This window comes from Burkholderia sp. 22313, from assembly GCF_052045245.1.
Classification (GTDB): domain Bacteria; phylum Pseudomonadota; class Gammaproteobacteria; order Burkholderiales; family Burkholderiaceae; genus Burkholderia.
This window is the reverse complement of record NZ_JBQEON010000024.1, coordinates 57,672-114,215: the sequence shown is the minus strand read 5'-3', so window position 1 is coordinate 114,215 and position 56,544 is coordinate 57,672. Positions and strand designations below refer to the sequence as shown.

At 66.5% G+C, this 56,544-nt stretch carries 51 protein-coding genes, 1 tRNA gene and 1 pseudogene (2 of these 53 running past the window's edge); 31 read left to right on the top strand and 22 right to left on the bottom strand.

What is annotated here, in order from left to right; genetic code table 11:
• The 3 genes from ACTJKF_RS20340 to ACTJKF_RS20330 all read left to right on the top strand — a co-directional run.
• Positions 1 to 599, top strand: partial view of a DUF1835 domain-containing protein gene (locus ACTJKF_RS20340; RefSeq protein WP_440625530.1) — the 3' portion only. Its footprint begins 217 nt before the window's first position; 599 of the gene's 816 nt are visible here — the last part of the coding sequence; its start codon lies beyond the left edge, outside the window; it ends in the stop codon at positions 597 to 599.
• Positions 600 to 621: 22 nt separating this feature from the next.
• The gene (locus ACTJKF_RS20335; protein ID WP_006757885.1) at positions 622 to 1,227 is read left to right on the top strand and encodes a TetR/AcrR family transcriptional regulator; all 606 of its coding nucleotides are present in this window, start codon (positions 622 to 624) and stop codon (positions 1,225 to 1,227) included.
• Positions 1,228 to 1,461: 234 nt separating this feature from the next.
• Positions 1,462 to 2,109, top strand: a complete 648-nt coding sequence (locus ACTJKF_RS20330; protein ID WP_440625528.1) for a GNAT family N-acetyltransferase — start codon at positions 1,462 to 1,464, stop codon at positions 2,107 to 2,109.
• Positions 2,110 to 2,176: 67 nt separating this feature from the next.
• On the opposite strand, the gene ACTJKF_RS20325 is transcribed toward ACTJKF_RS20330, so the two are convergent.
• Positions 2,177 to 2,701: an Lrp/AsnC family transcriptional regulator gene (locus ACTJKF_RS20325; protein ID WP_011655746.1), complete on the bottom strand. Its 525-nt coding sequence runs from the start codon at positions 2,699 to 2,701 to the stop codon at positions 2,177 to 2,179.
• Between the two features lie 212 nt (positions 2,702 to 2,913).
• On the opposite strand from ACTJKF_RS20325, the gene hppD reads away from it, so the two are divergent.
• Positions 2,914 to 4,011 (top strand): 4-hydroxyphenylpyruvate dioxygenase, encoded by a 1,098-nt coding sequence (gene hppD / locus ACTJKF_RS20320; RefSeq protein ID WP_124571406.1) that lies wholly within the window; start codon positions 2,914 to 2,916, stop codon positions 4,009 to 4,011.
• 149 nt (positions 4,012 to 4,160) lie between these two features.
• Here hppD and ACTJKF_RS20315 read toward each other — a convergent pair whose 3' ends face one another.
• A complete protein-coding gene (locus ACTJKF_RS20315) occupies positions 4,161 to 4,355 on the bottom strand; it encodes a hypothetical protein (protein ID WP_440625525.1) in 195 nt (64 codons plus the stop codon).
• Between the two features lie 319 nt (positions 4,356 to 4,674).
• On the opposite strand from ACTJKF_RS20315, the gene ACTJKF_RS20310 reads away from it, so the two are divergent.
• Complete coding sequence (locus ACTJKF_RS20310) at positions 4,675 to 8,265, top strand: indolepyruvate ferredoxin oxidoreductase family protein (protein ID WP_440625523.1); 3,591 nt, start codon at positions 4,675 to 4,677, stop codon at positions 8,263 to 8,265.
• Between the two features lie 148 nt (positions 8,266 to 8,413).
• Here the strand turns inward: ACTJKF_RS20310 and ACTJKF_RS20305 are convergent, their stop codons facing one another.
• On the bottom strand, positions 8,414 to 10,684 hold the full coding sequence (locus tag ACTJKF_RS20305) for an NADP-dependent malic enzyme (RefSeq protein ID WP_440625521.1): 2,271 nt from the start codon (positions 10,682 to 10,684) through the stop codon (positions 8,414 to 8,416).
• Between the two features lie 474 nt (positions 10,685 to 11,158).
• Here ACTJKF_RS20305 and ACTJKF_RS20300 point away from each other — a divergent pair, with 474 nt between their 5' ends.
• The 7 genes from ACTJKF_RS20300 (at position 11,159) to ACTJKF_RS20270 (ending at position 18,736) form a co-directional block, all read left to right on the top strand.
• Positions 11,159 to 11,845 (top strand): orotate phosphoribosyltransferase, encoded by a 687-nt coding sequence (locus ACTJKF_RS20300; protein ID WP_069746497.1) that lies wholly within the window; start codon positions 11,159 to 11,161, stop codon positions 11,843 to 11,845.
• Between the two features lie 238 nt (positions 11,846 to 12,083).
• Positions 12,084 to 12,692 (top strand): YbhB/YbcL family Raf kinase inhibitor-like protein, encoded by a 609-nt coding sequence (locus tag ACTJKF_RS20295; protein ID WP_440625519.1) that lies wholly within the window; start codon positions 12,084 to 12,086, stop codon positions 12,690 to 12,692.
• A 222-nt stretch (positions 12,693 to 12,914) separates the two neighbouring features.
• Positions 12,915 to 13,487, top strand: coding sequence for a flavodoxin family protein (locus ACTJKF_RS20290; protein ID WP_440625517.1), 573 nt, complete (start codon positions 12,915 to 12,917; stop codon positions 13,485 to 13,487).
• A 181-nt stretch (positions 13,488 to 13,668) separates the two neighbouring features.
• Positions 13,669 to 14,619, top strand: coding sequence for an N-acetyl-gamma-glutamyl-phosphate reductase (gene argC, locus ACTJKF_RS20285; RefSeq protein ID WP_440625515.1), 951 nt, complete (start codon positions 13,669 to 13,671; stop codon positions 14,617 to 14,619).
• A gap of 429 nt (positions 14,620 to 15,048) precedes the next feature.
• On the top strand, positions 15,049 to 16,482 hold the full coding sequence (locus ACTJKF_RS20280; RefSeq protein WP_440625514.1) for a DUF2957 domain-containing protein: 1,434 nt from the start codon (positions 15,049 to 15,051) through the stop codon (positions 16,480 to 16,482).
• A 157-nt stretch (positions 16,483 to 16,639) separates the two neighbouring features.
• Positions 16,640 to 17,887, top strand: coding sequence for a DUF2957 domain-containing protein (locus ACTJKF_RS20275; RefSeq protein ID WP_440625512.1), 1,248 nt, complete (start codon positions 16,640 to 16,642; stop codon positions 17,885 to 17,887).
• Between the two features lie 15 nt (positions 17,888 to 17,902).
• Positions 17,903 to 18,736: an OmpW/AlkL family protein gene (locus tag ACTJKF_RS20270; protein WP_440625510.1), complete on the top strand. Its 834-nt coding sequence runs from the start codon at positions 17,903 to 17,905 to the stop codon at positions 18,734 to 18,736.
• Between the two features lie 372 nt (positions 18,737 to 19,108).
• On the opposite strand, the gene ACTJKF_RS20265 is transcribed toward ACTJKF_RS20270, so the two are convergent.
• Both ACTJKF_RS20265 and ACTJKF_RS20260 read right to left on the bottom strand, forming a co-directional pair.
• Complete coding sequence (locus tag ACTJKF_RS20265) at positions 19,109 to 19,744, bottom strand: LysE family translocator (protein ID WP_440625508.1); 636 nt, start codon at positions 19,742 to 19,744, stop codon at positions 19,109 to 19,111.
• Positions 19,745 to 19,815: 71 nt separating this feature from the next.
• A complete protein-coding gene (locus tag ACTJKF_RS20260) occupies positions 19,816 to 20,685 on the bottom strand; it encodes an NAD(P)-dependent oxidoreductase (protein WP_440625506.1) in 870 nt (289 codons plus the stop codon).
• Positions 20,686 to 20,782: 97 nt separating this feature from the next.
• On the opposite strand from ACTJKF_RS20260, the gene ACTJKF_RS20255 reads away from it, so the two are divergent.
• Complete coding sequence (locus ACTJKF_RS20255; protein ID WP_440625505.1) at positions 20,783 to 21,562, top strand: Mut7-C RNAse domain-containing protein; 780 nt, start codon at positions 20,783 to 20,785, stop codon at positions 21,560 to 21,562.
• A gap of 78 nt (positions 21,563 to 21,640) precedes the next feature.
• Here the strand turns inward: ACTJKF_RS20255 and ACTJKF_RS20250 are convergent, their stop codons facing one another.
• Positions 21,641 to 21,874, bottom strand: coding sequence for a hypothetical protein (locus ACTJKF_RS20250; protein WP_440625503.1), 234 nt, complete (start codon positions 21,872 to 21,874; stop codon positions 21,641 to 21,643).
• A 369-nt stretch (positions 21,875 to 22,243) separates the two neighbouring features.
• Between ACTJKF_RS20250 and ACTJKF_RS20245 the strand changes: the two genes are divergently transcribed.
• From ACTJKF_RS20245 to ACTJKF_RS20230, 4 genes are read left to right on the top strand one after another with little or no spacing between them, the layout of a single operon-like run.
• Positions 22,244 to 23,449 carry an efflux RND transporter periplasmic adaptor subunit gene (locus ACTJKF_RS20245; RefSeq protein ID WP_440625501.1) on the top strand — a complete coding sequence of 402 codons (1,206 nt, stop codon included), beginning with the start codon at positions 22,244 to 22,246 and terminating at the stop codon, positions 23,447 to 23,449.
• Between the two features lie 10 nt (positions 23,450 to 23,459).
• Positions 23,460 to 24,158, top strand: a complete 699-nt coding sequence (locus ACTJKF_RS20240; RefSeq protein ID WP_440625499.1) for an ABC transporter ATP-binding protein — start codon at positions 23,460 to 23,462, stop codon at positions 24,156 to 24,158.
• Between the two features lie 18 nt (positions 24,159 to 24,176).
• Entirely contained in the window at positions 24,177 to 25,331 is a 1,155-nt protein-coding gene (locus tag ACTJKF_RS20235) for an ABC transporter permease (RefSeq protein ID WP_440625497.1), read from the top strand.
• 4 nt (positions 25,332 to 25,335) lie between these two features.
• On the top strand, positions 25,336 to 26,502 hold the full coding sequence (locus tag ACTJKF_RS20230; protein WP_440625495.1) for an ABC transporter permease: 1,167 nt from the start codon (positions 25,336 to 25,338) through the stop codon (positions 26,500 to 26,502).
• A 64-nt stretch (positions 26,503 to 26,566) separates the two neighbouring features.
• On the opposite strand, the gene ACTJKF_RS20225 is transcribed toward ACTJKF_RS20230, so the two are convergent.
• On the bottom strand, positions 26,567 to 27,184 hold the full coding sequence (locus ACTJKF_RS20225; protein ID WP_440625493.1) for a DUF2239 family protein: 618 nt from the start codon (positions 27,182 to 27,184) through the stop codon (positions 26,567 to 26,569).
• 294 nt (positions 27,185 to 27,478) lie between these two features.
• On the opposite strand from ACTJKF_RS20225, the gene ACTJKF_RS20220 reads away from it, so the two are divergent.
• From ACTJKF_RS20220 to ACTJKF_RS20210, 3 genes are all read left to right on the top strand, one after another.
• On the top strand, positions 27,479 to 28,819 hold the full coding sequence (locus ACTJKF_RS20220) for an MFS transporter (RefSeq protein WP_440625491.1): 1,341 nt from the start codon (positions 27,479 to 27,481) through the stop codon (positions 28,817 to 28,819).
• A 62-nt stretch (positions 28,820 to 28,881) separates the two neighbouring features.
• Positions 28,882 to 30,279, top strand: a complete 1,398-nt coding sequence (locus ACTJKF_RS20215) for an enolase C-terminal domain-like protein (protein ID WP_440625490.1) — start codon at positions 28,882 to 28,884, stop codon at positions 30,277 to 30,279.
• A 189-nt stretch (positions 30,280 to 30,468) separates the two neighbouring features.
• Positions 30,469 to 30,780 (top strand): hypothetical protein, encoded by a 312-nt coding sequence (locus tag ACTJKF_RS20210; RefSeq protein WP_440625488.1) that lies wholly within the window; start codon positions 30,469 to 30,471, stop codon positions 30,778 to 30,780.
• A 288-nt stretch (positions 30,781 to 31,068) separates the two neighbouring features.
• On the opposite strand, the gene ACTJKF_RS20205 is transcribed toward ACTJKF_RS20210, so the two are convergent.
• Entirely contained in the window at positions 31,069 to 31,191 is a 123-nt protein-coding gene (locus ACTJKF_RS20205; protein WP_440625487.1) for a hypothetical protein, read from the bottom strand.
• A gap of 221 nt (positions 31,192 to 31,412) precedes the next feature.
• Here ACTJKF_RS20205 and ACTJKF_RS20200 point away from each other — a divergent pair, with 221 nt between their 5' ends.
• The 4 genes from ACTJKF_RS20200 (at position 31,413) to ACTJKF_RS20185 (ending at position 37,420) form a co-directional block, all read left to right on the top strand.
• Positions 31,413 to 34,103 (top strand): type VI secretion system Vgr family protein, encoded by a 2,691-nt coding sequence (locus ACTJKF_RS20200; protein ID WP_440625485.1) that lies wholly within the window; start codon positions 31,413 to 31,415, stop codon positions 34,101 to 34,103.
• A 32-nt stretch (positions 34,104 to 34,135) separates the two neighbouring features.
• A complete protein-coding gene (locus ACTJKF_RS20195) occupies positions 34,136 to 36,082 on the top strand; it encodes an esterase/lipase family protein (protein ID WP_440625483.1) in 1,947 nt (648 codons plus the stop codon).
• Between the two features lie 77 nt (positions 36,083 to 36,159).
• On the top strand, positions 36,160 to 37,119 hold the full coding sequence (locus ACTJKF_RS20190) for a T6SS immunity protein Tli4 family protein (RefSeq protein WP_440625481.1): 960 nt from the start codon (positions 36,160 to 36,162) through the stop codon (positions 37,117 to 37,119).
• Between the two features lie 13 nt (positions 37,120 to 37,132).
• Positions 37,133 to 37,420, top strand: coding sequence for a PAAR domain-containing protein (locus ACTJKF_RS20185; protein WP_440625479.1), 288 nt, complete (start codon positions 37,133 to 37,135; stop codon positions 37,418 to 37,420).
• Between the two features lie 406 nt (positions 37,421 to 37,826).
• Here the strand turns inward: ACTJKF_RS20185 and ACTJKF_RS20180 are convergent.
• The 5 genes and pseudogenes from ACTJKF_RS20180 to ACTJKF_RS20160 form a co-directional block, all read right to left on the bottom strand.
• A tRNA-Ala gene (locus ACTJKF_RS20180) sits at positions 37,827 to 37,902 on the bottom strand.
• A 68-nt stretch (positions 37,903 to 37,970) separates the two neighbouring features.
• Positions 37,971 to 38,314 (bottom strand): annotated as a pseudogene (locus ACTJKF_RS20175) (c-type cytochrome).
• Complete coding sequence (locus ACTJKF_RS20170; protein ID WP_440625478.1) at positions 38,311 to 39,114, bottom strand: BON domain-containing protein; 804 nt, start codon at positions 39,112 to 39,114, stop codon at positions 38,311 to 38,313. The pseudogene ACTJKF_RS20175 and the gene ACTJKF_RS20170 overlap by 4 nt, the downstream one beginning before the upstream one ends.
• 17 nt (positions 39,115 to 39,131) lie before the next feature.
• Positions 39,132 to 39,716, bottom strand: coding sequence for an SIS domain-containing protein (locus ACTJKF_RS20165; RefSeq protein WP_440625476.1), 585 nt, complete (start codon positions 39,714 to 39,716; stop codon positions 39,132 to 39,134).
• A gap of 127 nt (positions 39,717 to 39,843) precedes the next feature.
• Complete coding sequence (locus ACTJKF_RS20160) at positions 39,844 to 40,272, bottom strand: YraN family protein (RefSeq protein WP_440625545.1); 429 nt, start codon at positions 40,270 to 40,272, stop codon at positions 39,844 to 39,846.
• A 46-nt stretch (positions 40,273 to 40,318) separates the two neighbouring features.
• On the opposite strand from ACTJKF_RS20160, the gene rsmI reads away from it, so the two are divergent.
• Entirely contained in the window at positions 40,319 to 41,197 is an 879-nt protein-coding gene (rsmI, locus tag ACTJKF_RS20155; RefSeq protein ID WP_440625474.1) for a 16S rRNA (cytidine(1402)-2'-O)-methyltransferase, read from the top strand.
• A 104-nt stretch (positions 41,198 to 41,301) separates the two neighbouring features.
• Here rsmI and ACTJKF_RS20150 read toward each other — a convergent pair whose 3' ends face one another.
• Complete coding sequence (locus ACTJKF_RS20150) at positions 41,302 to 41,913, bottom strand: septal ring lytic transglycosylase RlpA family protein (protein WP_440625472.1); 612 nt, start codon at positions 41,911 to 41,913, stop codon at positions 41,302 to 41,304.
• Positions 41,914 to 42,572: 659 nt separating this feature from the next.
• On the opposite strand from ACTJKF_RS20150, the gene ACTJKF_RS20145 reads away from it, so the two are divergent.
• From ACTJKF_RS20145 to ACTJKF_RS20135, 3 genes are all read left to right on the top strand, one after another.
• Positions 42,573 to 43,217 (top strand): MBL fold metallo-hydrolase, encoded by a 645-nt coding sequence (locus ACTJKF_RS20145; RefSeq protein WP_044846354.1) that lies wholly within the window; start codon positions 42,573 to 42,575, stop codon positions 43,215 to 43,217.
• The gene (locus ACTJKF_RS20140; protein WP_440625470.1) at positions 43,214 to 43,873 is read left to right on the top strand and encodes an exonuclease; all 660 of its coding nucleotides are present in this window, start codon (positions 43,214 to 43,216) and stop codon (positions 43,871 to 43,873) included. The genes ACTJKF_RS20145 and ACTJKF_RS20140 overlap by 4 nt, the downstream gene beginning before the upstream one ends.
• A gap of 79 nt (positions 43,874 to 43,952) precedes the next feature.
• Positions 43,953 to 44,423, top strand: coding sequence for an Lrp/AsnC family transcriptional regulator (locus ACTJKF_RS20135; RefSeq protein WP_006477376.1), 471 nt, complete (start codon positions 43,953 to 43,955; stop codon positions 44,421 to 44,423).
• A gap of 25 nt (positions 44,424 to 44,448) precedes the next feature.
• Here ACTJKF_RS20135 and ACTJKF_RS20130 read toward each other — a convergent pair whose 3' ends face one another.
• The 3 genes from ACTJKF_RS20130 to ACTJKF_RS20120 form a co-directional block, all read right to left on the bottom strand.
• Complete coding sequence (locus tag ACTJKF_RS20130) at positions 44,449 to 45,606, bottom strand: cation diffusion facilitator family transporter (RefSeq protein WP_440625468.1); 1,158 nt, start codon at positions 45,604 to 45,606, stop codon at positions 44,449 to 44,451.
• Between the two features lie 237 nt (positions 45,607 to 45,843).
• Entirely contained in the window at positions 45,844 to 46,137 is a 294-nt protein-coding gene (locus ACTJKF_RS20125; protein WP_006491875.1) for an H-NS histone family protein, read from the bottom strand.
• 354 nt (positions 46,138 to 46,491) lie between these two features.
• Positions 46,492 to 47,151, bottom strand: coding sequence for a HugZ family protein (locus ACTJKF_RS20120; protein WP_440625466.1), 660 nt, complete (start codon positions 47,149 to 47,151; stop codon positions 46,492 to 46,494).
• A gap of 275 nt (positions 47,152 to 47,426) precedes the next feature.
• Here ACTJKF_RS20120 and ACTJKF_RS20115 point away from each other — a divergent pair, with 275 nt between their 5' ends.
• A complete protein-coding gene (locus ACTJKF_RS20115; protein ID WP_440625464.1) occupies positions 47,427 to 48,641 on the top strand; it encodes an MFS transporter in 1,215 nt (404 codons plus the stop codon).
• 115 nt (positions 48,642 to 48,756) lie between these two features.
• On the opposite strand, the gene ACTJKF_RS20110 is transcribed toward ACTJKF_RS20115, so the two are convergent.
• Positions 48,757 to 49,899, bottom strand: a complete 1,143-nt coding sequence (locus ACTJKF_RS20110; protein WP_440625462.1) for a branched-chain amino acid ABC transporter substrate-binding protein — start codon at positions 49,897 to 49,899, stop codon at positions 48,757 to 48,759.
• Positions 49,900 to 50,347: 448 nt separating this feature from the next.
• On the bottom strand, positions 50,348 to 51,427 hold the full coding sequence (locus ACTJKF_RS20105) for an NAD(P)H-dependent flavin oxidoreductase (RefSeq protein ID WP_440625460.1): 1,080 nt from the start codon (positions 51,425 to 51,427) through the stop codon (positions 50,348 to 50,350).
• Positions 51,428 to 51,696: 269 nt separating this feature from the next.
• Between ACTJKF_RS20105 and ACTJKF_RS20100 the strand changes: the two genes are divergently transcribed.
• Positions 51,697 to 52,389, top strand: a complete 693-nt coding sequence (locus tag ACTJKF_RS20100) for a dienelactone hydrolase family protein (protein WP_440625458.1) — start codon at positions 51,697 to 51,699, stop codon at positions 52,387 to 52,389.
• Between the two features lie 81 nt (positions 52,390 to 52,470).
• The gene (locus ACTJKF_RS20095) at positions 52,471 to 53,949 is read left to right on the top strand and encodes an amidase (protein WP_440625457.1); all 1,479 of its coding nucleotides are present in this window, start codon (positions 52,471 to 52,473) and stop codon (positions 53,947 to 53,949) included.
• Between the two features lie 80 nt (positions 53,950 to 54,029).
• Here ACTJKF_RS20095 and metF read toward each other — a convergent pair whose 3' ends face one another.
• From metF to ahcY, 3 genes are all read right to left on the bottom strand, one after another.
• Positions 54,030 to 54,860 (bottom strand): methylenetetrahydrofolate reductase [NAD(P)H], encoded by an 831-nt coding sequence (gene metF / locus ACTJKF_RS20090; protein WP_014895579.1) that lies wholly within the window; start codon positions 54,858 to 54,860, stop codon positions 54,030 to 54,032.
• Positions 54,861 to 54,884: 24 nt separating this feature from the next.
• Positions 54,885 to 55,238 (bottom strand): phage holin family protein, encoded by a 354-nt coding sequence (locus ACTJKF_RS20085; protein ID WP_006477367.1) that lies wholly within the window; start codon positions 55,236 to 55,238, stop codon positions 54,885 to 54,887.
• 104 nt (positions 55,239 to 55,342) lie between these two features.
• Positions 55,343 to 56,544 carry the 3' portion of an adenosylhomocysteinase gene (gene ahcY, locus ACTJKF_RS20080; protein ID WP_440625454.1) on the bottom strand. The gene runs 217 nt beyond the window's last position, so the window shows 1,202 of its 1,419 coding nt (coding positions 218–1,419); its start codon lies off the right edge, out of view — the gene reads right to left on this strand; its stop codon occupies positions 55,343 to 55,345.

Genomic DNA, 56,544 nt, shown 5'->3' with positions numbered 1-56,544 from the left:
AGTTCGCGCGCCTCGAGCAGCTCGCGATGGAGACGGGCCAGGTCGTCGTCTGGCACGCGCCGAGTGTCGGCGACAAGCTGCTGCTGCGGCGCGTCGCCTATCACCTGCGCAACGTGCCGCAGCGCCTGAACGAGGTGCGGCTGTCGGCCGCCGATCTCGACGCTCCCGAGCGCGCGGCGCGGTCCCGCACCGACCAGGCCTGTTCGACCGGGATGTTCCGGCCCGCGGCACTCGCCCGGAAGCGGCCGGTGGCTGCGCCGATCTCCGTACTGCGCATCGGTCGCCTCGCGCTCGAATGGCAGGAGGCGAAGCACCTGAATGCCGAGTTGCGCTACTGGGTCAGCAACACGATCAAGAGCGGTCGCTACGACGACCTCGACGCGTTGATCGTCGCGCACGCGGAAACCGGCTGGCTGCCCGCGCAGCGCCTGGTCGGCGCCATCATGGCCGGCGCCGACCGCGGCGGGCTGTTCGTCAGCGACTCGATCGCGTGGTGGCGCTGCCGCGAACTCGCGGCGGCCGGCCGGCTCGAGCTCGAGGACGACACGCCGGCCGCCCTCCCTTCCACGCAGGTGCGCGCGGCAGTCGCGCTCCGCTAACGCTACTCTTTCGCATTCGACCATGGCCCGTACCCGAGCGCCCGACCACGAATCCCAGCGCGAGCAGATCCTCGATCTCGCCGCCGAGAAATTCGCGCAGACGAGCTATCCGAGCACGTCGATGTCCGATCTCGCGACCGCGAGCGGCACATCGAAGGCGCGTCTCTATCACTATTACGAGAGCAAGGAAGCGATCCTGTTCGACCTGCTCGATCGCTACACGAAGCGGTTGATGCTGATCATCGCCGAGGTCGAAGGCGCAAGCCAGCGGCGCGGCCTCAGCGAGCGCGACGCGTTCGCCGAGCTCGTGCGCGCGTTCCTCGCCGAGTACGAGACGTCGCACAGCCGCCATGTCGCACTGCTCAACGACGTGAAGTATCTCGAGGACGCGCAGCGCGAGATCGTGCTCGACCGCCAGCGCGACATCGTCGCCGCATTCGCGCGCCAACTCGCGCGCGCCTATCCGGACCGGATCTCGAAGGAAAACCAGACGTCGGTGACGATGATGGTGTTCGGGATGATCAATTGGACGTTCACGTGGCTCAAGCCGGGCGGCCGCCTCGGCTACCGCGACTTCGCCGAACAGGTGATCGACCTGATGGAACGCGGGCTGTCGCCGGGCGCGTGATTGACGCGCAGCAGCACGCGTTGCGCGGCAGGCACACTGTGACAGCTCGTCGCGCGTTTCATACTATGAATTTTAAATCCGTTAAAAATCAAATAGATACATCATTAACTAAGCGGATTTAGAATTCACCCTCGGCACAAATAACGTCAAATGCGGGTTTTCCCTACCTCGGTCGGGTAGAATGCTGTTGCATTGCACAAGCCGCTTGTGCAGCCACACACTGAGGAACCCACGATGAACACGCAATTCAACCGCCGTGCCGATGCTGTCGGCCACGCCGGTACTGCGCCGGTTCTCGTCAGGGAACTGGCTTCCAAAGACCGTGAGCGAATGCTCACCCACTTTCTCTCGCTCGATGAAGAGGACCGCCTGCTGCGCTTCGGCCAGATGGTGCCCGACCACGTGATCGAGAACTATGTCCGTACGATCGACTTCGGTCGCGACACCGTGTTCGGCGTGTTCGACCATGCGCTCGAACTGATCGGCGTCGGCCATCTGGCGTACCTGCCCGCCGACGGCGACAAGCGCACGGCCGAATTCGGCGTGTCGGTACTCGAAAGCGCGCGCGGCCGCGGCGTCGGCTCGAAGCTGTTCGAGCGCGCGGCGATCCGCAGCCGCAACACCCGCGTGACGATGCTGTACATGCATTGCCTGTCGCGCAACGCGACCATGATGCACATCGCGAAGAAGTCCGGGATGCGAATCGAGTATGCGTACGGCGAAGCCGATGCGTACCTGTCGCTGCCGCCGGCCGATCACTCGACGATCCTCGCCGAGATGCTGCAGGAACAGGCCGCGGTATTCGACTACGCGCTCAAGCGCCAGGCGCATCGCACGTCGAAGTTCATCGAATCGCTGATGCCCGCCGCGCTGACGGCGTAACATCGGCCGACCGGGCCGCCCCGCGGCGCGCCCGGCCCTCCCGCCTTGCCGCCCTCCACACCGCGCGCTAGCGCACCGACCGGATCGGCAACGCCGTCGTCTCCTTGAAGCACTCGAGCGAGAAGCTCGTCTTCACGTCGATCACCGACGGATGGTGCAGCAAATGCTCCTGCACGAAGCGGGAGAAATGCGCCATGTCCTCGACCTGCACGCGCAGCAGGTAATCCATGTCACCCGTCATCGCATGGCACGCGACCACTTCCGGCCAGGTCTGCACCGCCGCGCGGAACAGCTCCGCGTGGGTCGCGCCCGCGCGCGCCGACGTCTCGTCGGCGCGAACCGGCGCCAGGCCGCCGCGCTTCTCGAGCCGCACGCTCACGTACGCAAGCAGGTCGAGCCCGAGCTTCTGCGGATCGAGCAACGCGACATAGCCGGTGATCACGCCGATTTCCTCGAGCCGCCGGATCCGCCGCAGGCACGGGCTCGGCGACAGGTTCACGCGCTCGGCGATCTCCTGGTTCGACAGGCGCCCGTTCTCCTGAAGAATCGCGAGGATTCGCCGGTCGATGGCATCCAATTCGGCTTGCGCCATTTTCTGCCTCCTGATGGTTATTTCGAGACTGGAAATTGCGCCATCGTAGACACCGACAATCAAGTTCGCAAGTTTACGCTCCCCCCTGCCCGCTACACTCTGTCGCATGGAGCGATGCGTTGCGCGCACGGCGGCACGCATCACCTTCGACATGAACCGGCCGGGCACCCCACATCGTCCCGATCGATCGCAAAGCACACTGGAGACACGGCATGCAGATCCCCAACTGGGACAACCCCGTCGGCACCGACGGCTTCGAATTCATCGAATACACCGCCCCGGATCCGAAAGCGCTCGGACAACTGTTCGAACGGATGGGTTTCACCGCGATCGCGCGCCATCGCCACAAGGACGTGACGGTTTACCGTCAGGGCGACATCAACTTCATCATCAACGCCGAACCCGATTCGTTCGCGCAACGCTTCGCGCGCCTGCACGGCCCGTCGATCTGCGCGATCGCGTTCCGCGTGCAGGATGCCGCGAAGGCGTACCAGCACGCGCTCGAACTCGGCGCATGGGGCTTCGACAACAAGACGGGCCCGATGGAGCTGAACATCCCGGCGATCAAGGGCATCGGCGACTCGCTGATCTATTTCGTCGATCGCTGGCGCGGCAAGAATGGCGCGCAGCCGGGCGCGATCGGCGACATCAGCATCTATGACGTGGACTTCGAGCCGATCGCCGGCGCGAACCCGAACCCGGTGGGCCACGGCCTCACCTACATCGACCACCTGACGCACAACGTGCATCGCGGCCGCATGCAGGAATGGGCCGAGTTCTACGAGCGCCTGTTCAACTTCCGCGAAGTGCGCTACTTCGACATCGAAGGCAAGGTAACGGGCGTGAAGTCGAAGGCAATGACGTCGCCGTGCGGCAAGATCCGCATCCCGATCAACGAGGAAGGCTCGGACACGGCCGGCCAGATCCAGGAATACCTCGACGCGTACCACGGCGAAGGCATCCAGCACATCGCGCTCGGCACGAACGACATCTACGGCGCGGTCGACGGCCTGCGCGGCAAGGAAGTGAAGCTGCTCGACACGATCGACACGTATTACGAGCTGGTCGACCGCCGCGTGCCGAACCACGGCGAATCGCTCGACGAGCTCAAGAAGCGCAAGATCCTGATCGACGGCGCGCGCGACGACCTGCTGCTGCAGATCTTCACCGAGAACCAGATCGGCCCGATCTTCTTCGAGATCATCCAGCGCAAGGGCAACCAGGGCTTCGGCGAAGGCAACTTCAAGGCGCTGTTCGAATCGATCGAGCTCGACCAGATCCGCCGCGGCGTGGTCCAGGACAAGGCCTGACGCAGACGGCCGCGCGGCCGGCACCCCGCAATCCGGGTGGCGCGCGAACCGGCGGCACAAAGAAAAAGGGCGGGAATCGCAAGATTCCCGCCCTTTTGTCGTTTTCTCGTTTTCTCGTTCCGGCACGGCCCGGCGGCCGCGCGAGCGGATCAACGCACGGTCGCCTTCGGCGCGACGGCGCGCTCGGCCGCCGGCTGTGCGTCGGCGTCCTGTGCCGGCGCGATCTGACGCATCTGCGCGCCGGCTGCCGCCAGTGCGCTCGCGCCTTGCGCGTGCACCGGGCCGGTCATCGCGAAAAACGCCGCGGACACGATCAGGAAACTCTGGATATGACGTGTGTTCATTGCACCTCCTTTAAAACTGCCGGCGCCTCCCCGGTTGCGTCGAAACGGGCCGACGCGGCCGGGCACCTCCGGCAGGCCGACAAGATTAACGGCATTTGTACGAAGATGGGACCGGCTTTACATGCTTTTACATGATGTAACGCCTCGTCGTGCGCCGCATCGGCGATGCGCCGCGACACGCCGGCCGATGGTCGGCGGGTTTGCCCCAGTGCTACCATCAGTTAAAACCGGCCAATATGCCGGCCACTGCCGACACGTTCACAAGACGTCGACGCAATCGAAGCTTTGGTGATCCCAAACCGGGTGGAGGAGACAGTTAATGAATGCCCCGCTAGACGCAGGCCAACGCGCGTCGCTTGAAGCCGCGCTGAAGTCCGTCACGCTTGACGACAAATACACGCTAGAACGCGGTCGCGCGTACATGAGCGGCATCCAGGCGCTCGTGCGCCTGCCGATGCTCCAGCAGGAACGCGATCGCGCCGCCGGCCTCAATACGGCCGGTTTCATCTCCGGTTACCGCGGCTCGCCGCTCGGCGGCCTCGACCTCTCGCTCTGGAAGGCCAAGCAACACCTCGCGGCCCACCAGATCGTCTTCCAGCCCGGTCTCAACGAAGACCTCGCCGCCACCGCCGTGTGGGGCTCGCAGCAGGTGAACCTGTACCCCGGCGCGAAGCACGACGGCGTGTTCGGCATGTGGTACGGCAAGGGTCCGGGCGTCGATCGCACCGGCGACGTCTTCAAGCATGCGAACTCGGCCGGCTCGTCGCGGCACGGCGGCGTGCTCGTGCTCGCCGGCGACGACCACGCGGCGAAATCGTCGACGCTCGCACACCAGTCCGAACACATCTTCAAGGCCTGCGGGCTGCCGGTGCTGTTCCCGTCGAACGTGCAGGAATATCTCGACTTCGGCCTGCACGGCTGGGCGATGAGCCGCTACTCGGGCCTGTGGGTCGCGCTCAAGTGCGTGACGGACGTGGTCGAATCGTCGGCGTCGGTCGACATCGACCCGCATCGCACCGAGATCGTGCTGCCGACCGACTTCATCCTGCCGGACGGCGGCCTGAACATCCGCTGGCCGGACCCGCCGCTCGTGCAGGAAGCACGGCTGCTCGACTACAAGTGGTATGCAGCACTCGCGTACGTGCGCGCGAACAAGCTCGACCGGATCGAGATCGACGCGCCGCAGGCGCGCTTCGGGATCATGACGGGCGGCAAGGCGTACCTCGACGTGCGCCAGGCGCTGACCGACCTCGGCCTCGACGACGAAACCTGCGCGCGGATCGGCATCCGGCTGTACAAGGTCGGCTGCGTGTGGCCGCTCGAAGCGCAGGGCGCGCAGGCGTTCGCGCGCGGCCTGGACGAAATCCTGGTCGTCGAGGAAAAGCGCCAGATCCTCGAATACGCGATCAAGGAAGAGCTGTACAACTGGCCCGATACGCAGCGCCCGCGCGTGTTCGGCAAGTTCGACGAGAAGGACGGCGCCGGCGGCGAATGGTCGGTGCCGATGGGCAACTGGCTGCTGCCCGCGCATTATGAACTGTCGCCCGCGATCATCGCGAAGGCGATCGCGACGCGCCTCGAGAAGTTCGAGCTGCCGTCCGACGTGCGCGCGCGCATCGCCGCGCGGCTCGCGGTGATCAACGCGAAGGAGATGGCGCTCGCGAAGCCGCACGTGCAGGCCGAGCGCAAGCCGTGGTTCTGCTCGGGCTGCCCGCACAACACGTCGACCAACGTGCCGGAAGGCTCGCGCGCGATCGCCGGGATCGGCTGCCACTACATGACGGTGTGGATGGACCGCAGCACGAGCACCTTCAGCCAGATGGGCGGCGAAGGCGTGCCATGGATCGGCCAGGCGCCCTTCACCGACGAGAAGCACGTGTTCGCGAACCTCGGCGACGGCACCTATTTCCACTCGGGCCTGCTGGCGATACGCGCGGCGATTTCGTCGAAGGCGAACATCACCTACAAGATCCTGTACAACGACGCCGTCGCGATGACGGGCGGCCAGCCGGTCGACGGCGTGCTGACGGTGCCGCAGATCACGCACCAGCTCGCGTCCGAGGGCGCGAAGAAGATCGTGATCGTCACCGACGAGCCGGAAAAGTACGACGAGCAGAAGGTGCTGCTCGCGCCGGGCGTGACGATCCATCACCGCGACCAGCTCGACGACGTGCAGCGCGAGCTGCGCGAGATCGAAGGCACGACGATCCTGATCTACGACCAGACCTGCGCGACCGAGAAGCGCCGCCGCCGCAAGCGCGGCACGTATCCGGACCCGGCGAAGCGCGTCGTGATCAACGACGCGGTGTGCGAAGGCTGCGGCGACTGCTCGGTGCAGTCGAACTGCCTGTCGGTCGAGCCGCTCGAAACCGAATTCGGCACGAAGCGCCAGATCAACCAGTCGAGCTGCAACAAGGACTTTTCGTGCGTGAAGGGCTTCTGCCCGAGCTTCGTCACGGTCGAAGGCGGCCAGCTGAAGAAGCCGAAGGCCGTATCGGTCGACGGCGGTGCGCTGCCGCCGATTCCGGAGCCGACGCTGCCGGCGATCGACCGTGCGTACGGCGTGCTCGTCACGGGCGTCGGCGGCACGGGCGTCGTCACGATCGGCGCGCTGCTCGGGATGGCCGCCCACCTCGAGAACAAGGGCGTGACCGTGCTCGACGTCACCGGCCTCGCGCAGAAAGGCGGCGCCGTGATGAGCCACGTGCAGATCTCGCACGCGCCGACCGACATCCACGCGACGCGGATCGCGATGGGCGAAGCCGACCTCGTGATCGGCTGCGACGCGATCGTCACGGCCGGCGACGAATGCACGTCGCGGATGCGGCACGACACGACCCGCGTGGTCGTCAACAGCGCGCAGACGCCGACCGCCGAGTTCATCAAGAACCCGAACTGGGCGTTCCCCGGCCTGTCCGCGGAAAACGACATTCGGGCGGCGGCAGGCGAAGCGGTCGATTTCATCGACGCGAACCGCTTCGCGGTCGCACTGCTCGGCGATGCGATCTACACGAACCCGTTCGTGCTCGGCTACGCATGGCAGAAAGGCTGGCTGCCGCTGACGCTCGCCTCGCTCGCACGGGCGATCGAGCTGAACGCGGTGTCGGTCGAGAAGAACCGCGCGGCATTCGACTGGGGCCGCCGCGCCGCGCACGACCTCGCGAGCGTGAAGCAGGCCGCGGCCGGCGACGCACGCCCCGCGCACGTCGCGACGGTCATCTCGCTGCACACGAAGAAGGCGGTCGACGCACTGATCGCGAAGCGCGTGGACTTCCTGACCGCGTACCAGAACGCCACGTACGCATCGCGCTATGCGGCCTTCGTCGACAAGGTGCGGGCAGCCGAACGCGCGCTGGCGGACGGCGACGCGGTGCAGGAGCCGCTGACCGAGGCGGTCGCGCGCAACCTGTTCAAGCTGATGGCATACAAGGACGAATACGAGGTCGCGCGGCTGCAGTCCGATCCCGCATTCCTCGCCCGGCTGTCGTCGCAGTTCGAAGGCGAGTGGAAGCTGAAATTCCATCTCGCACCACCGCTGTTCGCGAAGAAGGACACCCACGGCCATCTCGTGAAGAAGGCGTACGGCCCGTGGATGCTGTCGGCGTTCCGCCTGCTCGCGAAGGCGAAGTTCCTGCGCGGCACGGGCCTCGACCCGTTCGGCCGCACCGACGAGCGTCGCACCGAGCGTGCACTGATCGGCGAGTACGAAGCGCTGATCGGCGAAGTGCTGGCCACGCTGAACGCGGCCAACCGCCCGCTCGCGCTCGAGCTCGCGGCGCTGCCGGACGGCATTCGCGGCTATGGCCACGTGAAGGAGAACAACCTGCGCGCGGTGCGTCAGAAGTGGAACACGCTGCTCACGCAGTGGCGTTCGCCGACGGGCGGCCATTCGCGTCAGCAGGTCGCGTAATGGTGCATGGCGGGCGTTCGCGGTCAGGGCGCCCGCCGCCACCCGGCCGGCGGCTCATGTAAAGCCCGAAAAAAACGCCACGGAACGCGAGTTCCGTGGCGTTTTTCATTGCGCCGCGCGGTGAGGCGCGGCACGCGCGGCGGCGAACTTACTTCGTGTTCGCGTTCGCGGCGGCCACAGCCGTCATGTTGATGATCCGGCGCACGGTCGCGGCCGGCGTCAGGATGTGGACCGGCTTCGCCGCGCCGAGCAGGAACGGGCCAACCGTCACGCCTTCGCCGCCGACCATCTTCAGCAGGTTGTACGCGATGTTCGCCGCTTCGACGTTCGGCATGATCAGCAGGTTCGCTTCGCCCGACAGCGTCGTGCCCGGGAACGCGGCCTTGCGGACCGCTTCGGACAGCGCCGCGTCGCCGTGCATTTCACCGTCGACTTCGAGGTTCGGAGCGCGCTCGCTGATCAGCTTGCGGGCTTCTGCCATGCGGCGCGACGACGACGACGGCGCGCTGCCGAAGTTCGAGTTCGACAGCAGCGCGGCCTTCGGCGCAATGCCGAAGCGCTCGATCTCGGCGGCGGCCTGGATCGTCATGTCGGCGAGCTGTTCGGCGCTCGGCAGTTCGTTCACGTACGTGTCGCACAGGAACAGGTTGCGGCCCGGCAGCATCAGCAGGTTCATGGCCGCGTAGTGCTCCGCGCCCTTCGCACGGCCCAGCACCTGCTCGATGAACTTCAGGTGCGTGTGGTACGTGTCGATCATCCCGCAGATCATCCCGTCCGCATCGCCCAGGTGCACGAGCATCGCGCCGATCAGCGTGTTGAACTTGCGCAGCGCGGCCTTCGCGACTTCCGGGGTGACGCCGTCACGTGCGCCGATCTCGTGGTACGCCTGCCAGTAGCGGTGGTAGCGCGTGTCGTCTTCCGGATTCACGATCTCGAAATCGACGCCGGCCTTCAGCTTCGAGCCGATCTTCTGCAGGCGCATCTCGACGACCGACGGACGGCCGACGATGATCGGCTTCGCGATCTTTTCCTGCAGCACGAACTGCGCGGCGCGCAGCACGCGCTCGTCCTCGCCTTCGGCGAACACGATGCGCGCCTGCTGCTTCTTCGCGGTCGCGAACACCGGACGCATCACCATGCCGGTGCGGTAGACGGTCGCGCCGAGCTGCTCGCGGTACGCGTCCATGTCCTGGATCGGGCGCGTGGCGACGCCCGAATCCATCGCGGCCTGCGCGACGGCCGGCGCGATCTTGATGATCAGGCGCGGGTCGAACGGCTTCGGAATCAGGTAGTCCGGCCCGAACTCGAGCGAGTGGCCTTCATACGCCTTCGCGACTTCCTCGCTCTGGTCGGTTTCCTCGGCCAGTTCGGCGATCGCGCGCACGCACGCGAGCTTCATTTCTTCCGTGATCGTCGTCGCGCCGACGTCGAGCGCGCCGCGGAAGATGAACGGGAAGCACAGCACGTTGTTGACCTGGTTCGGGTAGTCCGAACGGCCGGTCGCGACGATCGCGTCCGGGCGCACGGCCTTCGCGTCTTCCGGACGGATTTCCGGTTCCGGGTTGGCGAGCGCCAGGATCAGCGGGCGCTCGCCCATCGTCTTGACCATGTCCTGCTTCAGCACGCCCGCGCTCGAGCAGCCGAGGAACACGTCCGCGCCGACGATCGCGTCGGCGAGCGTGCGCGCGTCGGTGGTCGCCGCATAGCGCTGCTTGGACGGATCGAGGTTGCCGCGCCCTTCGTAGATCACGCCCTTCGAATCGGCGACGAGGATGTTCGACTTCGTGAGACCGAGGTTCACCAGCAGGTCCAGACACGCGATCGCGGCCGCGCCGGCGCCCGAACACACGAGCTTCACTTCGGACAGCTTCTTGCCGACGACCTTCAGGCCGTTCAGGATCGCGGCCGACGCGATGATCGCGGTGCCGTGCTGGTCATCGTGGAAAACGGGGATCTTCATGCGCTCGCGCAGCTTCTGCTCGATGTAGAAGCATTCCGGCGCCTTGATGTCCTCGAGGTTGATGCCGCCGAGCGTCGGCTCGAGCATCGCGATCGCCTCGACGAGCTTGTCGGGGTCGGACTCCGACAGTTCGATATCGAACACGTCGATGCCCGCGAACTTCTTGAACAGGCAGCCCTTGCCTTCCATCACCGGCTTCGCGGCCAGCGGGCCGATGTTGCCGAGGCCCAGCACGGCCGTGCCGTTCGTGATGACGCCGACGAGGTTGCCGCGCGACGTGTACTTCTGCGCGTCGAGCGGATCGGCGTGGATCGCCTCGCACGCCGCGGCGACGCCCGGCGAATACGCGAGCGACAGATCGAGCTGGTTCGACAGCGGCTTGGTCGGGGTGACCGAAATCTTGCCGGGTTTCGGGTTCAGGTGATAAGCGAGAGCGGCCTGCTTCAGTTGTTCGTCCATGATTGACCTGCGAGAGACATGCGAAATTTTGACGGTTCAGTACACAGCACCTTCAGCCGTGTCTGCTTGAATCGAAGGGATGGTCGACTGCGAGACGGCACGCGACGCGCCGGGTCGGCACGCCATCGAACCTTGACGGGTAGTGGCAAGAAGAAAGTACAAAGTACTGAACGATTTCCAAGGGTCGCCTAGTGTACACCCCCTAAATGACGGCTGTTGGTGCAGCGCCACATCCTTGCCATCCGCATCGAGCTGGTCGCACCCCATTTGTTTCGCCGGTGGTGAGCGCCGCACCGAACCTGCGCGAATTCCGCCGAAAACCGCGCTGAATCGGGTAAAATAGCCGGCTACGCGCGCAGCGATGCGATTGTTGGCCCGATTGGTCCGCCGATCGCACCCCGGCCCCTCGGGCAGGTTCCCCTTGCTGCGCCACCGGGCCCGCGCCCGTCTTCGCTCATCACCCAAGGAATGCCCATGACAGGCTACGATCGTCAGTCGATCTCGGATACGACCGCCAAAATCCTGCTCGAAGTGCAGGCGGTGCACTTCAACGCCGAAAAACCGTTCATCTTCACGTCCGGCTGGGCAAGCCCCGTCTACATCGACTGCCGCAAGCTGATCTCGTATCCGCGCGTGCGTCGTGCACTGATGGAAATGGCGGAAACGACGATCATGCGCGACGTCGGCTTCGAGCAGATCGACGCGGTGGCGGGCGGCGAGACGGCCGGCATCCCGTTCGCGGCATGGCTGGCCGACCGGATGATGGTGCCGATGCAGTACGTGCGCAAGAAGCCGAAGGGTTTCGGCCGCAACGCGCAGATCGAAGGTCATCTGGAAGAAGGCTCGCGCGTGCTGCTGGTGGAAGACCTGACGACCGACAGCCGCAGCAAGATCAACTTCGTCAACGCGCTGCGCACCGCGGGCGCGACGGTGAACCACTGCTTCGTGCTGTTCCACTACAACATCTTCAAGGAAAGCGTGTCGGTCCTGAAGGACATCGACGTCGACCTGCACGCACTGGCGACGTGGTGGGACGTGCTGCGCGTCGCGAAGGCGTCGGGCTACTTCGAGACCAAGACGCTCGACGAAGTCGAAAAGTTCCTGCACGCGCCGGCCGAGTGGTCGGCCGCGCACGGCGGCGCCACGGCCCCGAAGGAATGAGGCCGCGCCGGCTCTCAGGCCGGCACCCTGGCTGACAAGGCCGCTCGCTTCATCGCGAGCGGTTTTTTTTCGCCCGTCGCTCCGGATCGAGGCCGCCCCAATCACGGCCGCGGCATGCATCGTTCATCGAACCCTAATGCTAGACTTGATCGAGCGCCGCCATCGGCTGCGCGGGCAACGCACAACGCCAATCATGCCGGGAGCATCGGCCCGGCCCACGTGACGGGAGAAGCGCCATATGCGTGTGGATCGCCGGATCACTTCGCCTGCGTCTCCGGGTCGTCCGTCTCCGTTCATCGCCGCCCTTTTCTGCGCCGCCGCCGCGTGCGTCGCGTTCTTCTTCACCCTGCCCACACGCGCGGAAGGCCCGTTCACGGTGTCGAGCACGGAGCTCACGCCCGGCGGGCACGTCGGCGCCGCGAACGTGTTCGACCGTGGCGACTGCAAGGGCGCGAACCGCTCGCCGCAGCTCAGCTGGCACAATCCGCCGCCCGGCACGCGCGGCTATGCGGTCACGATCTTCGATCCCGATGCGCCCGGGCACGGCTGGTGGCACTGGGCCGTCGCCGGCATCCCGGCGACCGTCACGAGCCTGCCGGCCGATGCCAGCGCGTCGGGCTTCCTGCGGCGCATCGGCGCGAGCGAGGCGCGCAACGACTTCGGGATCGACGGCTACGGCGGCCCGTGCCCGCCGCCCGGCAAGCCGCACCGCTACGTAATCACCGTCTATGCGCTGAAGGGCACGGACCTGCGCGTCGCACAGGGGCGCCCCGCGCCGATGTTCGAGCACGAGATCGGCACGCTGACGATCGGCACCGCACAGCTCACGGTCACCTACGGGCAGTAAGCGCTCGTGCGCTGCCGTATGGCGGTGTCGCCGGCCGCGATTGCCCGCGCCTGCGAATTTATGCGCGCCGCCTGCGTGCTTTTCTCCCGACATTTCGGCTTGCTAGACTCGGCGGCACCGGTCGCGGCATCCCGCCGCGCATCCGCCGCGCCGCCTGACCGCAGCGCGTGAAGCGGCAGGCCGCGGCGCCCGCCGTTTCGCCCCCTTTCCGGAGAACGTTTCATGTCGAACATCGTCATCGTCTATCACAGCGGCTACGGTCACACGCAGAAACTGGCCGACGCCGTCCACGCGGGCGCGCAGGAGGCCGGCGCCACCGCACGCCTGATCGCCGTCGGCGAGCTCGACGACGCGGGCTGGGCCGCGCTCGATGCGGCAGACGCGATCGTCTTCGGCGCGCCGACCTACATGGGCGGGCCGTCCGCGCAGTTCAAGCAATTCGCCGATGCCACGTCGAAACCGTGGTTCACGCAGAAGTGGAAGGACAAGATCGCCGCGGGCTTCACGAACTCCGCGACGATGAACGGCGACAAGTTCTCGACGATTCAGTATTTCGTCACGCTGGCGATGCAACATGGGATGGTGTGGGTCGGCACGGGCATGATGCCGGCCAACTCGAAGGCGGCCACGCGCAACGACATCAATTACGTCGGCGGCTTCACGGGCCTGCTCGCGCAGTCGCCGGCGGACGCGACGCCCGACGAGGGCCCGCTGCCCGGCGACCTCGAGACCGCGAAGGCGTTCGGCCGGCGCGTCGCCGAAGCGACGACCCGCTGGGTGGCCGGCGGCCGCTGAGCGCGCCCGTCAGCGCGCGCCGCCGCACGGACGGCGAGGCGGCATCGGCGCGCGTCAAAGGGACACAAGACGGCCTGCGGGCCGTCCTTTTTTTGCCCCGTGCGGTGCAGGCCGGCCGGATGACGTCTTAAAATGGCGGTTTCAGGGCGCCGCGGCTCCCGTTTCATTCAGTGAGAGCGAAATGAGCACCAAAGTTTTTGTCGACGGCCAGGAAGGCACGACCGGCCTCAAGATCTTCGAATACCTGTCCGCACGCAGCGACATCGAGATCCTGCGCATCGATGAAGCGAAGCGCAAGGACGTCGACGAGCGCCGCCGCCTGATCAACGCGTCGGACGTCACGTTCCTGTGCCTGCCGGACGTCGCGTCGCGCGAATCGGCATCGCTGGTCGAGAATCCGAACACGACGCTGATCGACGCGAGCACCGCGTTCCGCACGAGCGCCGACTGGGCCTACGGCCTGCCGGAACTGACCCGCGCGCAGCGCGAGAAGATTCGCACGTCGAAGCGCATCGCGGTGCCGGGCTGCCACGCATCGGCGTTCGTGCTCGCGATGCGTCCGCTCGTCGATGCGGGCATCGTCGCACCGACGTTCGCCGCGCACAGCTACTCGATCACCGGCTACAGCGGCGGCGGCAAGTCGATGATCGCCGAATACGAAAGCGCGGCGCCGGGCGGCAAGCTCGCGAGCCCGCGTCCGTATGCGCTCGCGCTTGCACACAAGCACCTGCCGGAAATGGCCGCGCACACGGGCCTCGCGCATGCACCGATCTTCACGCCGATCGTCGGGCCGTTCCTGAAGGGCCTCGCGGTGACGACCTACTTCTCGCCCGAACAGCTCGCGAAGCGCGCGACGCCGCAGGACGTGCAGCGCGTGTTCGCCGAGTACTACGCGGACGAACCGTTCGTGCGCGTCGCGCCGTTCAACGCGGATGCGAATCTCGACAGCGGCTTCTTCGACGTGCAGGCGAACAACGACACGAACCGCGTCGACCTGTTCGTGTTCGGCAATGAAGCGCGCTTCGTCACGGTCGCGCGCCTCGACAACCTCGGCAAGGGCGCCTCGGGCGCCGCGATCCAGTGCATGAACCTCAACATCGGTGCCGCCGAGGATGCAGGCCTCAAGCGCTGACCCCGATTGCGTGCGATGCAAAGCCGGCCGCGGGCCGGCTTTTTATTTACTCGCCACAAGCAATATATAAAATCCGGCTCGCGCATTTACAAATATTTACAAGCTTTCCGTTGCGCGATTACCGGCGAATTAATTTCAGCCTCCGTTTCTCCAGTCAATCCCGGATAGGGATAAACCGGATACCACCGCTTTAAACGCTGCCGTTATGCGCGGGAAGGCCTCGAGAGCCGTCCACGCGTGGCAGCCACCCCACTTTGGCAGCACTCTACTGCCCCTCACGCGTTTTAATTCTTACTGAATAGCCTATCCGGCAAGGACTCGTACCGCACGTCTCGTTTCAATCGCCTTTTTTAGACGAGTTCATCAATTGACAGCAAAAATCAAGGCGGCGACATTAGCTCGCACAATTAAACGATTGGAGACAGCGGCATGTCGCACGCCTTATCGAAGGGGGTGGCAACGGCCTTTGCCATCGCCCCTTTCCTGATTGCCTGTGGTGGAGGAGACGGCGGCACGCCCGCGCCGATCAATGCACCGCAATGTTCCGGATCGAGCTGCGGCACGCAAGGGCCGCCGCCGTCGCAGCCCGTCAACGGCGCGCTGTGCCCGGCCAACGCCGACATCGTGAAGAGCACGTACCTCGGCGGTGCCGGTAGCGGCGAGATCGTCAGCGTCAACATCGACGCGGTCGCGATGACGTACACGCTCAAGTGGCTCGAATCGCCGATTCCGCTCGCAACCGGCACGGTCACGCCGAGCCGCGCCGGCACCACGATCACCGGCAAGGTCATCCACCCGCCGACCGGCACGCTGCCGACCGCGGAACAGACGCGCTGCGCGTTCGTCCTCACGCCGGGTTCGGGCACCGCCCCGAACGGCTCGACCTACTCGACGGCCGCCGACTTCAACCCGGCGAACCCGCCGATGCTGCTGGTCGGCATGGGCGTCGCGGGGGGCGGGATTCCGGGCGCGACGGTCCAGTACGACGGGCTGACGATCAGCGTGGTCGGCCTCCCGGTCTTCAAGAACGTCGGCCAGGTGCCGAACCGCCACTTCGACTTCTATCCGTTCCTCGGCTTCGCGAACACGACGACCGACCTCACGAAGCTGCCGGGCACCTACAACGCGCTGCTCTACCACCTCGTGCCGTCGGGCAACTACGCGACGAAGGGCGTGAACGCGAGCGAGACGTTCGACGCGAACGGTGCATGCACCTCGACGAACTCGGGTGGCTGCGTGACGACCGGCGATCCGTGGACGGTCAACACCGCGAACGGCGGCTACCTCGACAGCGCGAAGGCACCGCAGATCCTGCCGCAGACGTCGCTGCCGGTCGTCGGCCCGACCGGCAAGTCGGCGACCGCGCACATGGTCATCGGCCAGCTCAACGGCGCGACCGTGCCGGTGGTGGTCCGCACGGGCTTCGTGTATCTGGGCACCGACCTGGCGCTGCATACCGACGCGAAGGTCGACGACGAATCGGGCATCGCGGTGCTCGGTGCGGCGAGCGCGATCCAGTCGGGCGCGATCGACGGCGGCTACGCGGGTGCGGATTCGAACTTCAAGTACACGGCTGCGCTGATCCGCGGCAGCAACGCGTCGTTCATCAATCCGACCACGCAGGCTGAAGAAGACGGCTTCACGCTCGACTACGGCCAGGGAACGCCGGGCCTGCTGAATGCGACGACGACGCCGCCGAGCGGTGCGAGCTACCCGTCCGCTACGGGCGTGGTGATCGCGACGGGCGGGCTGTACGCGGCGCTGATCCAGGGCACGGTGAACGGCGGCGTCACGTCGACGTCGGCGAACTCGAGCACGTCGTCGACACCGTACTTCGGCGTGGGCGCGCAGATCAGCAAGTAACGGCCGGGGGCGCGGCGGCGACAGGCGTCGCCGCCGCGGGAGACAGGGAAGGCACGAAAACGACGGCGCCCGGCGCGGCGCGGGCAGCACGAGCACAAGCAACAGAAGCGGTCGACAGGGAGCCGGCCGCCGGACAAGACAAATCTGGAGGAGCAACATGAAGCGCAACCTCATTCTGGCGGCGGCCCTTGCCGCCCCCCTTCTTTCCGCATGCGGCGGCGGCGGCGACGGCGACAATCCGCCCCCGCTCGTCGAAGACCGGCTGTGCCCGGCGTCGCTCGACTACAGCACCGTGTTTACCGGCGGCGCGGGCAGCGGCGAACTGGCCAAGGTCCAGCTCGACACGACCAAGATGACCTGGCAGGTCACCTATGTCGAATCGCCGGTTCCGCAAAAGACCGGCACCGTCACGCCGACCCGCGCCGGCACCGTCGACAGCGGCACGCTCACGCAGGAAACGATGCTGCCGACCGCCAAGCTGAACCAGTGCGCGTTCCGGCTGAACGGCGCGAGCCTCGACGCGTCGCGTCCGGCGCGCATCTTCGTCGGCTTCGGCGTCGCGGGCGGCACGATTCCCGGCAAGGAGATCCAGTTCAACGGCGTGCTCGGCCAGGCGGCCGTGCCCGACACGAAATTCCCGTACTACCCGTTCATCGGCTTCTCGTCGATCGAAACCGACATCACGAAGGTCGCGGGCACGTACAGCCACGTCGGCTTCGGTGAAGTGCCGTCGCAGAACTTCGCGCCGGCGTCGATCGATGCGAAGGTGACGATCAACGCGGACGGCACGTGGACCAAGTGCGACTCGACCGGTCAGTTCGCCGGCGGCGCATGCGTGCAGCAAGGCACGAACTTCGTGCAGTCGGCCGACGGCAGCGGCGCGTTCCAGTCGAACAACTACGCGAGCCAGCTGAAGCCGACGCTGTCGGCGACGCCGCAGGGCAAGGGCTTCATGATCGTCGGCAAGCTGCGCAACCAGCTGGTGCCGATCCTCGTGCGCACGGGCGTCGCGAACCCCAACCCGACGCCGGACAACAACGGTGTGCCGGGCCTGACCGCCGACGACGAATCGAGCATCTCGATCCTCGCGCCGCAAACCGCGATCGCGGCCGGCTCGCAGAACGGCGAGTACATCGGCGTCGACAGCCAGTTCGACTACCGCACCACCGCGCTGATCAACAACCAGGCCACGCTGCTCGATCCGTTCCAGCCGTCGCAGGCATCGCTCGCGACCGCGCTCGATCTGGACTACACGCAGAAGGTGCCGGGCACGGTCACGACGATCCACACGGGTTCGGGCAGCACGTCGCCGACCGGCAAGTTCATCTTCACGGGTGGCGTGTTCGGTTTCCTCGACAACGCGGGTTCGACGCCGTATTTCACGATCGGCGCGTTCGTCCAGTAAGCGGGGGAAGCCGTGATGAAGAAAACCCTTCTCTGCGCGGCGGCCGGGGCGGCCGCCCTGGCGCCGCTCGCAGCGCACGCGCAGAGCGCCGGCAGCAACGTCGTCACGCTGGGCTGGTTCCACGTGATGCCGCAGCAAAGCAGCACGCCAATGACGACCAACGTCGCGCCGACGCCGATCAACACGCCGCTGCGGCTGCCGTCGTCGTTCACGTCGCCGGGCACGGGGCTGCGCACCAGCGGCGCGGACACCGTCGGCCTGACGGTCAGCCACTTCCTGACCGACCACATCGCGGTCACGTCCGTGGCCGGCGTGCCGCCGGTGTTCAAGGTGTCGGGCCAGGGCACGATCAGGCCGCCCGGCCCGGCCGGCGCGCTCGGCACGCAGAACATCGGCCTCGGGTCGGTGAACCCGATCGTGAAGAGCGTGCGGCAGTGGAGCCCCGCGGTGATCCTGCAGTACTACTTCGCACAGGCGAACGCGAAGTTCCGGCCATTCCTCGGCCTCGGCGTGTCGTACAACTGGTTCAGCGACCTGCAGCTCAACACGAACTTCATCAAGCAGACGCAGGACAACCTCGGCGCGATTCTCGCCGCGGGCGCGGGCAAGCCGGGCAAGACCTCGGTGGAAGCGAAGGCGTCGTCGTCATGGCAGCCGGTGTTCAACGCGGGCCTGCAGTACAACATGACCGAGCATTTCGGGCTGGTCGCGTCGGTGACGTACATCCCGCTGAAGACGACGTCGACGGTGACGATCAAGGCGGCCGACGGCACGGTGCTCTCCGAGTCGAAATCGGACCTGAAGGCCGATCCGATCATCAGCTACGTCGGGATGACCTACAAGTTCTGATGCAGGCGACGAGGAAGGGATGAACGACGGATGGATGGCCCGCGCCAAAAACGCGGGCGAAAAAAAGCCCGCCTAAGAGGCGGGCTGAATCCATATCAGAGGAGACATGGAGGAGACAGGTGTAACTATAGCGAATCGGTTTCCGCATTGCAACATTTCCGTAGAGAAAATAAGGATTTTCCCTCGAATGCGCACTCTAGATCGCCCGCCATCATCCGCCCCCTTCACATTCTCCCGGTCGAGCACGTCTCCCAGCCTATCGCGACGCACACTGCGCGCCAGCGCGACCCCGCGCGTGACGCGAGCCCGGATGCGAGAACGCCCCACCCTCTGACGAGATGCGGGGCGTCCGGCTGGCTGCGGAGGCAGAAATCAGTGACGGACCAGCGCCATCATCGCGCCGAAGCCGACGAAGATGCCGCCCGTCAGCCGGTTGAACACCTTCGCGACGCTCTGGCTCTTCAACGTCGCGCCGATGCGCGTGCCGAACGACGCGTAGACGAGATACCAGCTGACCTCGATCACCGCGAACGTGACGACGAGGATGCCGAACTGCGGCAGTGTCGGCGCGGCGGCGTTGATGAACTGCGGCAGCAGCGCAGCCGCGAACAGGATCGCCTTCGGGTTGCTGCCCGCAACCAGGAAGCCATTGCGGAACAGCGCCCCGCGCGATGCCGACGCACCGTGCAAAACCGCATCGACGTCGGCGGCCGGTGCGTCGTCGACGCGGGCGCGCCATGCCTTCACGCCGAGATAGATCAGATAGGCGGCGCCCGCGAAGCGCAATGCATCGAACATCGCCGGCCATGCCTCGAGGACGGCCCCGAGCCCCGCCGCGGACACCGCGAGCATCAGCACCAGCGCGCTCAGGCAACCCGCCATCGTCGACGACGAGCGGCGCAGCCCGTGCCGCGCGCCGTGCGTCATCACGAGCAGCATGTTCGGACCGGGAATCGCCGACACGACGAACACCGTCGCCACGAAAAGCCACCACGTATGCAGGTTCATGACCGCCTCAGCCGAAAGAGAAATGAAATGTCGATTATGCCGCGTGCGCGGCGGTTCTGTCCCGCGCCGGCTCAGCGGCCCGCGCGGCGCAGCGCGACTTCGCCGAGCACCGCGAAATCCTGTTCGCCACCGCCGTGCGCGAGCGCATCGAGCAGGCTGTCGCGCACGACGCTCGCGACCGGCAGCGGCACCGACGCCGCGTCGCCGGCCTGCAGCGCGAGCCTGACGTCCTTCAGCCCGAGCCGGGCCTTGAAGCGCGCGGGTTCGTAGCTGCGCTCGGCGATCATTGCGCCGTAGCCTGCGTAGACCGGCCCCGGAAACACGCTGCCGGTAATCACGTCGAGGAAGTCGCGCATCGCGACGCCGTGCGCGCCGAGCAGCGCGGACGCCTCGCCGAGCGTCTCGATTGCCGACGCGAGCGTGAAGTTCGCGGCGATCTTCGCGACGTTCGCGTGCTGCGGCAGCGAACCGAACCGCCAGGTCTTCTGACCGATCGCGTCGAACAGCGGCTGCACGCGGTCGATCGCCTCGGCCGGGCCGCCGGCCATGATCGTCAGGCGCGCGGCGGCCGCGACGTCGGGGCGGCCCATCACGGGCGCGGCGACGTAGTCGATGCCGCGCGACGCATGCGCGTGCGCGAGCGACTCGGCCAGCGCGACCGACACGGTCGCCATGTTCACGTGGATCAGGCCGCGCGGTGCCTGCGCGAGCAGCGCGTCGTCGAAGACTTCGCGCGCGGCCGCATCGTCGGCCAGCATCGAGAACACGGCATCGCCGCGAAACGCGTCGGCCGGCGTATCGACGATCTGCGCGCCGAACGCGGCGAGCGGCTCGGCGCGCTCGCGCGACCGGTTCCAGACCCGCACGGTGTGCCCAGCCTTCAGCAGGTTCGTCGCGATCGCCTGCCCCATTTCGCCCAGCCCGATAAAACCGAGATCCATTGCCCGCTCCTTCGACTCGTGAAGCGAGGAGTTAAACACAGATGGCGGCAGCTTGCAGCCCTCCGCAGACGGCCGCGCGCGGTGCGATACTGCGCGAATGGCGACCGCGACCTTCCGCTTCCACGGCGAACTGAACGCGTTTCTTTCGCGCGCGCAGCGCGAGTGCGCGTTCGCGCATGCGTTTGCGCGCGACGCGACGGTCAAGCACGCGATCGAGGCGCTCGGCGTCCCGCATACGGAAATCGGCCGGCTGTGCGTGAATGGCGCGCTAGCCGCGCTCGACCGGCCGCTCGGCGATGGCGACCATGTCGACGTCCACCCGGAACGCGCGCCGCCACCGGCCGGCGCTTCAGCCGCGCCGCAACCGGACCGCTGGCGCTTCGTTGCCGACGCGCATCTCGGCGGCCTCGCGCAGCTGCTGCGCCTCGCCGGCTTCGACACCTGCTACGACAACCATTACCGCGACGACGAACTCGTCGCGCTCGCCGCGCGCGAAGGCCGGATCGTGCTGACCCGCGACCGCGAGCTGCTGAAGCGCCGCGCGGTCGTGCGCGGCTGCTACCTGCACGCGCAGCAGCCGGACACGCAGCTGCGCGAACTGTTCACGCGGCTCGACCTCGCGCCTCACATGCGTCCGTTCCGTCTGTGCCTGCGCTGCAACGCGCCGCTGCACGCGCTCGATGCGGCCGCCGCCGCGCCGCGCGTGCCGCCCGGCATCCGCCAGCGGCACCGGCGCTTTGCCGCGTGCGACGTGTGCCGGCGCGTGTTCTGGGAAGGATCGCACTGGCGGCGCATGCGCGCGGTGGTCGACGCGATGCGTACGCCGCCGCCCGGCACGCCGGATGCGCCCGATGCACCGGCCGCGGCGGACGCCTGAAAAAACAAAACCCCGCGTGCCGGAGCGTGCGGGGTTTCGCGATGGGTGGCCGGCCGTGCCGGCCCCGACGAAGCGGGCTTAGTTGGCTGCGCCGGTGTCGTTCGTGCCGGCTGCCGAAGCGGCTGCGGCCTTCGCCTTGCCCTTGGCCGAACCGTGGTGCTTCAGCGCGTGCTTCGGCTTGCTGTGATCCTTCTTCATCGGTGCCGGTGCAGAAGCCGACGTGTCGGCTGCCGGCGCGGACGCCTGTGCGAATGCCGAAACCGATGCGAGAGCGAATGCTGCGGTCATGATCGAAGCGAGCGTCTTCTTCATTGTTCTTCCTTTAGCGGAGAAAAAGTCAAACGTACCGGTAAGAGATGCGAGGCATCCGCATCGGAACATCAGTCGCGCCGGGTTGCCGGTCGCCGCCGGGCGGCCCGGCTCTTGCCTTTCCGCCTCGACAAATACTGACGCACTGGCTCCATAACGCATCGCCCGCACGGCGAGTTGACACGTTGCTTGCATCCCTCGGGTTTCCCCGAGGGCGCGGGCTTCCTGCCCGCCCGACGCGTCCCGGGCACCTGCGTCAATCGTCCGACAAACCGGCTCTCGCACCCGCCGCGGCGACGCTATACTGGCCTCCTTCCGATCCAACCGGATCGCGGCCGGTCACGAGACCGCCGCCGTCGCGAGGCGCCCAAATTGCCCGACCACAATCTGGACAAACTGAAAATCGACCGGCGTCCGATCGCGCCCGCGCCACGCCGGCGCCGGTGGGTCCGGTACGCGGTCGCCGCCGTGCTCGTGCTCGTCGCGATCATCGCCGTGCTGATGCTCACCGGCCGGCCGACGGTCGACACGACCTCCGTCACCTCCGCCTACCCGTACCAGAACGACACCCAGCTGAATGCGACCGGCTACGTCGTGCCGCAGCGCAAGGCCGCGGTCGCGTCGAAGGGCCAGGGGCGCGTCGAATGGCTCGGCGTGCTCGAGGGCACGCGCGTGAAGAAGGACGAGATCATCGCGCGGCTCGAAAGCCGCGACGTCGAGGCGTCGCTCGCGCAAGCGCTGGCGCAGGTGAAGGTCGCCCGCGCGAACCTCGGCGTCGAGCAGGCCGAACTGAAGGATGCCGAGATCGCGCTGCGCCGCAGCACGGTCCTCGCGCCGAAGGGCGCAGTGCCGGCCGCGCAGCTCGACGCCGACACGGCCCGCGTGAACAAGGCGCGCGCGTCGGTCAACAGCGACCAGGCCGCGATCGCGTCCGCCGAAGCGAACGCCCAGGCCGCGCAGGTCGCGGTCGACCAGACGGTGATCCGCGCGCCGTTCGACGGCATCGTGCTCGCGAAGCACGCGAACGTCGGCGACAACATCACGCCGTTCTCGTCCGCATCGGACAGCAAGGGTGCGGTCGTGACGATCGCCGACATGGACACGCTCGAGGTCGAGGCCGACGTCGCCGAATCGAACATCGCGAAGATCCGCGCGGACGAACCGTGCGAGATCCAGCTCGACGCGCTGCCCGACATGCGCTTCGCGGGCAGCGTGTCGCGCATCGTGCCGACGGTCGACCGCTCGAAGGCGACCGTGCTCGTGAAGATACGTTTCGTCGACCGCGACGCGCGCGTGCTGCCCGACATGAGCGCGAAGATCGCGTTCCTGTCGAAGCCCGCGACACCGCAGGACCGGCAGCCGGTGACGGCCGTGCAGGCAAGCGCCGTGGTCGAGCGCGACGGCCGGCCGGTCGTGTTCGTCGTGAAGGACGACACCGTGCATGCGACGGCGGTGACGCAAGGCACGCGAATCGGCGAACTCGTCGCGATCCGCGGCGTGAAGCCCGGCGACACGGTCGTGCTCGCGCCGGGCGCGAAGCTGAAGGACGGCGCGAAAGTGACCGTCGCGAAGAAATAGCGAGGCGCGCGTGAACGACGCCTCGCCGCCCCTCGTCGAGATCAGCCGCGTCGCGAAGTCGTACCGGCGCGGCAACCAGGTCGTGCCGGTGCTGACCGACATCACGCTCGACATCGGCGAAGGCGACTTCGTCGCGCTGATGGGGCCGTCCGGCTCCGGCAAGAGCACGCTGCTGAACCTGGTGGCCGGCATCGACCGGCCCGACAGCGGCGAGCTGCGCGTGGGCGGGCTCGACATCTCGCGGCTCGAGGAAGCGCAACTGGCCGAATGGCGCGCGGCGAACGTCGGCTTCATCTTCCAGTTCTACAACCTGATGCCGGTGCTCACCGCGTTCGAGAACGTCGAGCTGCCGCTGATGCTCACGCACCTGTCGCGCCGCGAACGGCGCGAGCGCGTCGAGCTGGTGCTCGACATGGTGAATCTCGGCGACCGCACGAGCCACTACCCGTCCGAGCTGTCGGGCGGCCAGCAGCAGCGCGTCGCGATCGCGCGCGCGCTGATCACCGATCCGGTGCTGATCGTCGCCGACGAGCCGACCGGCGACCTCGACCGCGCGTCGGCCACCGACGTGCTCGCGATGCTGCAGCGGATGAACGCCGAGCTCGGCAAGACGATCATCATGGTGACCCACGATGCGCACGCGGCCGAGGCCGCGCAGTCGCTCGTGCATCTGGAAAAAGGGGAGCTGATCGATGGGCACGCCGTCTGACCGACGGGAGCGCGCAAGATGATCGTGCTGAAGCTGATCGCGCGCAATGCGCTGCGGCACCGGCTGCGCACGCTGCTGACCGTGCTCGGGCTGACCATCGCGGTGCTCGCGTTCGGGCTGCTGCATACCGTCGTCGACGCGTGGTACGCCGGCGCGGCCGCCGCGTCCAGCGGACGGCTCGTCACGCGCAACGCGATCTCGCTCGTGTTCCCGCTGCCGGTCAGCTACGAGAACCGGATCCGCGGCGTGGACGGCGTGACGGCCGTGGTCCGCTCGAACTGGTTCGGCGGCGTGTACCGCGATCCGAAGAACTTCTTCGCGAGCTTCGCGGTATCGGACAACTACCTCGACCTGTATCCGGAATTCCTCCTCCCGGCGCAGCAGCGCGCCGACTACGACCGCGACCGCCGCGGCTGCCTCGTCGGGCGCCAGCTTGCGACGCAGTTCGGCTTCAGGATCGGCGACGTGATTCCGCTGAAGGGCACGATCTACCCTGGTACGTGGGACTTCGTCGTGCGCGGCATTCTCGACGGCCGCGACGACTCGACGATCACGCGCCAGCTGGTGTTCCACTGGGACTACCTGAACGAGACGGTGCGCAAGCGCACGCCGAAGCAGGCGGACCAGGTCGGCGTGTTCGTGCTCGGCGTCGCGAACCCGGACGACGGCGCCGCGATCGCGCGCAACGTCGACGCGGTGTTCAAGAACTCGCTCGCCGAAACGCTGACCGAGACCGAGCAGGCGTTCCAGCTCGGCTTCGTCGCGATGTCGAACCAGATCATCGCGGCGATCCGCGTCGTGTCGTACGTGGTGATCCTGATCATCATGGCCGTGATGGCGAACGCGATGGCGATGAGCGCGCGCGAGCGCACCGCCGAATACGCGACGCTGAAAGCACTCGGCTTCGGCCCCGGCTTTCTCGCGCTGATCGTGTTCGGCGAATCGGTCGTGATCGCGGTGGCCGGCGGCGGGCTCGGGATACTCGCGACACCGCCGGCCGCAAGCCTCTTCAAGCAGGCCGCGGGCGGCATCTTCCCGGTCTTCAAGGTGTCGACCGAGACGATGGCGCTGCAGGCCGCGTGTTCGATCGCGGTCGGCTTCGCGGCCGCGCTGGTGCCGGCGTGGCAGGCGGCCCGCGTGCGCGTGGTCGAAGGCCTGCGGGCGATCGGGTAGGCGCATGGCGATTCCGCTCACCTACATCGCGCGCAACCTGTGGACGCGGCGGCTCACCACCGCGCTGACCGCCGGCGGGATGGCGCTGGTGATCTTCGTGTTCGCGACGGTGCAGATGCTAGACGCGGGGCTCACGCAGACGCTCGTGTCGACCGGCGAACCGGACAACGTCGTGGTGATCCGCAAGGGTGCGGAAACCGAGATCCAGAGCGCGATCGACCACCAGCAGGCCAACGCGCTCGAAATGCATCCGGCCGTCGCGCTCGGCCCCGACGGCCGGCCGCTGGTGTCGAAGGAAGCCGTGGTGCTGATCTCGCTCGTGAAGACATCGACCGGCAAGCCCTCGAATGTCGTGATCCGCGGCGTGTCGCCGGCCGGCCTCGCGCTGCGTCCGCGCGTGAAGCTGGTGGCCGGCCGCACGTTCGCGCCGGGCTCGTCGGAGATCGTCGTCGGCAGCGCGATCGCGAAAGGCTTCAGCGGCACGCAGCTCGGCGACAGCCTGCATTTCGCGCAGCGCGACTGGACCGTCGTCGGCATTTTCGACGCGGGCGGCAGCGGCTTCGATTCAGAGATCTGGGGCGACGTCGACCAGCTGATGCAGTCGTTCCGGCGCACCAGCTATTCGTCGATGGTGCTGCGCATCCCGAGCGCCGATGGCTTCGCGCGCTTCAAGGCCGACATCGACGTCGACCCGCGGCTGACCGACGAGGCGAAGCGCGAGCAGACGTTTTACGGCGACCAGTCGAAGGCGCTGTCGACCTTCATCAACATCCTCGGCATCACGCTGTCGACGATCTTCTCGATCGCCGCGATGATCGGCGCGATGATCACGATGTACGCGTCGGTCGCGAACCGCACCGCCGAGATCGGCACGCTGCGCGCGCTCGGCTTCAAGCGCCTGAACGTGCTCGCCGCGTTCCTGCTGGAGGCGCTGCTGCTCGGCTTCGTCGGCGGCGTCGCGGGGCTCGCGTGTGCGTCGCTGATGGCGTTCGCGTCGTTCTCGACCACCAACTTCCAGACCTTCTCCGACCTGTCGTTCCGCTTCGTGCTGACGCCCGCGATCGTCGTGAAGACACTGCTGTTCTCGCTGGTGATGGGGCTCGTCGGCGGGTTCCTGCCGGCGATGCGCGCCGCGCGGCTGAACATCGTCGACGCGCTGCGCGCGCGGTGACGAGCGCGTCGGGGCTCGCGAGGAGGTCGTGCCGCATCGACGGCGTGCGCCCCGTCGGCAGTCTTCAGCAGTCGTCGGCCGGCGGCGGCAGATCGCCATGCGCCAGCGCAAGCGCATGGTCGCGCACGTCGTGCGGCCAGCCGCCGATCAGCCCGGCCATCCGCGCGAGGTCGTTCGCGTACAGCGCGCGCGCCGCTTCCTCGAAATTCGGCAGATCGCCCGCGAGTGCCGACATGAAGTGGTACGCACGCGTCTGCGCGTCGCGGTGCCGGTCGGCCGCCGCGTGCGTGCGCCGCGCGTCCTCGACCAGCTTGCGCAACGCGACGGACGCGCCGCCCGGTTGCGCGGCGAGCCAGTCCCAGTGACGCGGCAGCAGCGTGACTTCGCGCGACACGACACCGAGCTTCGGACGGCCGCGACCGCGCTGTTCGCCGGCGCAGGCCGGCGTGGCCGCATCGACGGGCGCCGCCGCCGCGTAACGCGCGCGGATATCGTCCGCCGTTCCGCGCAGGTCGAGGTCGATCGAGCGGCCGGTCGCGTCGTCGAAGATCACGATCGTGCCGGACATTGCCTCGCCGCCCGCCTGCCGGACCGCAACCGCCACCGTCGCGAGCGGGCCCGTCGCGATGCGCCGGTGGCCGTCGAACGCCGTGTAGGAAGGAAGAAGTGTGGAAAGCGTCATCGTGGCCGCCCGTCGGCAAGAATCAGAATGACGCTATTTTTATCCGGGTATAAATTGATTGTCAATATCATCCGGGTAAAAACATGCGCTTGGGTATCGGCGGATCGATTCAAATCCTGAATCGATCAAGTCAGTAATTGGCTTGAAAGTGGAATTTTCACCATGACAGAATGATCCGGACGCCCTGCCTCCCGCATCGGCGTCCGGCTTCGGCCGGTACACCCCCATCAAAAAACGCGCGCACGCGACGCGCAGCCGCACGACGGCACCTTCCGCCCTTCGGAGGAGACAGTCATGAATCCGCTTCACGCATTGCCGGCGACCGCGTCGGCAACGGTCCGGCGCACCCGCGTGCGCTGGCTCGTGCTGACCGTGCTGTTCGCGGTCACGACCGTCAACTACGCGGATCGCGCGGCGATCGCGATCGCGGGCCCGGCGCTGGCCCGCTCGATGCACCTGAGCCATGTGCAGATGGGCTTCATCTTCTCGGCGTTCGGCTGGTCGTACGTGGTCGCGCAACTGCCGGGCGGCTGGCTGCTCGACCGCTTCGGGTCGCGCATCGTCTATGCGTTCAGCATCTTCTTCTGGTCGCTGTTCACGCTGCTGCAGGGCGGCATCGGCTTCTTCACCGGCGCGACGGCGTTCGCGTTGCTGTTCGGGTTGCGCTTCCTGGTCGGCGCGGCCGAGGCGCCGTCGTTCCCGGCCAACAGCCGGATCGTGTCGACCTGGTTCCCGGCCCCGGAGCGCGGCACCGCGTCGGCGATCTTCAACGCCGCGCAGTACGCGGCGACCGTCGTGTTCGCGCCACTGATGGGCTGGCTCGTGCACGCGTTCGGCTGGCAGTCGGTGTTCGCGGTGATGGGCGTGCTCGGGTTCGCGTGCGTGCTGATGTGGAACCGCACGATGTACGATCCGAAGGTGCACCCGCGCATCAACCGCGCGGAGCTCGACTACCTCAGCGAAGGCGGCGCGCTCGTCAACATCGACCAGGCCACCGGCGCGCGCGACGGCGGCCCGTCGATGCATCACGTGAAGGCGCTGCTGAGAAACCGGATGCTGGTCGGTGTGTACATCGCGCAGTACTGCATCAACGCGCTCACCTACTTCTTCATCACGTGGTTCCCCGTCTATCTCGTGCAGGCGCGCGGGATGTCGATCCTCAACGCGGGGCTCGTCGCGTCGATCCCCGCCGTGTGCGGGTTCCTCGGCGGGATTCTCGGCGGCATCGTGTCCGACGCACTGCTCAAGCAGGGCCAATCGCTGTCGGTCGCGCGCAAGGTGCCGATCGTGATCGGCATGCTGCTGTCGATGTCGATGATCGTCTGCAACTACACCGATTCGCACATGCTCGTCGTGCTGTTCATGGCACTGTCGTTCTTCGGCAAGGGGCTCGGCGCGCTCGGCTGGGCCGTCAACGCCGACACCGCGCCGCGCCAGATCGCCGGCCTGAGCGGCGCGCTGCTCAACACGTGCGGCAATCTTTCCAGCATCACGACGCCGATCGCGATCGGCTATATCGTCGACCGCAGCGGCTCGTTCAACGGCGCGCTCGTCTACGTCGTCGCGCACGCGCTCGTCGCCGTGGTCTGCTACCTGTTCGTCGTCGGCGAGATCCGCCGCGTCGAGCTGAACTGAACGGCGCGGGCCGTGCCGGCGCGTCCGGCGGCCCGCGCAGCAACGGAACCAGGAGCGAACCGATGTCCGAATCCCGCCGTGCCGGCACGCCGCGCGTCACGCGCATGCAGGTGATCCCCGTCGCCGGCCGCGACAGCATGCTGTTGAACCTGTGCGGCGCGCACGCGCCCTATTTCACGCGCAACCTCGTGATCCTCGACGACAGCAGCGGCCACACGGGCGTCGGCGAAGTGCCCGGCGGCGAAGGTATCCGGCAGGCGCTCGAACGGATGACGGATCTGGTGGTCGGCCAGTCGATCGGCCGTTACCAGGCGACGCTCAACGCGGTGCGCGCAGCACTGTCCGGCGCCGCGGCCGGTGCCGGCCGCACGATCCAGCACGAAGTGACGTCGGCCGGCGAGGCGGCCGTGCTGCGCCAGCCGCACGAGATCAACCTGCGGCTCGACAACGTGATCACCGCGATCGAGGCCGCGCTGCTCGACCTGCTCGGCCAGCATCTCGACGTGCCGGTCGCGGCGCTGCTCGGCGAAGGCCAGCAGCGCGACGCGGTGCCGATGCTCGCGTACCTGTTCTACATCGGCGAGCGGCGCCGCACCGACCTGCCCTATCGCGACGAGACGCACGCGGCCGATCCGTGGTTCCGGCTGCGCAACGAAGCGGCGCTCACGCCGGCCGCGATCGCGCAGCAGGCCGAGGCCGCGGTCGAGCGCTACGGTTTCGCCGATTTCAAGCTGAAGGGCGGCGTGATGGCCGGCGCGGACGAGATGGAAGCGATCGCGGCGATCAAGGCACGCTTTCCCGACGCGCGCGCGACGCTCGACCCGAACGGCGCGTGGTCGCTCGACGAAGCGATCGCGTTGTGTCGCGGGCAGGGCCATCTGCTCGCGTACGCGGAGGATCCGTGCGGGCCGGAAGCCGGTTATTCGGGCCGCGAGGTGATGGCCGAATTCCGCCGCGCGACCGGCATCCCGACCGCGACCAACATGATCGCGACCGACTGGCGGCAGATGGATCATGCGGTGCGGCTGCAGGCTGTGGACATCCCGCTAGCCGATCCGCACTTCTGGACGATGCAGGGCTCGGTGCGGCTCGCGCAGCTGTGCCGCGACTGGGGGCTCACGTGGGGTTCGCATTCGAACAACCACTTCGACGTGTCGCTCGCGATGTTCACGCATGCGGCCGCGGCCGCGCCCGGCGCGATCACCGCGATCGATACGCACTGGATCTGGCAGGAAGGCGACGCGCGGCTCACGCGCGAACCGCTCCAGATCGTCGGCGGCCAGGTGGCCGTGCCCGAGCGGCCGGGACTCGGGATCGAGCTCGACATGGCGCAGGTCGAGGCCGCGCATGCGCTGTACCGGGAGGTCGGTGGCACGGCGCGCGACGACGCGATGGCGATGCGGTATCTGGTGCCGGGGTGGACGTACGATCCGAAGCGGCCGAGTTTCGGGCGGGGGTGACGAGACCGCCCGGGTTCGGGGAGCCGGCCGGAGGACCGGGCAGGCCCGCGCTGTCGGGCCGGTGGCCGAAGTCGCGGATCGTGTGATTGCCAAACTGGCAGACCACCGCATCCTGCCGGCTGCCCGATCTGCCGCCTGGCCTGAATCGCGAACGGATCGGCGCGCCCGTCCGACAAACAAGCCCTCGCGATGAAGCCACTCGCCCCGACCCTGCGCCTGCTCCTCGTCATCGTACCCTGCGCGATCCTTTGCCTGCCGGCCAGCACGACCGTCGCGGGCTATGTCGCGCTCAGGATGACAGCGGGCACCTCGCACTTCGAAGGCGGCGCCGGTTATGCGTGGTTGTGGCTGACGATCCTGCTGAGTTGCGTGTTCTATGCAGCAGGCATCGGCATCTGCGCGCTGCTGCGCAAACGGCTCGCGCTGCTCGCGGGCGTTGCGGTGGCGTTCGTCGCGCTGTCGGTGCCGACGTTCAAGACCGTCAACGAACTGCTGCATTAGCCCGATCAACGAGCCGGCTGGCCGGCACGCGGAAAACAAAAAGGGCCCGGTCTGGCTGAGACAGGGAGCAAATCCTTGCGAGCAGTAGGACCCATCTCTTTGCACTCCAACCGCTGAAATCAAAAGCATCTGAAAAACGGGCACCGAACAGACGGAAGCTATTCTCTGCACTTTGTCCTAGCTGCTCTGATTTCGTTGCACTTTGTGCACGTGGCACGGCGGCTACCACGGGCGGCATGTCAGAACCACTGCATACGAATTCACCTCCGTTCCATTGCCGCAACACCCTCATGCCGACTCGCGCCCCTCCCGGAACGCCAGCGCGTCGACGAGCGCTTGCGTCGAGATCGGGGAGGTGGTCTGGTACAGGAGACTCTCGAGGCAGTGGTTCGGATCAGCGAAATAATCCATGCAACAAGGACGCCGCACACTCAGGCACGCCACGCACTGGATATCGTGCGAGACCCGTCACACAAGCAGGGCTGGTTTGCACGGACGTTTATACCTCGGTCTACCCCCAAATATCTGTTTTCACGCTTGACCATGCCGAATTCTTTCGATTTCTAATAATCGTCTGGAGTTTTCACCGTAAAATCGCGTGGGAAGTAAAAAACAAACCACTGAGAGGCGGTATGGGCACGCGTGACAAAATCGGGGCAATAACCGGCGGATTATCGCAACAGGACCGTCTTCTAAAACTGGACACGCCGGCAGGTCAGAACGTCCTGCTGCCCCACCGTGTGACCGGACGTTCTCGGATCGGCCGCGATTACTTCTTCCTGCTCGATTGCGTCTCCACGTCCAGCGATGTTCAGCTCAAAACGCTGATTTCCCAGGCCGTGACCCTCTGGATTCAGCAGGCCGATGGTTCCTATCTCCCGCATCACGGCTATGTGCATACGGCCCGTCGGCTAGGAGCGGACGGTGGACTGACAAGCTATCAGCTCGGTTTTTCCTCGTGGATGCACTTCCTGAGGTTCCGTCGCGACCAGCGGCACTGGCAAGACAAGACCGCGGACGAAATCATTGCAAACGTATTCAATGAGCATCCGCAGGCGAAGGGCATGTACCGCTTTGCACTCTCGAAGCCGTTGTCGACACGTTCCTATTGCCGGCAGGACGAGGCCGACTGGAACTTCGTGCACCGGCTCCTGGAGTCGGAAGGTCTGTACGGTGTCTGGCAACAGGCTGCCGATGGTAAATCGCATACGCTGGTGATCACCGATCACCTCGACACGCTCGAATCGCTGTCGCCGGCCACCGTTGAGTTCTGTCGTGCGGGCATCCATACCGAGGCCGATGCACTGACCCAATGGGCAGGGACCCGCACGCTGCAATCCGTGTTGTTGTCGACGCGCACCTTCGACTACAAAAATCCTTCGACACCCTTCAATCCGAAAGCGACATCGGTGCCGACGATGGCCAACCAGGGTGCATTACCCGCACAAGCGGAAGTCTATGAATACACCGGTGGCTATACGTATCCGGAACAGGATCGGGGCGACCATCTGTCGAAGATCCGCATGGAGGAGTGGGAGTCGCAGGCCAAACGCTTTCACGGCATCGGCGGTCTACGTGCCATCGATGCGGGTCGGCGCTTCACGCTGATCGGACACCCGGAGCACGATCAGGATGCCGCGAACCAGAACGAATTCGTGAGCATCGAGGTAGAGTGGACAATCGAGAACAACTTGCCGCTCTCCGGTCATGAAACGAATTTCCCCCATGGCCTCAGTCATGCGCTGGCGCAGGCCCGTGCCGACGACCTCGGCCAGACGTTCGATGTGAGCCACGTCGACGGGTCGACGGGGTTCTACCGGATCGCCATCGAGGCGCAGCGCACGACTGTGCCATATCGCAGCCCGTTCGAACATCGCAAGCCCGAAGCGAAGCTGGAATCGGCGATCGTGGCAGGCCCGAAAGGTCAGGAATGTTATACGGATGAACTGAATCGGGTGAAGGTGTTGTTCATCTGGGATCGGCTCAACGAAGGTGACGAGCGCGCGTCGTGCTGGGTGCGCATCGCGCAGTCCGACACAGGCGAGGGCTACGGTGGCGTCCATATGCCGCGCGCGGGTGAGGAGCTCCTGATTGGCCATATCGGCAACGACATCGACCGCCCGATTGCGCTTCACCGTGTGTATAACGGCACAGCGAAACCGCAGTGGCATTCGAACGGCCTGATGTCCGGCTATCAGTCACGGGAGTATGGCGGCGGCGGTGGCTACAATCAGCAAGTCATGGACGACTCGACTGGCCAGCCGCGGATGCGCGTGATGAGCAGCCACGGCATGAGCGGCCTGCATCTCGGTTATCAGATCGTCCAGAACGGCAATACCCGTGGCGCCTATGTAGGTAGTGGCTTTACGCTGCGTACCGATAACGCCGGCGCGATTCACGCGGGCGAGGGACTGTACTTCAGTACCCATTCCACCAGCGTCGATGGCCAGCCGCTCGATACCAGCCAGCCACGCGAGATCCTGGCACGCGCCGATCTACTGGTCGAGTCGCTGTCCTCCGCCAGCACGACGGCCAAGGGCGAAGATCTGAAGCCGGGACGCGAAGCCCTCGCCGCGTTCGCGAAGGCAACCCAGCACAGCAAGGCGGGTGTTTCCAAGGGCGGTAGCACGGCCGGTGGCGGGACCGGCAACGCGAACGCTTTTGCCAAGCCCGTCATGCTCGGGTCGAGTCAGGAGAGCATAGGCTTGACCACACGCGCATCAGCGCAGGTGGTGGCCGACGAACACGTGAATTTGGTGAGCGGCAAGGACACCTACTGGGCGGTCGGCAAATCGCTGGTGGCGGGCGTTGCGGAAAAAATCAGCATCTTCGTCCAGCGCGCCGGCATGAAGCTGATCGCCGGAAAAGGCGCGGTCGATATCCAGGCACTCAGCGACCAGCTGCGCCTGCTTTCCGAACTCGGCCTCACGCTCAAGAGCAACAACGGCAGCATCGTGATCGACGCCAAGACCGAACTGATGCTCAAGTGCGGTGGCTCGTACATCCGGATTACCGCCGAAGGCATCGAGGACGGCACCCGCGGCGCACGTACCGTCAAGTCGGCGTCGTTCAGCCGGCAGGGGCCCAGTTCGGTGGCCGAGCACATGAACAGCCTTCCGAAGCCGGCGTTCAACGACAAGTACATCTTGCGCGACCGCATCACGGGCGATCCGCTCAAGAACCATCCGTACGAGATCGTTCGTGGCGATGGCACGCGCCTGAGCGGCGTCACCGACGAACTGGGCCATACGGCCGAGCAGAAGAACAACGATATCGAAACCGTGATGATCCGTGCTCTGCGACCGGGCACCCGAAATTCCTAGGCAGCACTCGCAACCTCTACCGGCGAACATCCATGAGTGAAAATCAACCTGACAGCCCGGGCACGCTGGGCCAGGATTTCGGCGACGATGAGGCCGAGCACGACGTCGTCCGTCTGGCATCGCATACCGATGAAGGGGGTGACTCCTACGCCCATGCCACCCTGACGCCGCCCGACGATACCCGAGCCAAGGAGACGTTGCATGACCTGCGCCCCATCATCCCGGTGATCTTCATTCCCGGCGTCATGGGCTCGCCTATCGTCACCGCGGACACCGGCAACGAGGCCTTCTTCGCGCCGAACATGGACACGGTCGGTGCGATGCTCGGCGGATTGTTGTCGGTCATCGTCGGGTGGTTTCAAAGCGCGTCGTCGCGCGAGACCCGTTTCGATCCTCTCAATGTGTCGGTGACGCCGCTCGGGCCGATCAACGTGGGCGATGGTAAGACGATCACCGAAAAGGAGGCGCGGCGGCGCGGCTGGGGTTCGGTCTACCGTACCAGCTATCAGCCCGTGCTGCTGTGGCTTGAGCAGCAATTAAACAATCCCATGCTGTGCGGCGAGTTGCAAGGTGCCTGGTGCGAGCCCGATCCGAAGGGCAAGACGTGGACGCTGCATCCGGTGCTCGGCACCGCGCCGACGCAATACGGGGCGTACGGAAAAGGCGAGGCGATCACCGAGGAATCCCCGGAGTTCAAGCGGTTCGTCAAGTTCCGCTACCGTGTCTACGCAATTGGCTACAACTGGCTTCAGTCGAACGACGATTCTGGGCGCGATGTGGTCACGGGTGTCGATTGTCCCGATCCGCAGACCAAGAAGAAGACGCGGCTCATGGGCATCACCGAGATCTGCAACGAGAACGATACGGGCAAGGCCATTATCCTGACGCATTCGATGGGTGGTCTGGTAGCTCGCTTTGCCGTGTTGAACCACGGCGCGGAAGGCTCGATCCACGGGGTATTTCACGGCGCGCAGCCGGCCACCGGGGCGCCGCTAGCGGCCAAGCGTTACAAGACAGGCGGCGGTCCCGAAGGTGGCATGAATGGATTCGTCAACGGCAGCCTGCTCGGACGCGATGCGGACGAATTCATCGCGGTAATGGCGAACGCACCAGGGCCGATGGAGTTGACACCGATGCCGGACTATAACAACGGCGCAGCATGGTGGATTTTCGCTCGACCTGACGGAACGACGGTCATGCAGTTCCCGAAGTATGGTGACGCCTACAACGAGCTGTATCTCAATGCCGATTGGTACGGTTTGCTGCCAAAGGAAGATCAACTTGATCCGGCCAACCTTGTGAGAAAGCGACTGGGCAGGGATGCGAAAGGCGCCAATGTTCTGGTCAACCATTACAAGGACACCTTGAAGAAGGTGGTTAACCGGCAGAGCCAGTTGACGAACAATTACCATGGCAACACGTATGTCGCGTATGGCAACGGGGGATTGGACACACGATCTCCCGCGTCCGGCACGACGACCGAGGCTACCAACAAGGACAATCCCACCATCGAGCAAGGGGAGCTGACGAAGAACTTGCTGGCGTGGGGCAATGCCATATGGACCGGCGACGTGCCGGCCGATGTGCAGGAATCCGAGCTCCGCGCGGCCAAGCTGCTGAACGATTCAGGCAAGGGCGAGATCCGCGTGCTGCTGCAGCAACGCAATCTGAGCATCACGTTCACGATGCAGAAGACCAACAAGATCCCTGACGTGAGCGCCACAACCGACTGGGATCGTGTGGCGAGCAAGACCGGCATTATTCGAGGGGACGGCACTGTGCCAGCGTGGTCGGCGGACGCGCAGGCGCGCGGCCTGAAGCCGGATGTGCCGGGTGATCCGGCCCATGGCGTGCGGATGGCGTTCGTGCAGGCCGGGTATGAGCATATGAAGAGTTACGCGCATCCCTGGACACGCTGGGCGCTCCTCTACAGTGTGGTGCAGATCGTGAAGGACATCGATGTGCCGGGAGGGGCATGATGGCGCGTTTCGTTCGCACACTCTTTTTGCTTGCGGGCCTGTGTGCCTGCTCTCTTGCGTTTTCCGTGGAACCAACGATGAACAATCCTCTGCTGTCCAAAGTACGTCCGTGGTGCATAGGTCGCCTCGTGTTCGATCGCCCCGTTTCGAGCGAAATCTCGAATGAGAGTTACAAGTACCGCGGGGAAAAACTCGTCACGACGCACAACGTGCCCGCGGAGACATATAACGCCAAGGTCGAGGGGCGCGAGACGGAACTGCGCACCAAGCAACGTGTGAATCCCGTCAATCTGAAGGAGAAGACGGGGCATGCGTGGCTGGAAAAAGCGTTTTCTCCAGTGCCACATTCGCGGGTTTTCGTCTTCAACGACTCGGTGGCGAAGGCGGCGACATTACCGTTCGACACTGAAGGCTATCTGTTCGCCAACCGCACGCTCGTCCATACGACGAGCATGATCGGTCCGGATGTGCTGGACCAGGCCGAAAGCATCTATAACGACATCTACCGCCGCATCAAGGTGCGCGATAACTGGAACGTGCCGACGGAATCGGGTTTCTGCTTCGATGGCGGCATCGTCACGGGTCCGTCGACCTACACGGAAGAGGTCAGCCAGTCGTTCGCGCTGATGCCGGGCCGGCCGGCGCTGCTGGTAATCAAGTTGCGTGATGCGATCGAAGAGGATCAAGCCCAGCCGCTCACCAGCAGCCTGTCCGCGTTGCGTGCGACACTCGATCGCATGCCCGGCAGCTATCGTATCCTGCGACAGGGCAAGCGGACAGTGGCCGGCATGGCCGCCGAGGAAGTGCTGTTTGCGCTGAAGGACGGCGACGTCACAGTGTATCGCTTCTACCTGCTCGCGCCGGGGAATCCAGCGACGATGGCGCAACCGCATACCTCCGTCGAACTGCTACTGGGTGCGCCGGCGCGCGACGACCTGCCGCCGGACCAGGCCACGTCGCCGGTCAACGAGGCTGGGGCACTGCAGACGTGGGACACGCTCGTGAACAGCCTGCGTGCGCGACCGGGCGCGGTCTGACCGGAGCCGAACGATGCGCCGGTACGATATTGTGAAAGGTGACCTGACGACGGTCGGCGGGGTCGTCCAGGGCGGCGACGCGCACGACCTGCTCGGCGGACGCGAACAGGCGTACGAGACCGATCCGGTCTGGTGTCCCGTCTGCAAGGCCATGGGACATATCCAGTGCGAAGGTCCGCGTGTCTCCACGACCGGACCCGATGGACGGCAGGCGGCACTGAGCGATGATCTGTGTGTCTGCTTGTGTACGCCGCCGCCACGCCTGGTGCCGTCCCAGCAGGCGTCGTATGTGGATGCGTAGCGTCGGCGGCGAGTTGCCGTTGTCGACAGCGAATGTCGTTCTTTTCAGCTAGGGAGTCGTGTGATGGTCAGAAAATGGATGGGAATAGTGCTGCTGCTGGCGTGGACGTTGGCTCTCTCGGGTTGCCAGTCGTTCCGGGACTGCGTGCAGGCGCTGGGCGGCGGTTGCCACTGATACAACGACTCGACTCCAGCGTAGCCACGGCGGATGACGTGATTCCACATCAGATCCAGCAAATACTTGGCCCGAGTGGGTCATTGCAAACCGCTCAAAAACAACAAAGCCGGCTCGAGGCCGGCTTTGTACGCGAAGTATAAGGCTGCACCTTGTAAACAGAAGCATATCTTTGCAACTAGCGCAAAATTACCCTTCCTGTCTCATGGCGACCGAGCCCTTCGGATTCCGTTGGTGGAGCGGAGGAGGATCGAACTCCCGACCTTCGCATTGCGAACGCGACGCTCTCCCAGCTGAGCTACCGCCCCAACAGACAACCATCATACACAGGCATTTCCGCGCTTGGCAATAGGGGTTCGGGTCACCCCCGAACGCGTCACTTCGACGGTGCGCCGGCGAGTACCCATTCGACCACGGAACGCAGATCCGCGTCGCTCATGCGCGGGTGCGCCGGCATCGGAATCGCGCCCCACACGCCGGAGCCGCCGTCCTTCACCTTCTTCGACAGCTTCGCGACGGCCTGCGGATCGGACTTGTAGCGGGCGGCGATGTCCTTGAACGACGGGCCGACGAGCTTGCGGTCCACCGCATGGCAGCCCATGCATGCGTTGCCGCGCGCGACCTTCAGGCCGTCGCCGACATCCGCATGCGCCGTGCCGAGCGCCGCGGCNCGGCGCCCTGCACCATCCATTGCTTCATCTTGATCTGCATCGGTTTCATTGCGGCGTGGCCTTCGGGTTGCCCGGGTGCACGCTCGACGAATTCGAGATCGGCGCGGGCGGTTGCAGCGGCGTGGACTGGACCGACGCATCGGGCACCGCGCCGACGGTCGCCGAATCCGCGGGCGCGGCTGCGGCCGGTGCGCCGGACGCAGCGCTCGGCGACGCAGCCTGCAGCGCCTGTGCGTCCTGCGGCTGGATGTACTGGAACACCTTCACGACCTTCTCGACGCCCGGCACCTGGCTTGCCGCATCGGCACCGCGATTGCCTTCGTCGACCGTCACGAGGCCCATCAGGTAGATGTTGCCGCGCTCGCTGACGACCTTGTAGTAGTTCGCCGACATCCCCTTCGTCGCGATGAACTCGGATTTCACGCGTCCTTCGAGGTACGAGTCGTTCGCACGCGACGACAGCGACGATGCCGGCTCGACCGACAGCTCGTTGACGATCGCGTTGACGTTGTTGATGCCGCGCACGATTTCCTCGGCGCGCTGCTTCGACGCATCGTTCGGCACTTCGCCCGTCAGCAGCACGCGGCGGTTGAACACCGTCACGTTCACGTGCGACTGATCCGGCAGCCCGTTGTTGATCTGCGTGAGCGCCTTGACCTGGATCTCGCGATCCTCGGTCTGCGCGCCGAGCGTACGGCGATCGGTCGCGATCAGCGCGCCGCCGCCGGCCGCCGCACCCAGCACGCCGAGCACGCAGCCCTGCAGCGACATCGCGAGGCCCGCCGTCAGCGCGGCGAGCAACGTGGTTCTGACGAGCGTCTGTTTGAGTTTGACGCGGCTTTGATTCATCGACGGCTCTCCTTCGTTCAATCCTCACCCAGCAGCATCGCGTCGATGCCGTCGCACAGGCAGTGGATGGTCAGCAGATGGACTTCGTGGACGCGCGCCGCGCGCGAGGCGGGCACGCTGATCGGAATATCGGTATCGGACAGCGCGGCCGCGACGGCATGGCCGTCACCGCCCGTCAGCGCGACGACGGTCATCTCGCGCTCGTGCGCCTCGTCGATCGCGGCCAGCACGCGCGGCGACGCGCCGCCCGCGTCGAGCACCAGCAGGATGTCGCCGGTCTGCCCGAGCACGCGCACCTGCTGCGCGAACAGCTGATCGGCGGCGGATGCCCCCATGAGGCCGCCCTGCGACGCATCGGTGGCCAGCGCGATCGCGGGCAGGCCCGGACGCTCGCGCTCGAAGCCGCCGACGAGCGACACGGCGAGGTAATGCGCGGCAGCGGCCGACGGGCCGTCGCCGCATGCGACGATCTTGTTGCCGTTCGCCAGCGCGGCGAACATCGCATCGACCGCGGCTGCGATCGGCAGCGACAGCGCGTCGGCCGCTTCGGCGTGAAGCGCGGCACTGTCGCGGAAATGTTGCTGAATACGTTCGACTGACATCGATTCCTGGTGAACTGGGCGCGTGGACACACCGCGCGCAACGTCATGGGTGCGGCGAGTTTACCGCACTCCGGCGCCCTCCCCGGGGGTATGGCAAGAACTCTTTACATCTGGTCACAGCTCGCGGCTACGCATCGTCGGCACGAAATGCATCATGCAGCCACTCGAGCCGGCCGGCCTCGAACGCGACGACGTCGAAGCGGCACGCGGCACCCGCGCCGTGCCGCGCCCAGAACTGGAGCGCCGCCGCGACCAGACGCCTGCGCTTGCGCCAGCCGATGCTCGCGGCCGCGCCACCATGCCGGGTGCTGCGGCGTGCGCGCACCTCGACGAACACGAGCGTGCCGTCGGGGGTGCGCATCACGAGGTCGAGCTCGCCGCCGCGCATCGTCACGTTCGCCGCGACGAACGCGAGACCGCGGCGCTCGAGGAATTGCCGCGCACGCTGCTCGAACGTCGCGCCCACCGATCTGGATCGTGCCGCGCGGGAAAAGTTGCCACCCTCGGGCGGCAAACCGCGCCCGTCGCCCGGCGCGGCCGGCGCCGCGTGGCACAATGCCGTCCTTGTTCCGCTTGCGCCGCGATTGCGCGCATTGCCTGCCATGACTGCCCTCCTCGAACTCGCGCAAACGCAGCACTACCCGGCCGCCGCCCTCTACGTGGTCGCCACGCCAATCGGCAACACCGCCGACATCACGCTGCGCGCGCTGCACGTGCTCGGCCTCGCCGACCGCATCGCGGCCGAAGACACCCGCAACACGGGCCAGCTGCTGGCCCGCTACGGGATCTCGAAACCGCTCGTCGCGGTGCATGAGCACAACGAACGCGAAGCCGCGCTGCGCGTGATCGAGCTGCTGCGCGCCGGCGAACGCGTCGCATACGTGTCGGATGCCGGCACGCCGGGCATCTCGGACCCCGGCGCGCGGCTCGTCGACACCGTGCGCGCGGCCGGCTTCGCGGTGATTCCGCTGCCGGGCGCGAGCGCGGCGGTGACCGCGCTGAGCGTGGCCGGCGACTGGGCCGGCGCCTTCACGTTCGCGGGCTTCCTGCCGCCGAAGCCGAAGCAGCGCGCGAGTGCGCTCCAGGCGCTCGTGCAGCACCCGTACGCGCTGGTGTTCTACGAAGCGCCGCACCGGATCGCCGAAACCGTCGCCGCGCTGGCCGACGCGTTCGGTCCCGCGCGCCGGCTGCTGATCGCGCGCGAGCTCACCAAACTACACGAGCAGCTGTTCCAGGGCACCCTGGCCGAAGGACAGACCTGGCTCGACGGCGATGCGAATCGTCAGCGCGGCGAGTTCGTGCTGGTCGTCGAAGGTGCGCCGGCCGACGCCGGCGAGGCCGACGACACCGCGCACGACGCGCTGCTCAAGCTGCTGCTGGAAGAAGTGCCGGTGAAAAGCGCGGCGAAGCTCGCGGCCGCGCTGACGGGCGCATCGCGCAACGCGCTGTATGCGCGCGCGCTCGTGCTGAAGGAAGGCTGAAGCAGGCGGGGGGCGACATGCGCCGCCCGACCCGCGGAAACCAAAAAGGGCTGCCCGATGGCAGCCCTTTTTGCATCGCGCGGACGAACCGCGGCGTGACGTCGTTACTTCGACGACAGCGATGCGAACATTTCGTCGCGTGCGTCGCGCGCTTCCTGCGGCGACAGCCCCTCGATCTTCACGCGACCGGTGCCGGCATGCACGAGGCCGATCATCTTGGCGGCCGCATACGACAGGTCAAGCACGCGGCCGCGCTTGTACGGCCCGCGATCGTTCACTTTCACGACGACCCACTTGCCGGTCAACGCGTTCGTCACCTTGATGTACGAAGATAGCGGCAGCGTGCGATGCGCGGCGGTCAGCGCATTCATGTTGAAGCGCTCGCCGTTCGCGGTGCGGCGGCCATGGAAATCCCGGCCATACCACGATGCCCGGCCCGTCTGACGGAAGTCGGACACGTCCTTGCCGTCGATCGGCTCGGCATCCGCCAGCGACGATTTCTTCGCGTCCTTGCTGTCGGCAGCCGGCATCGATGCCAGCGCGGAATCGAAAGTCAGTTGCTGCTTGTCGTCGTCCGCTTTCGCGGCAGCGGCCGTCTTGCTGACCGCGTTCTTCTGGTTGGCGCTGCCGGTGGTCTGGCTGGGTGGTACCGCACAGCCCGTCAGCGCAAAAAATAACGCAATGGTCCCGAATCGAGTCGGAAATCGAAAATTCATCGACGTGTCGCCTTCTGGTTCGGGCCGCACCGATACAACGCTGCTCAACAACGCAGATACGCGGCCCGGACGGCAAATGCGTGCACGCCCCGCTCGGATGGCGAGCAGGCGGCTAGCATGGGCGCGGCTTTCGTCAGTGCCGCAACCGTCCTGATTAGTTTTCACGTCTGGCGCAACCTGTCCCCGGCAGCCTGACCAGACCCCACATGCCGCCATCGAACATGGCTTTCACGTTCGCGCGCGTCGCGTACAGCCAACGCACAGGAACGGCGGCACAGGCCTCATCCGGCGGCGCGGCAGCAGGGCCGCAGGCGGGCGCGCAGCGCCCGGCCGGACAAGACGTGAGCACCGAACGTTCGGTGCTGGATACACCGCCGGACTCCCCGGCGGTCGATGCTTGACGGTGAATCCGACGCCCTCGTTTAACGGGGCCGAAACACCAGCGAATTGCGTGAAATTCACGTGCAATGGGCGGCATTATACATAAACCAAAAGGTCATCTCGAAAAGCACCCCGTCCGAACCATTGATTCTCTCTATGGCGGTAACAATCGGGATGCTCCGGGATTGCCCGGACGCACGCGACCGACGCCACGCCGCACGAGCGGCAGGCAGCACGCGCGACCGGTACAATCGCTCCTTTTAGCCGCCGGTGCCTCCATGAAAGTCACGCTCATTCCGGTCACGCCGTTCCAGCAGAACTGCTCGCTGCTCGTGTGCGAGAAGACCGGCCGCGCCGCTGTCGTCGATCCGGGCGGCGATCTCGAACGGATCGAGCAGGAGATCGCGCGACAGAACGTGCAGGTCGAGAAGGTGCTGCTCACGCACGGCCACGTCGATCACTGCGCGGGCGCGAAAGCGCTCGCGACGCACTACGGCGTGCCGATCGTCGGGCCGCAGGAAGACGAGCGTTTCTGGATCGAGCAACTGCCGATGCAGAGCCAGCGCTTCGGCTTCCCGGCCGCCGAAACGTTCGAGCCGGACCACTGGCTGAACGACGGCGACACCGTGCAGTTCGGCGACGAGACGCTCGAGGTCTATCACTGCCCGGGCCACACGCCCGGCCACGTCGTGTTCTTCAGCCGCGCGCATCGCGTCGCGATCGTCGGCGACGTGCTGTTCGCCGGCTCGATCGGCCGTACCGACTTCCCGCGCGGCAACCACGCGGACCTCGTGCGTTCGATCAAGGAGAAGCTGTGGCCGCTCGGCGACGACGTCACGTTCGTGCCGGGCCACGGCCCGGTGTCAACCTTCGGCGACGAGCGCCGCACGAACCCGTTCGTGTCCGACAAGGTGTTCGGATGAACCAGACCGCGATCCCCGAAATCTACGTCAGCACCGACGTCGAGGCCGACGGCCCGATTCCCGGCCCGCACTCGATGCTGAGCTTCGCGTCGGCCGCCTATACCGAGGACAAGCAGCTGATCGCGACGTTCTCGGCGAACCTCGAGACGCTGCCCGGCGCCCAGGCCCATCCGGTGCAGGAAGCGTGGTGGAAGACGGAGCCGGCAGCATGGGCCGCGTGCCGCCGCGACCTGCAGGCGCCCGAAGCGGCGCTGGTCGCGTACGTCGAGTGGGTCGAGGCGCTGCCGGGCAAGCCGGTGTTCGTCGCGATGCCGGCCGGCTTCGATTTCACCTTCATGTTCTGGTACATGATGCGTTTCGCGGGACGCTGTCCGTTCTCGTGGTCGGCGCTCGACATCAAGACGCTCGCGTTCGCAATGACGGGCCTGCCGTATCGCAAGGCGATCAAGCCGCGCTTTCCGAAGCACTGGTTCGACGATCATCCGCACACGCACGTCGCGCTTGACGATGCGATCGAGCAAGGCGCCCTGTTCTGCAACATGCTGGCCGACCTGCGCCGTCAGCAGGCCGCGCTGGCCGGCCTGGCGGTGGCCGATACCGATCGATCGGAACAGGCAGGGGCGGGACAAAACCCCACGGATCCGCGCGCAAATTAGCGAATCTCGCTCAGTTGCACGCCGTCAGATTGCCTTTCCTTTCCCGGCCCTCTAACATTTAGCGTGTTGTAGCTGCCGCATGGAGGCGCAGGTGACGCTCGATTCCTTTTCGCAAAAAATCCTTCGCCTGTTGCAGCTCGACGCGCGCCGTTCCGTACAGGAAATCTCCGACCAGGTCGGCCTGTCGAGCACGCCGTGCTGGCGCCGCATCAAGGACATGGAGCAGTCCGGCGTGATCCAGCGCTACACCGCGCTGCTCGATCGCGAGAAGCTCGGCCTGCACGTATGCGCGCTCGCGCACGTGCACCTGACCCGCCACAACGAAGGCGGCGTCGAGCAGTTCGAGCGCGAGATCGCGACCTGCCCGGAAGTCACCGAGTGCTACAGCACGACGGGCGAAGCCGATTACATCCTCAAGATCGTCGCACCCGACATCAAGGCCTACGACGTCTTCCTGCATGAGCGGATCTTCAAGATCCCGGCCGTGTCGCAGGTGCGCACGAGCGTCGTGCTGCGCGAAATCAAGTTCGACACGCAGCTGCCGCTGTAACGCGCGGCCCGCTCGCCTGCGCCACTCACGCCGGCGTGGGCAGCCCGCGCGTGAAGCCGATCCGGCGCGCGCCGAACTGGCGCTTCAGCGTATCGACGTCGAGCCGGCCGGCCAACGCCGCGTCGGCTTCGTCCGCGCCGGCGTCGAGCGTCACGTCGATCTCGAGCCCCGTGCTCAGGTAGTGCAGGTTGATCGCGGCCGCATGCAGCCCGCGCTGCGCCAGTGCGGCCTCGAGCCGCGCCGCGATCTCGTCGCGCGGCGGCAGCGCGAGCGCCGGGCGCCGCGCCGCGTCGTTCTCGGGATCGACGTGGATCAGCGCGTCGAGCACGCGCGGGTCGCGCAGCACGTGTGCGCGCGCGGTTTCCGCGATGTAGTGCCCTTCGGATACGGAAATCATCGGGTCGACCAGGATGTGCGCGTCGACCAGCGCCGCATCGCCCATCTTGCGCGTGCGCAGGTCGTGCACGTCGCGCACGCCCGGCGTCGCCGCGAGCAGCGCGCGAATCTCGGCCGACGCGTCGGTGTCGAGCGCGCGATCCGACAGGTCCTGCAACGCGTCATAGCCGAACGTCCAGCCCATGCGCGCGACCATGAAGCCGACGATCGCGGCGGCGATCGGATCGAGCAGCCGCACACCGGCCAGACTGCCGACGATGCCGATCGCGACGACGAGCGACGAGGCGGCGTCCGAGCGCGCATGCCATGCGTTCGCCACCAGCATCGCCGAACGCACGCGCCGCGCTTCGCGCAGCATGTAGCGGAACAGCGCCTCTTTCGATACGAGCACGGTCAGCGCGACGATCAACGCGGAAAAATGGACGGCCGGAATGTTTTCGAGATTGACGAGACGGTTGCCGGCGCGCCAGAGCATGCCGATACCGACCGCGATCAGGATCGCGCCGAGAAACAGCGACGCGACGGTCTCGTAACGGCTGTGTCCGTAATTGTGATCGGCATCCGGCGATGCACCACTATGGCGATTCGCGACCAGTACGACAAAATCCGAGATCAAATCGGAAATCGAATGGACGCCATCGGCAATCAATGCCTGCGAATGCGCCACCACGCCCACGGCGATCTGAAAAGTCGCGAGCACGACATTCAGCACGATACTGACGAACGTGCTCTTGCGCGCAACCGCGTGCTTATCCGCGCTTTGCGCGTCGGCTGAAAACGTGGACATGAAATACGAGATATCGGTTGGGATACGAAATTCTACCAAACGCAGCCCGCGGGACACTCCGATAACCCAAAATTTTCCCTTTAAATCAACCGCTTATGCGAACGGGTCGCATTTCCATTCACACCCCGCTCATGACATTTTCATGACAAAACGCATACATTGCCGCGCCAGGTACAAAAAAGCCGCGCTCCTCGACGGATACGCGGCTCTTTTTGAGACTACGACTTAAACGACTGTTTAAATCGCAAACTGTTCGCGGTTCTTGCCGGCGATCCAGCGCGGCGGCTTGCCACGGCCCGACCACGTCGCGCCCGTTTCCGGATCACGATACTTGGCTGCCACGCCTGCGCGCGGGCGACCGACCTTGCCTGCCTTCGCGCGGCTGAGGCCGAGTTCGGCGAGCGAAAAGCCGTAGTCGGCAATTTTCTGCTTCACGTCATTCAGCACTTCGGCGTATTCGCGCGACTTTGCTTCTTCGATTTGCTTCTCCAGCTTCTCCCGCTGGGCCAGCAGGTCCTTGTAAGAAGACATAGTTTCCCTTTCTATGTGACCAATGGCGCCGGTCTGCAGCCGGCTCACCATTCATGGAATATTTGTGCCTCGGATTTTCGAAGGCAGAGATTAGCACAAAAAAGTTTTGATAGAAGCGGGATTCACGAAAATCCCGAGATCAATTGAAATTCGCGCATGTCATTTTGACCGGCCACGGCCTTTTCTCAAATTTTTACCCTGTTGCATAGAGATTAGGACATTACCGATCTGGTATTAGGCCTATCAACATACGCAATTACCCTGCATATGGGAAAATCAAAGCTTTCATCCGGCGACAAGTTTGCGAAAATCGCGCGGCCACTTCCGCTCGACCGGCAAGGCGGACCCGCGACGTCACGTCACATCCCGCGCGCGCTCAATCAACTGCGTGCGCAGCGCGCCGGCGTCACCCGGCACGGGGTCGAACGGCGTGCGCACGCGGCGGCCGTCGCAGCGCCAGTCGGCGCCGTGGCGGTCGACGCCGAGCAGCTCGAGCCCGTCGCGGCGCGCATCGCTCGCGTCGTACGCGTCCCACAACGCCCGCTCGGCGTCGAATCCGAGGGGCGGCAGCGCATCGAGCCCGGTGCCGTCGACCCAGCCCATCCGGCCGAACCCGCCGATATAACGCAGCCGCTCGATGTCGAGCGCCCAGAACGTGAAATCCCCGAGGGCGAGATAACGTGCGGCGTCGGGTTCATAGCGCGTGTAGCGCGCGGCGACATGCGGATCGTCGCCGAGCGGCACGAAGCGGCCGAGCAGCGTGGCGCGCTCGGCGTTCAGCACGTCGCCGTCCGGCGCGTCGACGACGAGGAAACCCGCGCGCGGATCGGCCACGAGGTTGCGCGTGTGCTCGGCGAGGCCGCTCACGAGAATCACGGGCCGATGATTGGCATCGGGCGCGAACGGCACGACCGTCGGATAAGGAAAACCTTGCGGATCGCGCGCGTGGGTCGCGAGCGTGCCGAGCGCGCAGCGGTGCAGCAGGTGCACGGCAAGGACGGGATCGATGTTCACGGAGACTCCTGCAGTCGGAAAGCCAGGGGGCGACCAGGGCGGCCAAGGCGCGCAACGCGGGCGCGCGGCGGGGACGCCACCTGCGCCTCGATGTTACCCGCGGCAGCGGCCCGCCGCGCATTGGCCGGATGGCCAACACGGCGCGCGCACGCCGTGGGCGACGCTCGCGGTCGGTCGAACGACCCGCGCGCCGGCAAGACCGTAAGCGGTTCGATAGAATCGGACGAATCCGGCGGGCGCGCCGCGCCCGCACATCGTCCCTTCAAGAGCATGCCGTGTCCGAATCCTCCTCCCGATCCTCGTCCGACTTCGCCGCGCCGCCCGACGCGCATCGCGTGCTGGCCTTGCCGGTCCGCCAGCGCGCCCGCACGGCCACGATGGCGCTGTTCTTCGTCGCCGGCATGATGTACGCGTCGTGGGGCGTGCATGTGCCCACCGTGCGCGACAAGTTCGCGCTGAGCCCGGGGCTGCTGTCGATCGCGCTGTTCGCGGTCGCCGGCGGCTCGATCGCCGCGATGCTGACGATCGCGCGCTGGATCGCGCGCGTCGGCTCGCGCACCGCGTGCCTCGCGGGCGGGCTCGTGATGTCCGCGTGCGCGGCGCTGATCCTCGTCGTGCCCGACTACTGGATGCTGCTCGTCGTGCTCGCGCTGTTCGGCTTCTCGATGGCGACACTCGACGTCGCGATGAACGCCGAGGCGAGCGCGGTCGAGCTCGCGCTCGGCAAGCCGATCATGTCGTCGCTGCACGGGATGTTCAGCATCGGCGGGATGTCGGGGGCGGCCGTCGGCGGCGCGCTACTGTCGGCCGGCATGGCACCGGCCGTGCATCTGGCGCTCGCGGCGGCCATCAACGCGGCGGTGCTGCTGGCCGCGAGCCCGGCCGTGCTGCCGCACGTGCCGCATCACGAACACGCGCACGGCGGCGGCCACCGCTGGCGCTCGCCCGCGCTGTGGATGCTCGGCGGCATCGCGCTGATCGCGCTGATCGCCGAAGGCGCGATGTACGACTGGGCGACGGTCTACATGCGCGATGTGGTCGCGGCGAGCCCCGCGCTCGCGAGCGCCGCGTATGCGGCATTCTCCGGCGGGATGGCGCTCGCGCGTTTCGCGGGCGACGCGGTGCGGGCGCGCTTCGGCGCGCCGCAGCTCGTGTTCGCGAGCGCATCGCTCGCGTGCGCCGGGATGATCGGCGCGCTGCTGTTGCCGAACCCGATCGCCGTGCTGACGGGCTTCACGCTGATGGGCCTCGGCCTCGCGAACATGATGCCCGTGCTGTTCGCCGCCGCCGCGCGCGTGAAAGGCATCCACGCGGCCGAAGGCCTCGCGCACGTGGCCGGGCTCGCGTACTTCGGACTGCTGTTCGGTCCGGTCGTGATCGGCGCGGTCGCGCAGACCGCGAACCTGACGGTCGGCCTGTCGGTCGTCGCGCTGTGCGCGGCACTCATCGCGCTCGTCGCGCCAAAGGTGCTCGCGCACCTGAAGATCTGACCGCGCGGCAACACGCCGCACTCCGCCGGGCCGCCAGGCTGCCGGCTGCCAAAAAGAAGGCGCGCCTGCGTTGCCGCAGGCGCGCCTTCACCCCTTCTGTCGACCGCCTTTCAGCTTACATCTTCACTTCGTCGAGCAGCGTCTTCTTGCCGCTCTTGTAGTTGTACAGCGAAATCACGCCGTGCTGCAGGTCGCCCTTCGAGTCGAAGGTCGTCGTGCCGATCACGCCCGTGTAGTTCGTTGCCGGCATCGCCGCGAGGATCTTCGCCGGGTCCGTCGAGTTCGCGCGCTTCATCGCATCGACGATGATGTACACGGCGTCATACGTGAACGGTGCGTAGATCTGGATCGGCTGGCCGAAGCGCTTCTCGTACTTCGCCTTGAACGCGCCGCCGCCCGGCATCTTCTCGAGCGACGCACCGGCTTCCGAGCACACGACGTTGTCGGTCGCGTCGCCAGCCAGGTCGGCCAGCTTCTCCGTGCACACGCCGTCGCCCGCGAAGATCTTCGCGCGCAGGCCGAGCTGCTTCGCCTGTTTCGCGAACGGGCCGCCGGTGGCGTCCATGCCGCCGTACATGATCGCGTCCGGATTCTCGCCCTTGATCTTGGTCAGAATCGCGCGGAAGTCGACCGCCTTGTCGTTGGTCGCGTCGTGCGACATCACCTTCAGGCCGAGCGCCTTCGCCTTCTTCTCGAACTCGTTCGCGAGACCCTGGCCGTAGGCGGTCGAATCGTCGACCACCGCAACGCTCTTGATGCCCTTCGAGTGCGCGTAGTTCGCGAGTGCCGGGCCCTGCTGCGCATCGGTCGCCACCACGCGATACGTGGTCTTGAAGCCTTGCTGCGTGTAGGCCGGGTTGGTCGCCGACGGCGAGATCTGCACGATGCCCGCATCGCTGTAGATCTTCGAGGCCGGGATCGACGTGCCCGAGTTCAGGTGGCCGACCACGGCGACGACCTTGTCGTCGACGAGCTTCTGCGCAACCTGCGTGGCCTGGCGCGGGTCGGCCGCGTCATCCTGCGCATCGAGTTGCAGCGTGATTTTCTGACCGCCGATCGTGAGACCCTTGGCGTTGATCTCCTCGACTGCGAGACGTGCACCGTTTTCGTTGTCCTTGCCCAGGTGTGCAATACCGCCCGTCAAGGGCGCAACGTGGCCGATCTTGACGACTTGATCGGCGGCCGCGTTGCTTGCAGCTGCAACGCACAGCATCGCCGCAGCGGTGATCGGCAACAGCTTTTGCATCTTGATATTCATGTAAGTCTCCAGTTTCGGTCCCAATAAACGCCATCGCCCGGTGCCCCGCTGCCATCCCTGTGTTTGCATCACTGGACGATTCGCCGGTTGCATCGTTCATGCACTTGGCCTCAAGCACGTGGAAACAGCCGCTTTTAGCAGCCACCCGCCCGTACTTGCGCGCAAGTGTAGGTGATCAAATTAATTTGTGGGACTTTTTTGGGGTAGTGGTAACACTACCGATACCGGTGCTTTGGAATGACGACTCGAATATCGCTGCAAGCCCCGCCGGATAAGGGTTTCCGCTAATTTCGGACGGACGGGTGAAAGGTGGATTCAAAGCCTTCCCGTGTCATTTCGATTCGGTATTTTGTGCGCGGGATCATTGAATGAAACGCGCGTGACAACCCGCGCATTCCTGCCGCGATACGCGCTCCGATACGGAGCGCCCAGGCAGCCGGCGAAACATTCATGCAAGCGTTGCACGCCATTCGGCGTCGAGCGCGTCGACGAGTTGCGACGTCGTCAGCGCGGCATCGCGCCGGCGTGCGAGCGGCGCGCCCTGCCCGGCCCACAGCGACAGGTAGTCGCCGTCGTTCGCGCGCGCGGCGGCCTGGCGCAGCGGCTGGGTCAGCGCGTTCTGCACCGGATACGGCGCCGCATCGGCCACGCGTTCGCCGAGCCGCGCCATCAGCGTGTTGCGCAATCCGCGCGCATGGCGCCCGGTGATCGCGCGCGTGACCTGCGTCGACGTATCGGCACTCGCCAGCAGGCGCGCCTTCCAGTCGGCCGCGATCGCGCTTTCCTCGCACGTCAGGAACGCGGTGCCGAGTTGCGCGCCCTGCGCGCCGAGCGCAAGCGCGGCGGCGATGCCGCGGCCGTCCATGATGCCGCCCGCGGCGAGCACGGGCAGGCCGGTCGCATCGACGAGCTGCGGCACCAGCGCGAACGTGCCGATCAGTGCATCGTCGGCCGAGCCGATGAAGGTGCCGCGATGGCCGCCCGCTTCGGCGCCTTGCGCGCACAGCGCGTCCGCGCCGGCCGCCTGCCACGCGAGCCCTTCGGCGACATGCGTCGCGGTGCCGATCACATAGGTGCCCGCGGCCTTCAGGCGCGCGACGTCGGCCGCGTCGAGCACGCCGAACGTGAAGCTCGCGGCCGGCACGCGCAGCGCGACGAGCGCATCGAGCTGCGCGCGGAAGTCGGGCGCGTAGCGCGCGGGCGCGGTGCCCGGCGGCAGCCCGAGCGTTGCGTTCAGCGGATCGATCGCGGCGAGCGCACGCGCGACGGTCGCCGCGTCGGGCGCGGCCTCGGGCAACACGAACAGGTTCACGGCGAACGGGCGCGCGCTCGCCGCGCGAATCGCGGCGACTTCGGTCGCGAGGCGATCCGGCGCGAACGCGGCGGCGCCAAGGCTGCCGAGTGCGCCGGCATTGGACGCGGCCGCGACCATCGCGGCCGTGCTCGCGCCGACCATCGGCGCCTGCACGAGCGGCACGCGCAGGCCGAAGCGTTCGGAAAACGGGGTGGAAATGACACGGGCGGACATGGCGAATCCTTCGATGACGATGCGCGAAAGCGCTTTGTAAAAGCCGACACATCGACTCTATCGAAGCGGCGCAGCGCCGAAAAATGAATAATCGAGATCAAAACGATCGCTGCGCGAGAAGCGGATTCGGCACACGGGTTCGCCCCGCTCGCACCGGGCGGGCGCGGACCTTGCGCGCACTGCAACCCTGCGGGTTTGATGGCACACTAGGCCGCCCCTTTTCCACCCGCGGCGCGCGTGTCGCGCGCCCGTTCGCCAGGAGTTCCAACGTGACTGCCCAATGGATCGACATCCCGACCGGTAACGACAGCTTCGGCGGCTATCTCGCGCTGCCCAAGCGCGGCAAGGGCCCCGCCGTCATCATCATCCAGGAGATCTTCGGCGTGAACGCGCACATCCGCGCGGTCGCCGATCAGTACGCGGCCGACGGCTTCGTCGCGCTCGCGCCGGACGTGTTCTGGCGCACGCAGCCGCGCGTCGAGCTGACCTACGAAGGCGCCGACCGCGACAAGGGCATCGAGCTGATGAAGAAGACCGACGTCGGCCTCGCGGTCGCGGACATCGGCGCAGCCGCCGATGCGCTGCGCGCACGCCCGGAAGTCGCCGGCAAGGTCGCCGCGATCGGCTACTGCTTCGGCGGCCAGCTCGCGTACCGCGCGGCCGCGGCCGGCAACGTCGATGCGGCGGTCGCCTATTACGGCGGCGGCATCCAGAATGCGCTCGACCTGGCCGGCAAGGTCACGCAGCCGATCCTGTTCCACTATGCAGAGAACGACCACGGGATCCCGCTCGAGGCCGTCGAGCAGGTCAAGGCCGCGTTCGCCGGCCGCCCCGACGCATCGTTCCACGTGTACCCGGGCGCCGAGCACGGCTTCAACTGCACGGACCGCGCGTCGTACAACCAGCGCGCATCGGCGCTCGCGCACGGCCGCACGCTGACGTTCCTGGCCGAGCACCTGTAAAGGCAGCGGCTAGCGGGCCCGGCACGCCGGGCCCGCGTTATCCTCCCTTCATCGCCACAGGTCACAACGGGGGTGACAGCGATGCACTCGGACTATCTCGCGCATGACGCGATCGGCCTCGCCGCGCTCGTGCGCGAACGCAAGGCGAGCCCGCGCGAACTGCTCGACGCCGCGATCGGCCAGGCCGAAGCGGTGAACGCCGCGGTCAACGCGATCGTGCTGCAGGACTACGATGCCGCGCGCAAGCGAACGGAGTCGACGCCCGCCACCGGCGCCGACGCGCCGTTCGCGGGCGTCCCGTATCTCGTCAAGGATCTCGGCGCGGCGGTCGCCGGGCTGCCGCTGTCGATGGGCAGCCGGCATTACCGCTACTACACCCCCGCCGACGATTCGCCCGTGATCGCGCGCAGCCGCGCGGCCGGGCTCAACGTGTTCGGCAAGACCAACACGTCGGAAATCGGCCAGATGCCGTACACCGAACCCGAACTGTTCGGCGCGTGCCGCAATCCGTGGAATCTCGATCACACGCCCGGCGGCTCGAGCGGCGGCGCGGCCGCGGCCGTCGCGGCCGGCATCGTGCCGCTCGCGCATGCATCCGACGGCGGCGGCTCGATCCGGATCCCGGCGTCGTGCTGCGGCCTGTTCGGCCTGAAGCCGAGCCGCAATCCGGTGCTGGTCGACCTGCCGTCGAACGGGGAGCTGGTGGTCCAGCACGCGGTCGCCCGCAGCGTGCGCGACAGCGCGCTGCTGCTCGACGTGACGACCGGCCAGACGCTGCCGCCCGGCGCACCCGGCACCTTCCTCGGCGCGCTCGACGCCCCGCCCGGCCCGCTGCGGATCGGCCTCGTCGTCGACCCGATGCTCGCGCCGGCGCTCGCCGACGACACGCGCGCGGCACTCGACGACGCGGCCGCGCTCCTCGAGTCCCTCGGCCATCACGTCGAACCGGCGACGCTGCACATCGACTACGCGCGCGCGGCCGAAACCTTCCTCACGCTGTGGGCGACGATCGCCGAGGAGATGGTGCTCGGCGCGCGCGAACTGACCGGGCGCACCCCGAAGCGCAGCGAGTTCGAGCCGGCGACGTGGGCGATGGCCGTCGTCGGCCGGCGCGTCGCACGCGCGCGCCTGCCGGACGTGCTCGAATGGCAGCGCCAGCTGACCGTGCAGGTCGCGGGCCTGGTGTCGCGCTACGACGCGATCCTGTGCGCGACGCTCGCGGGGCCGCCGGTCAAGATCGGCGAGCTGCAGCCGACCGCGCTCGAAGCCGCGCAGATGAAGCTGCTGGGCGCGCTGCCGGTCAGGCCGCTGCTGCGGGAAATGCTCGCGAAGTCGTCGGAGAAGGCGTTCGCGTGGGCCGGCTGCACCGAGTTGTTCAACCTGACGGGCCAGCCGGCGATGTCGGTGCCGCTCTACTGGAATGCGCGCGGGCTGCCGATCGGCGTGCAGTTCGTCGCGCGCCATGCCGACGATGCGCTGCTGCTGAAACTCGCGCGCCAGCTCGAACAGGCGCGGCCGTGGTTCGACCGGCGCCCGCCGCTGATGCAGGCGCAGCGCTGAGCGTTGCCGTGCCGCGTCGATAAAAAACCCCGCCGAGACACACCCGGCGGGGTTTTTTGCAGGCAGGCGCCGGATGGCGCTTAGCCGGCGAGCCGTTCGCAGATGGTCCGCGTCGCGGTCGCCGCGTTCAGCGTGTAGAAGTGCAAGCCCGGCACGCCCGCGTCGATCAGGCGCCGGCACAGATCGGTGACGACGTCCGCGCCGAATGCACGGATCGCGTCGCGATCGTCGCCGAAGCTCTCGAGCCGGCGCGCGACCCAGCGCGGCACTTCCGCGCCGCACATTTCCGAGAAGCGCATCAGTTGCGAGAAGTTCGTGATCGGCATGATGCCCGGCACGATCGGCACGTCGACCCCCAGCTTGCGCGCATCGTCGACGAAGCGGAAATACGCGTCGGCGTTGAAGAAGTACTGCGTGATCGCGGAATTCGCGCCGGCTTTCACCTTGCGCGCGAAGTTCTCGAGATCGGCCTTCGGCGAGCGCGATTGCGGGTGGTACTCCGGATAGCCAGCGACTTCGATGTGGAACCAGTCGCCATGCTCGGCGCGGATGAAGCTGACGAGCTCGGACGCATAGCGCAGCTCGCCGACCTCGCCCATCCCCGACGGCAGGTCGCCGCGCAGCGCGACGATATGCCGGATGCCGTGCGAGCGGTACTGGTCGAGGATCGCGCGCAGGCTGTCGCGTGACGAGCCGATGCACGACAGGTGCGGCGCGGCCTCGAGGCCGTCCTTCTGCATGTCGAGCACGGTATCGAGCGTGCCCTGCTGCGTCGAGCCGCCGGCGCCGAACGTCACGGAGACGAATTTCGGCTTCAGCGGCAGCAGCTGCGCACGGGTCGCGCGCAGCTTCTCGACGCCGTCCGCCGTCTTCGGCGGGAAGAATTCAAACGAGAGTTCGATCGGTTTCATGATTCGCAAGAATGGGCCCGGCCGTCAGCCGATGTCGCGCTGCCCGAAGATCAGCGCGGACAGCAGCCACGACACGATGCTGTACAGGATCGAACCGAAGAACGCGGACCAGAACCCCGACACCTCGAACCCCTTCAGCAGCGACGACGCGAACCAGAAGCACAGCGCGTTCACGACGAGGATGAAGACCCCGAGCGTGACGATCGTGACGGGCAGCGTCAGCAGGATCAGCACCGGACGGATCACCGTGTTGATCAGGCCGAGCACGACCGCGATGATCAGCGCGGTGCCGAAGCTCTTGATGTGGATCGACGGCACGAGGTACGTGATGATCAGCAGCGCGAGGGCGTTGATGACCCAGGTGAGGATGACGCTCATGGAGGGCTCCGGTTCGGTTGTCGATCTGTGCGGTCAATGCGCGCGGTCCGGCGCCTGCCGCCGCGCGTGCCCGCGGGCACGATGCGACGGCAGGCGGCGGCACATCAATAGCGGTAGTGGTTCGGCTTGAACGGGCCGTCCTTCTGCACGCCGATGTACGAAGCCTGTTCGTCCGACAGCACGGACAGGTTCGCGCCGATGCGCGCGAGGTGCAGGCGCGCAACCTTTTCGTCGAGGTGCTTCGGCAGCACGTACACCTTGTTCTCGTACTCGTTGCCGCGCACGAACAGCTCGATCTGCGCGAGCGTCTGGTTCGCGAACGAGTTCGACATCACGAACGACGGGTGGCCGGTCGCGCAGCCGAGGTTCACGAGGCGGCCTTCGGCCAGCAGGATCACGCGCTTGCCGTCCGGGAAGATGATGTGGTCGACCTGCGGCTTGATGTTTTCCCACTGGTACTGGCGGGTCGACGCGACGTCGATTTCCGAGTCGAAGTGACCGATGTTGCAGACGATCGCGTTGTGGCGCATCGCCTTCATGTGATCGTGGTTGATCACGTGGTAGTTGCCGGTCGCCGTCACGAAGATGTCGGCCTTGTCGGCCGCGTATTCCATCGTCACGACGCGGTAGCCTTCCATCGCCGCCTGCAGCGCGCAGATCGGATCGATTTCGGTGACCCACACGGTCGCGCCGAGGCCGCGCAGCGATTGCGCGCAGCCCTTGCCCACGTCGCCGTAACCCGCGACGACCGCGACCTTGCCCGCGATCATCACGTCGGTCGCGCGCTTGATGCCGTCGACGAGCGACTCGCGGCAGCCGTACAGGTTGTCGAACTTCGACTTCGTGACCGAGTCGTTCACGTTGAACGCCGGGAACGGCAGGCGGCCGTCCTTTTCCATCTGGTACAGGCGGTGCACGCCGGTCGTGGTTTCTTCGGTCACGCCCTTGATGTGCGCGAGGCGCGTCGAGTACCAGGTCGCGTCGATGTCGAGGTGCTTCGCGATCGACTTGTACAGCGCGACTTCTTCCTCGTTGGTCGGCTTCGCGATCACCGAACGGTCCTTCTCGGCCTTCGCGCCGAGGATCAGCAGCAGCGTTGCGTCGCCGCCGTCGTCCAGGATCATGTTCGCGAATTCGCCGTTCGGCCATTCGAAGATGCGGTGCGAGAACTCCCAGTATTCGTCGAGCGACTCGCCCTTGAACGCGAACACCGGCGTGCCGGCTTCGACGATCGCGGCAGCGGCGTGGTCCTGCGTCGAGAAGATGTTGCACGAGGCCCAGCGAACGTCCGCGCCGAGCGCCTTCA

Excerpts from the sequence above, each read along its gene's own strand:
- ACTJKF_RS20280 (WP_440625514.1), top strand. The coding sequence starts at position 15,049 with ATGTCGCACGCCTTATCGAAGGGGGTGGCAACGGCCTTTGCCATCGCC.
- ACTJKF_RS20290 (WP_440625517.1), top strand. The coding sequence starts at position 12,915 with ATGTCGAACATCGTCATCGTCTATCACAGCGGCTACGGTCACACGCAG.
- ACTJKF_RS20250 (WP_440625503.1), bottom strand. The coding sequence starts at position 21,874 with ATGAAGAAGACGCTCGCTTCGATCATGACCGCAGCATTCGCTCTCGCA.
- ACTJKF_RS20325 (WP_011655746.1), bottom strand. The coding sequence starts at position 2,701 with ATGGCGCAAGCCGAATTGGATGCCATCGACCGGCGAATCCTCGCGATT.
- metF (WP_014895579.1), bottom strand. The coding sequence starts at position 54,860 with ATGAAACCGATCGAACTCTCGTTTGAATTCTTCCCGCCGAAGACGGCG.
- ACTJKF_RS20130 (WP_440625468.1), bottom strand. The coding sequence starts at position 45,606 with ATGTCCACGTTTTCAGCCGACGCGCAAAGCGCGGATAAGCACGCGGTT.
- ACTJKF_RS20200 (WP_440625485.1), top strand. The coding sequence starts at position 31,413 with ATGGGCACGCGTGACAAAATCGGGGCAATAACCGGCGGATTATCGCAA.
- ACTJKF_RS20230 (WP_440625495.1), top strand. The coding sequence starts at position 25,336 with ATGGCGATTCCGCTCACCTACATCGCGCGCAACCTGTGGACGCGGCGG.
- ACTJKF_RS20225 (WP_440625493.1), bottom strand. The coding sequence starts at position 27,184 with ATGACGCTTTCCACACTTCTTCCTTCCTACACGGCGTTCGACGGCCAC.
- ACTJKF_RS20305 (WP_440625521.1), bottom strand. The coding sequence starts at position 10,684 with ATGGACGAACAACTGAAGCAGGCCGCTCTCGCTTATCACCTGAACCCG.
- ACTJKF_RS20135 (WP_006477376.1), top strand. The coding sequence starts at position 43,953 with ATGGAGGCGCAGGTGACGCTCGATTCCTTTTCGCAAAAAATCCTTCGC.
- ACTJKF_RS20330 (WP_440625528.1), top strand. The coding sequence starts at position 1,462 with ATGAACACGCAATTCAACCGCCGTGCCGATGCTGTCGGCCACGCCGGT.
- ACTJKF_RS20220 (WP_440625491.1), top strand. The coding sequence starts at position 27,479 with ATGAATCCGCTTCACGCATTGCCGGCGACCGCGTCGGCAACGGTCCGG.
- ACTJKF_RS20295 (WP_440625519.1), top strand. The coding sequence starts at position 12,084 with ATGCGTGTGGATCGCCGGATCACTTCGCCTGCGTCTCCGGGTCGTCCG.
- ACTJKF_RS20170 (WP_440625478.1), bottom strand. The coding sequence starts at position 39,114 with ATGAATCAAAGCCGCGTCAAACTCAAACAGACGCTCGTCAGAACCACG.
- ACTJKF_RS20300 (WP_069746497.1), top strand. The coding sequence starts at position 11,159 with ATGACAGGCTACGATCGTCAGTCGATCTCGGATACGACCGCCAAAATC.
- ACTJKF_RS20205 (WP_440625487.1), bottom strand. The coding sequence starts at position 31,191 with ATGGATTATTTCGCTGATCCGAACCACTGCCTCGAGAGTCTCCTGTAC.
- ACTJKF_RS20210 (WP_440625488.1), top strand. The coding sequence starts at position 30,469 with ATGAAGCCACTCGCCCCGACCCTGCGCCTGCTCCTCGTCATCGTACCC.
- ACTJKF_RS20255 (WP_440625505.1), top strand. The coding sequence starts at position 20,783 with ATGGCGACCGCGACCTTCCGCTTCCACGGCGAACTGAACGCGTTTCTT.
- ACTJKF_RS20270 (WP_440625510.1), top strand. The coding sequence starts at position 17,903 with ATGAAGAAAACCCTTCTCTGCGCGGCGGCCGGGGCGGCCGCCCTGGCG.
- ACTJKF_RS20215 (WP_440625490.1), top strand. The coding sequence starts at position 28,882 with ATGTCCGAATCCCGCCGTGCCGGCACGCCGCGCGTCACGCGCATGCAG.
- ACTJKF_RS20095 (WP_440625457.1), top strand. The coding sequence starts at position 52,471 with ATGCACTCGGACTATCTCGCGCATGACGCGATCGGCCTCGCCGCGCTC.
- ACTJKF_RS20235 (WP_440625497.1), top strand. The coding sequence starts at position 24,177 with ATGATCGTGCTGAAGCTGATCGCGCGCAATGCGCTGCGGCACCGGCTG.
- ACTJKF_RS20195 (WP_440625483.1), top strand. The coding sequence starts at position 34,136 with ATGAGTGAAAATCAACCTGACAGCCCGGGCACGCTGGGCCAGGATTTC.
- hppD (WP_124571406.1), top strand. The coding sequence starts at position 2,914 with ATGCAGATCCCCAACTGGGACAACCCCGTCGGCACCGACGGCTTCGAA.
- ACTJKF_RS20145 (WP_044846354.1), top strand. The coding sequence starts at position 42,573 with ATGAAAGTCACGCTCATTCCGGTCACGCCGTTCCAGCAGAACTGCTCG.
- ACTJKF_RS20310 (WP_440625523.1), top strand. The coding sequence starts at position 4,675 with ATGAATGCCCCGCTAGACGCAGGCCAACGCGCGTCGCTTGAAGCCGCG.
- ACTJKF_RS20185 (WP_440625479.1), top strand. The coding sequence starts at position 37,133 with ATGCGCCGGTACGATATTGTGAAAGGTGACCTGACGACGGTCGGCGGG.
- ACTJKF_RS20265 (WP_440625508.1), bottom strand. The coding sequence starts at position 19,744 with ATGAACCTGCATACGTGGTGGCTTTTCGTGGCGACGGTGTTCGTCGTG.
- ACTJKF_RS20125 (WP_006491875.1), bottom strand. The coding sequence starts at position 46,137 with ATGTCTTCTTACAAGGACCTGCTGGCCCAGCGGGAGAAGCTGGAGAAG.
- argC (WP_440625515.1), top strand. The coding sequence starts at position 13,669 with ATGAGCACCAAAGTTTTTGTCGACGGCCAGGAAGGCACGACCGGCCTC.
- rsmI (WP_440625474.1), top strand. The coding sequence starts at position 40,319 with ATGACTGCCCTCCTCGAACTCGCGCAAACGCAGCACTACCCGGCCGCC.
- ACTJKF_RS20110 (WP_440625462.1), bottom strand. The coding sequence starts at position 49,899 with ATGAATATCAAGATGCAAAAGCTGTTGCCGATCACCGCTGCGGCGATG.
- ACTJKF_RS20190 (WP_440625481.1), top strand. The coding sequence starts at position 36,160 with ATGAACAATCCTCTGCTGTCCAAAGTACGTCCGTGGTGCATAGGTCGC.
- ACTJKF_RS20150 (WP_440625472.1), bottom strand. The coding sequence starts at position 41,913 with ATGAATTTTCGATTTCCGACTCGATTCGGGACCATTGCGTTATTTTTT.
- ACTJKF_RS20335 (WP_006757885.1), top strand. The coding sequence starts at position 622 with ATGGCCCGTACCCGAGCGCCCGACCACGAATCCCAGCGCGAGCAGATC.
- ACTJKF_RS20315 (WP_440625525.1), bottom strand. The coding sequence starts at position 4,355 with ATGAACACACGTCATATCCAGAGTTTCCTGATCGTGTCCGCGGCGTTT.
- ACTJKF_RS20105 (WP_440625460.1), bottom strand. The coding sequence starts at position 51,427 with ATGTCCGCCCGTGTCATTTCCACCCCGTTTTCCGAACGCTTCGGCCTG.
- ACTJKF_RS20275 (WP_440625512.1), top strand. The coding sequence starts at position 16,640 with ATGAAGCGCAACCTCATTCTGGCGGCGGCCCTTGCCGCCCCCCTTCTT.
- ACTJKF_RS20140 (WP_440625470.1), top strand. The coding sequence starts at position 43,214 with ATGAACCAGACCGCGATCCCCGAAATCTACGTCAGCACCGACGTCGAG.
- ACTJKF_RS20165 (WP_440625476.1), bottom strand. The coding sequence starts at position 39,716 with ATGTCAGTCGAACGTATTCAGCAACATTTCCGCGACAGTGCCGCGCTT.
- ACTJKF_RS20260 (WP_440625506.1), bottom strand. The coding sequence starts at position 20,685 with ATGGATCTCGGTTTTATCGGGCTGGGCGAAATGGGGCAGGCGATCGCG.
- ACTJKF_RS20085 (WP_006477367.1), bottom strand. The coding sequence starts at position 55,238 with ATGAGCGTCATCCTCACCTGGGTCATCAACGCCCTCGCGCTGCTGATC.